General features: G+C 61.1%; 56 protein-coding genes and 1 tRNA gene (2 of these 57 running past the window's edge). 22 read left to right on the top strand and 35 right to left on the bottom strand.

Annotated features, from left to right (window positions below; all coding sequences use genetic code 11):
- The 4 genes from HX898_RS07450 to HX898_RS07435 form a co-directional block, all read right to left on the bottom strand.
- Window positions 1-570 carry the 5' portion of a hypothetical protein gene (locus HX898_RS07450; protein WP_180194322.1) on the bottom strand. It extends 21 nt beyond the left edge of the window, so the window shows 570 of its 591 coding nt (coding positions 1-570); it begins with the start codon at window positions 568-570; its stop codon lies beyond the left edge, outside the window.
- Between the two features lie 294 nt (window positions 571-864).
- Window positions 865-1,359: a xanthine phosphoribosyltransferase gene (gene gpt, locus HX898_RS07445; RefSeq protein ID WP_003538759.1), complete on the bottom strand. Its 495-nt coding sequence runs from the start codon at window positions 1,357-1,359 to the stop codon at window positions 865-867.
- A 182-nt stretch (window positions 1,360-1,541) separates the two neighbouring features.
- Window positions 1,542-2,384, bottom strand: coding sequence for a universal stress protein (locus HX898_RS07440; protein WP_168316565.1), 843 nt, complete (start codon window positions 2,382-2,384; stop codon window positions 1,542-1,544).
- Window positions 2,385-2,492: 108 nt separating this feature from the next.
- The gene (locus tag HX898_RS07435) at window positions 2,493-3,269 is read right to left on the bottom strand and encodes a competence/damage-inducible protein A (RefSeq protein WP_180194321.1); all 777 of its coding nucleotides are present in this window, start codon (window positions 3,267-3,269) and stop codon (window positions 2,493-2,495) included.
- 286 nt (window positions 3,270-3,555) lie between these two features.
- On the opposite strand from HX898_RS07435, the gene wrbA reads away from it, so the two are divergent.
- The gene (wrbA, locus tag HX898_RS07430; RefSeq protein WP_180194320.1) at window positions 3,556-4,152 is read left to right on the top strand and encodes an NAD(P)H:quinone oxidoreductase type IV; all 597 of its coding nucleotides are present in this window, start codon (window positions 3,556-3,558) and stop codon (window positions 4,150-4,152) included.
- Window positions 4,153-4,369: 217 nt separating this feature from the next.
- Window positions 4,370-4,454: transfer RNA gene (locus HX898_RS07425), tRNA-Leu, on the top strand.
- Window positions 4,455-4,840: 386 nt separating this feature from the next.
- Here the strand turns inward: HX898_RS07425 and HX898_RS07420 are convergent.
- The gene (locus tag HX898_RS07420; protein WP_180194319.1) at window positions 4,841-5,215 is read right to left on the bottom strand and encodes a VanZ family protein; all 375 of its coding nucleotides are present in this window, start codon (window positions 5,213-5,215) and stop codon (window positions 4,841-4,843) included.
- 183 nt (window positions 5,216-5,398) lie between these two features.
- Here HX898_RS07420 and ilvA point away from each other — a divergent pair, with 183 nt between their 5' ends.
- The 3 genes from ilvA to HX898_RS07405 all read left to right on the top strand — a co-directional run bounded on the left by ilvA (window position 5,399) and on the right by HX898_RS07405 (window position 8,520).
- A complete protein-coding gene (gene ilvA, locus HX898_RS07415) occupies window positions 5,399-6,649 on the top strand; it encodes a threonine ammonia-lyase (RefSeq protein WP_180194318.1) in 1,251 nt (416 codons plus the stop codon).
- Between the two features lie 37 nt (window positions 6,650-6,686).
- Window positions 6,687-7,013: an HlyU family transcriptional regulator gene (locus HX898_RS07410; RefSeq protein WP_003538786.1), complete on the top strand. Its 327-nt coding sequence runs from the start codon at window positions 6,687-6,689 to the stop codon at window positions 7,011-7,013.
- A gap of 235 nt (window positions 7,014-7,248) precedes the next feature.
- On the top strand, window positions 7,249-8,520 hold the full coding sequence (locus tag HX898_RS07405; RefSeq protein ID WP_138329937.1) for a GGDEF domain-containing protein: 1,272 nt from the start codon (window positions 7,249-7,251) through the stop codon (window positions 8,518-8,520).
- Between the two features lie 7 nt (window positions 8,521-8,527).
- Here HX898_RS07405 and HX898_RS07400 read toward each other — a convergent pair whose 3' ends face one another.
- Window positions 8,528-9,304 (bottom strand): SDR family oxidoreductase, encoded by a 777-nt coding sequence (locus HX898_RS07400; RefSeq protein ID WP_138329935.1) that lies wholly within the window; start codon window positions 9,302-9,304, stop codon window positions 8,528-8,530.
- 162 nt (window positions 9,305-9,466) lie between these two features.
- On the opposite strand from HX898_RS07400, the gene HX898_RS07395 reads away from it, so the two are divergent.
- Window positions 9,467-10,042 (top strand): TetR/AcrR family transcriptional regulator, encoded by a 576-nt coding sequence (locus HX898_RS07395; protein ID WP_171598941.1) that lies wholly within the window; start codon window positions 9,467-9,469, stop codon window positions 10,040-10,042.
- 48 nt (window positions 10,043-10,090) lie between these two features.
- Here HX898_RS07395 and HX898_RS07390 read toward each other — a convergent pair whose 3' ends face one another.
- Window positions 10,091-10,705 (bottom strand): FMN-dependent NADH-azoreductase, encoded by a 615-nt coding sequence (locus HX898_RS07390; protein WP_138329933.1) that lies wholly within the window; start codon window positions 10,703-10,705, stop codon window positions 10,091-10,093.
- Window positions 10,706-10,844: 139 nt separating this feature from the next.
- On the opposite strand from HX898_RS07390, the gene HX898_RS07385 reads away from it, so the two are divergent.
- Window positions 10,845-11,813 carry a LysR family transcriptional regulator gene (locus tag HX898_RS07385; RefSeq protein WP_130679882.1) on the top strand — a complete coding sequence of 323 codons (969 nt, stop codon included), beginning with the start codon at window positions 10,845-10,847 and terminating at the stop codon, window positions 11,811-11,813.
- 42 nt (window positions 11,814-11,855) lie between these two features.
- Here the strand turns inward: HX898_RS07385 and HX898_RS07380 are convergent, their stop codons facing one another.
- Window positions 11,856-13,844: a bifunctional 2',3'-cyclic-nucleotide 2'-phosphodiesterase/3'-nucleotidase gene (locus tag HX898_RS07380; protein ID WP_180194317.1), complete on the bottom strand. Its 1,989-nt coding sequence runs from the start codon at window positions 13,842-13,844 to the stop codon at window positions 11,856-11,858.
- Between the two features lie 178 nt (window positions 13,845-14,022).
- On the opposite strand from HX898_RS07380, the gene HX898_RS07375 reads away from it, so the two are divergent.
- The gene (locus tag HX898_RS07375) at window positions 14,023-14,745 is read left to right on the top strand and encodes a hypothetical protein (protein WP_180194316.1); all 723 of its coding nucleotides are present in this window, start codon (window positions 14,023-14,025) and stop codon (window positions 14,743-14,745) included.
- Here HX898_RS07375 and HX898_RS07370 read toward each other — a convergent pair.
- The 3 genes from HX898_RS07370 to HX898_RS07360 all read right to left on the bottom strand — a co-directional run bounded on the left by HX898_RS07370 (window position 14,715) and on the right by HX898_RS07360 (window position 16,725).
- Window positions 14,715-15,119 (bottom strand): PilZ domain-containing protein, encoded by a 405-nt coding sequence (locus HX898_RS07370; protein ID WP_138329927.1) that lies wholly within the window; start codon window positions 15,117-15,119, stop codon window positions 14,715-14,717. The genes HX898_RS07375 and HX898_RS07370 overlap by 31 nt on opposite strands.
- An 84-nt stretch (window positions 15,120-15,203) precedes the next feature.
- Window positions 15,204-16,085, bottom strand: coding sequence for a DMT family transporter (locus HX898_RS07365; RefSeq protein ID WP_138329925.1), 882 nt, complete (start codon window positions 16,083-16,085; stop codon window positions 15,204-15,206).
- Window positions 16,086-16,263: 178 nt separating this feature from the next.
- Window positions 16,264-16,725, bottom strand: coding sequence for an Lrp/AsnC family transcriptional regulator (locus tag HX898_RS07360; RefSeq protein ID WP_138329923.1), 462 nt, complete (start codon window positions 16,723-16,725; stop codon window positions 16,264-16,266).
- 156 nt (window positions 16,726-16,881) lie between these two features.
- Between HX898_RS07360 and ald the strand changes: the two genes are divergently transcribed.
- Window positions 16,882-18,000, top strand: coding sequence for an alanine dehydrogenase (gene ald / locus HX898_RS07355; protein WP_180194365.1), 1,119 nt, complete (start codon window positions 16,882-16,884; stop codon window positions 17,998-18,000).
- A 16-nt stretch (window positions 18,001-18,016) separates the two neighbouring features.
- Here ald and HX898_RS07350 read toward each other — a convergent pair whose 3' ends face one another.
- Entirely contained in the window at window positions 18,017-18,520 is a 504-nt protein-coding gene (locus HX898_RS07350; protein ID WP_180194315.1) for a DUF1203 domain-containing protein, read from the bottom strand.
- A gap of 78 nt (window positions 18,521-18,598) precedes the next feature.
- Between HX898_RS07350 and HX898_RS07345 the strand changes: the two genes are divergently transcribed.
- Window positions 18,599-18,835: a hypothetical protein gene (locus tag HX898_RS07345; protein WP_348649441.1), complete on the top strand. Its 237-nt coding sequence runs from the start codon at window positions 18,599-18,601 to the stop codon at window positions 18,833-18,835.
- 29 nt (window positions 18,836-18,864) lie between these two features.
- Here the strand turns inward: HX898_RS07345 and HX898_RS07340 are convergent, their stop codons facing one another.
- The 4 genes from HX898_RS07340 to HX898_RS07325 are packed head-to-tail and all read right to left on the bottom strand — an operon-like array spanning window position 18,865 to window position 22,100.
- Window positions 18,865-19,425, bottom strand: coding sequence for a GNAT family N-acetyltransferase (locus HX898_RS07340; protein WP_180194314.1), 561 nt, complete (start codon window positions 19,423-19,425; stop codon window positions 18,865-18,867).
- Window positions 19,426-19,430: 5 nt separating this feature from the next.
- The gene (gene sseA / locus HX898_RS07335) at window positions 19,431-20,300 is read right to left on the bottom strand and encodes a 3-mercaptopyruvate sulfurtransferase (RefSeq protein WP_138329919.1); all 870 of its coding nucleotides are present in this window, start codon (window positions 20,298-20,300) and stop codon (window positions 19,431-19,433) included.
- Between the two features lie 18 nt (window positions 20,301-20,318).
- Window positions 20,319-21,056, bottom strand: a complete 738-nt coding sequence (locus HX898_RS07330; RefSeq protein ID WP_138329917.1) for an alanyl-tRNA editing protein — start codon at window positions 21,054-21,056, stop codon at window positions 20,319-20,321.
- Window positions 21,057-21,062: 6 nt separating this feature from the next.
- Complete coding sequence (locus HX898_RS07325; protein ID WP_138329915.1) at window positions 21,063-22,100, bottom strand: cysteine synthase A; 1,038 nt, start codon at window positions 22,098-22,100, stop codon at window positions 21,063-21,065.
- A 225-nt stretch (window positions 22,101-22,325) separates the two neighbouring features.
- On the opposite strand from HX898_RS07325, the gene HX898_RS07320 reads away from it, so the two are divergent.
- Both HX898_RS07320 and HX898_RS07315 read left to right on the top strand, forming a co-directional pair.
- Entirely contained in the window at window positions 22,326-22,985 is a 660-nt protein-coding gene (locus HX898_RS07320; RefSeq protein ID WP_173862930.1) for a ChrR family anti-sigma-E factor, read from the top strand.
- 98 nt (window positions 22,986-23,083) lie between these two features.
- The gene (locus tag HX898_RS07315) at window positions 23,084-23,917 is read left to right on the top strand and encodes an SDR family NAD(P)-dependent oxidoreductase (protein ID WP_138329913.1); all 834 of its coding nucleotides are present in this window, start codon (window positions 23,084-23,086) and stop codon (window positions 23,915-23,917) included.
- On the opposite strand, the gene HX898_RS07310 is transcribed toward HX898_RS07315, so the two are convergent.
- From HX898_RS07310 to HX898_RS07290, 5 genes are all read right to left on the bottom strand, one after another.
- A complete protein-coding gene (locus HX898_RS07310) occupies window positions 23,918-25,177 on the bottom strand; it encodes a cyclopropane-fatty-acyl-phospholipid synthase family protein (RefSeq protein WP_138329912.1) in 1,260 nt (419 codons plus the stop codon).
- A gap of 96 nt (window positions 25,178-25,273) precedes the next feature.
- Window positions 25,274-26,125 carry a DUF1365 domain-containing protein gene (locus HX898_RS07305; protein WP_171598933.1) on the bottom strand — a complete coding sequence of 284 codons (852 nt, stop codon included), beginning with the start codon at window positions 26,123-26,125 and terminating at the stop codon, window positions 25,274-25,276.
- On the bottom strand, window positions 26,122-27,456 hold the full coding sequence (locus tag HX898_RS07300) for an FAD-dependent oxidoreductase (RefSeq protein WP_180194313.1): 1,335 nt from the start codon (window positions 27,454-27,456) through the stop codon (window positions 26,122-26,124). The genes HX898_RS07305 and HX898_RS07300 overlap by 4 nt, the downstream gene beginning before the upstream one ends.
- Entirely contained in the window at window positions 27,453-28,904 is a 1,452-nt protein-coding gene (locus tag HX898_RS07295) for a deoxyribodipyrimidine photo-lyase (RefSeq protein WP_180194312.1), read from the bottom strand. Before HX898_RS07295 ends, HX898_RS07300 begins: the two co-directional genes overlap by 4 nt.
- A gap of 263 nt (window positions 28,905-29,167) precedes the next feature.
- The gene (locus HX898_RS07290; RefSeq protein ID WP_138329907.1) at window positions 29,168-29,494 is read right to left on the bottom strand and encodes a hypothetical protein; all 327 of its coding nucleotides are present in this window, start codon (window positions 29,492-29,494) and stop codon (window positions 29,168-29,170) included.
- Between the two features lie 213 nt (window positions 29,495-29,707).
- Here HX898_RS07290 and HX898_RS07285 point away from each other — a divergent pair, with 213 nt between their 5' ends.
- Window positions 29,708-30,025 carry a hypothetical protein gene (locus HX898_RS07285; protein WP_138329906.1) on the top strand — a complete coding sequence of 106 codons (318 nt, stop codon included), beginning with the start codon at window positions 29,708-29,710 and terminating at the stop codon, window positions 30,023-30,025.
- 214 nt (window positions 30,026-30,239) lie between these two features.
- Window positions 30,240-30,917, top strand: a complete 678-nt coding sequence (locus HX898_RS07280; RefSeq protein ID WP_138329904.1) for an HAD family hydrolase — start codon at window positions 30,240-30,242, stop codon at window positions 30,915-30,917.
- 37 nt (window positions 30,918-30,954) lie between these two features.
- Here the strand turns inward: HX898_RS07280 and HX898_RS07275 are convergent, their stop codons facing one another.
- From HX898_RS07275 to HX898_RS07240, 8 genes are all read right to left on the bottom strand, one after another.
- Complete coding sequence (locus HX898_RS07275; protein WP_180194311.1) at window positions 30,955-33,612, bottom strand: nitrate reductase; 2,658 nt, start codon at window positions 33,610-33,612, stop codon at window positions 30,955-30,957.
- Window positions 33,613-33,948: a nitrite reductase small subunit NirD gene (gene nirD, locus HX898_RS07270; protein ID WP_017960132.1), complete on the bottom strand. Its 336-nt coding sequence runs from the start codon at window positions 33,946-33,948 to the stop codon at window positions 33,613-33,615.
- A gap of 4 nt (window positions 33,949-33,952) precedes the next feature.
- Window positions 33,953-36,403, bottom strand: coding sequence for a nitrite reductase large subunit NirB (gene nirB / locus HX898_RS07265; protein ID WP_138329898.1), 2,451 nt, complete (start codon window positions 36,401-36,403; stop codon window positions 33,953-33,955).
- A gap of 17 nt (window positions 36,404-36,420) precedes the next feature.
- Window positions 36,421-37,689 (bottom strand): nitrate/nitrite transporter, encoded by a 1,269-nt coding sequence (locus tag HX898_RS07260; protein ID WP_180194310.1) that lies wholly within the window; start codon window positions 37,687-37,689, stop codon window positions 36,421-36,423.
- A 477-nt stretch (window positions 37,690-38,166) separates the two neighbouring features.
- On the bottom strand, window positions 38,167-39,447 hold the full coding sequence (locus tag HX898_RS07255) for a CmpA/NrtA family ABC transporter substrate-binding protein (RefSeq protein ID WP_180194309.1): 1,281 nt from the start codon (window positions 39,445-39,447) through the stop codon (window positions 38,167-38,169).
- Window positions 39,448-39,481: 34 nt separating this feature from the next.
- On the bottom strand, window positions 39,482-40,069 hold the full coding sequence (locus tag HX898_RS07250) for an ANTAR domain-containing response regulator (protein ID WP_138329895.1): 588 nt from the start codon (window positions 40,067-40,069) through the stop codon (window positions 39,482-39,484).
- 135 nt (window positions 40,070-40,204) lie between these two features.
- A complete protein-coding gene (locus HX898_RS07245; RefSeq protein WP_180194308.1) occupies window positions 40,205-40,834 on the bottom strand; it encodes a glutathione S-transferase N-terminal domain-containing protein in 630 nt (209 codons plus the stop codon).
- Between the two features lie 7 nt (window positions 40,835-40,841).
- Window positions 40,842-41,207: a metalloregulator ArsR/SmtB family transcription factor gene (locus HX898_RS07240; RefSeq protein WP_027684949.1), complete on the bottom strand. Its 366-nt coding sequence runs from the start codon at window positions 41,205-41,207 to the stop codon at window positions 40,842-40,844.
- A gap of 219 nt (window positions 41,208-41,426) precedes the next feature.
- Here HX898_RS07240 and HX898_RS07235 point away from each other — a divergent pair, with 219 nt between their 5' ends.
- From HX898_RS07235 to HX898_RS07210, 6 genes are all read left to right on the top strand, one after another.
- Complete coding sequence (locus HX898_RS07235) at window positions 41,427-42,305, top strand: ABC transporter substrate-binding protein (RefSeq protein WP_180194307.1); 879 nt, start codon at window positions 41,427-41,429, stop codon at window positions 42,303-42,305.
- A 15-nt stretch (window positions 42,306-42,320) separates the two neighbouring features.
- Window positions 42,321-43,451: an LLM class flavin-dependent oxidoreductase gene (locus HX898_RS07230; protein ID WP_171598924.1), complete on the top strand. Its 1,131-nt coding sequence runs from the start codon at window positions 42,321-42,323 to the stop codon at window positions 43,449-43,451.
- Window positions 43,452-43,475: 24 nt separating this feature from the next.
- Complete coding sequence (locus HX898_RS07225) at window positions 43,476-45,308, top strand: TRAP transporter large permease subunit (RefSeq protein WP_180194306.1); 1,833 nt, start codon at window positions 43,476-43,478, stop codon at window positions 45,306-45,308.
- A gap of 13 nt (window positions 45,309-45,321) precedes the next feature.
- The gene (locus tag HX898_RS07220; RefSeq protein ID WP_180194305.1) at window positions 45,322-46,320 is read left to right on the top strand and encodes a TRAP transporter substrate-binding protein; all 999 of its coding nucleotides are present in this window, start codon (window positions 45,322-45,324) and stop codon (window positions 46,318-46,320) included.
- An 88-nt stretch (window positions 46,321-46,408) separates the two neighbouring features.
- Window positions 46,409-46,615, top strand: a complete 207-nt coding sequence (locus tag HX898_RS07215) for a hypothetical protein (protein WP_138329883.1) — start codon at window positions 46,409-46,411, stop codon at window positions 46,613-46,615.
- Complete coding sequence (locus HX898_RS07210; protein ID WP_138329881.1) at window positions 46,612-47,271, top strand: peroxiredoxin; 660 nt, start codon at window positions 46,612-46,614, stop codon at window positions 47,269-47,271. The genes HX898_RS07215 and HX898_RS07210 overlap by 4 nt, the downstream gene beginning before the upstream one ends.
- Before the next feature lie 155 nt (window positions 47,272-47,426).
- Here HX898_RS07210 and HX898_RS07205 read toward each other — a convergent pair whose 3' ends face one another.
- Entirely contained in the window at window positions 47,427-48,149 is a 723-nt protein-coding gene (locus HX898_RS07205) for a glutathione binding-like protein (RefSeq protein ID WP_180194304.1), read from the bottom strand.
- 220 nt (window positions 48,150-48,369) lie between these two features.
- Between HX898_RS07205 and HX898_RS07200 the strand changes: the two genes are divergently transcribed.
- Both HX898_RS07200 and HX898_RS07195 read left to right on the top strand, forming a co-directional pair.
- Complete coding sequence (locus HX898_RS07200) at window positions 48,370-49,326, top strand: lytic transglycosylase domain-containing protein (protein WP_180194303.1); 957 nt, start codon at window positions 48,370-48,372, stop codon at window positions 49,324-49,326.
- Window positions 49,327-49,419: 93 nt separating this feature from the next.
- Entirely contained in the window at window positions 49,420-50,376 is a 957-nt protein-coding gene (locus HX898_RS07195; RefSeq protein WP_180194302.1) for an NAD-dependent epimerase/dehydratase family protein, read from the top strand.
- Window positions 50,377-50,396: 20 nt separating this feature from the next.
- On the opposite strand, the gene HX898_RS07190 is transcribed toward HX898_RS07195, so the two are convergent.
- From HX898_RS07190 to HX898_RS07170, 5 genes are all read right to left on the bottom strand, one after another.
- Window positions 50,397-51,662: a glycerate kinase gene (locus tag HX898_RS07190; protein WP_180194301.1), complete on the bottom strand. Its 1,266-nt coding sequence runs from the start codon at window positions 51,660-51,662 to the stop codon at window positions 50,397-50,399.
- A gap of 163 nt (window positions 51,663-51,825) precedes the next feature.
- Window positions 51,826-53,223, bottom strand: coding sequence for a dipeptidase (locus tag HX898_RS07185; RefSeq protein ID WP_138329872.1), 1,398 nt, complete (start codon window positions 53,221-53,223; stop codon window positions 51,826-51,828).
- Window positions 53,224-53,240: 17 nt separating this feature from the next.
- Window positions 53,241-54,299 (bottom strand): ABC transporter ATP-binding protein, encoded by a 1,059-nt coding sequence (locus HX898_RS07180; protein ID WP_180194300.1) that lies wholly within the window; start codon window positions 54,297-54,299, stop codon window positions 53,241-53,243.
- Between the two features lie 7 nt (window positions 54,300-54,306).
- Window positions 54,307-55,098, bottom strand: coding sequence for an ABC transporter permease (locus HX898_RS07175; RefSeq protein WP_138390843.1), 792 nt, complete (start codon window positions 55,096-55,098; stop codon window positions 54,307-54,309).
- Window positions 55,095-55,797: the 3' portion of an ABC transporter permease gene (locus HX898_RS07170; RefSeq protein WP_138390842.1), read on the bottom strand. 122 nt of this gene lie beyond the right edge of the window; only the last 703 of its 825 coding nucleotides appear in the window; its start codon lies off the right edge, out of view — the gene reads right to left on this strand; it ends in the stop codon at window positions 55,095-55,097. Before HX898_RS07170 ends, HX898_RS07175 begins: the two co-directional genes overlap by 4 nt.

Below are 55,797 nucleotides of genomic sequence, written 5' to 3'. Positions count from 1 at the left end.
GGTGACGATGGCGACGCCAATCGGCCTGTTCTCTTCGTCCATCACGACGAAGCTCGCCTGCGTTTCCAGATTCTGGGTGGATTCGTTGCGTTCGGCCCGGTCGATGAAGATCTCCCGGGAGCTGTTGGCGAAGGTTCTGAGATATTTCTCCTCGTCGCCCTGCCAGTAGTCGGCGGTGATGGTGCTCTGCCCGACATTCAGCCCATGCGAGTCGGTGACGAAAAATTCGAGGATCACCCCTTGCGAGGCGTCTTGCCTGGCTTTCAGGTAGTGAGAAACGGATTTGTCGAGCAGCAGCTTGACCATATGCAGGTGGTGCTGATCGACCTCCGACCGGTAGGTCTCGTCGAGCACCCGCATATCCATTTCGCTGACATCGCCGAATGTCGCGTTCTGCTCGACAATGGCATTCAGCACCAATGGTGTCTCCACTATTGGCCGGATCCGCTTCTCGACGTAGTCGCGCACGAGGGGAACGTAGGCAGGTTCAGCCCGAACAGGCGCCAGCGGAAGCAGAAAGGCCGCCAGCCCGACGGTCACAACCGCTCTTATATGCCCCCACCGCGCCATCTTGTTTCCTTGTACCGTATCGACCGTTGCACGCTTTAAGCGCAATTGACACGATTCGCACGCCTACAGCACCGCGCGTCATTTCGAGAGCCGCAAAGGACGCTGTAATATTTTGAATTGCTGCATAATTTCATCCTTGAATCGATTCCGATTGAAGGAATTAGACAGCAGTCTATGAGCAAAAGATAAAATAGATGTGCAGATCCCGATAGCGGATTCAGAAAACCTCGCCGACAAAATCTGGAACAATTTCAAGTGGTAAATACGAGGGTCGCGCGCTTTGATCGGTGGCGATCACCCCGCGCTCTTGGCGATCGGTTCCTGATAGGTGAAGCCCATGTCCCAGGGGAAGTAGATCCAGGTATCCTGGCTCACCTCGGTGATGAAAGTGTCGACGGTCGGCACGCCCTTCGGCTTGGCGTAGACGCAGGCGAAATGTGCCCTCGGCAGCATGGTGCGCACCTGTGCGGCGGTCTTGCCGGTATCGGTCAGATCGTCGACGACCAGCACGGTTTCGCCGCCATTCTCCATAAGTTCGGGCGCTATTCCCTTGAGCAGCACCATGTCGCCCTGGTTCACATAGTCATGATAGGAAGCGACGCAGACGGTCTCGATCAGCCGGATGTTCAGCTCGCGCGAGATGATCGCGGCCGGAACGAGGCCGCCGCGGGTGATGCAGACGATCGCCTTGAACGTCTGATTCAAGCCGGCAAGCCGCCAGGCAAGGGCACGCGCATCGCGGTGGAACTGATCCCAGGAAACGGGAAAGGCTTTATCGGGAAGGGACATCGGGCTGCTCCGCGGCATGAAAAAAACGACACGCCGTTTGCCGGCGACCGGACGGGCTTGAAGCGGCGATTGGCAAAACGCAAATCGCGCAGCCGGAACTGCGCGAGATGGGGCCGAGGCTCGAAGCTGTCATCGGTCGCCGCAATTAGCGGGATTTGCCGGCAAAAGGCAAGAGCAGCCAATCAACGCGATAACAGGGTCAGCGCCGTCATCGATTGCAGCAGGGTCTTCGTCGTACCGCCGAAGATCATCTGCCAGAGCCAGGAATGCGTATAGGCGCCCATGACGAGAAGATCGATGCTGCTGTCCGAAAGCCGGTTCTCGATGACATGCGATGCGCTCTTATCCACACTCTGGGCCGTCGAAAGCGTCGTCTTCACGCCATGACGTGCAAGCGTCGCGGCGATGTCGGCGCCGGCGGTCAGCGGCGATTGCAGCGCCGTGTCGGCCGGATCGACCGAAAAGATCTCCACCTCGTCGGCGGCTTTGAGGATCGGCAGCGCGTCGAAGGTCGCGCGCGCCGCCTCTTTCGATCCGTTCCAGGCGATCAGCACGCGCTTGATCGGCTTCGGCTGGCGGATGATATAGGGGATCATCAGCACCGGCCGCCCGGTTTCGAAAAGGAAACTGTCGACGTCGACGTGGCTGTCGGAAGGTTTGGCCGGGTCGGCCTGCGAGGCGATCAGGAGGTCGGCGCTGCGCGCACTTTCGATCAGCGGGGCGGAGCCGTATCCGGTTGATGTGGCAAAGCTGCGCCATTCGAAGGAGGCGCCAGCCGCCTCCGCTTTCGCCCTGAAGATACGCTCCACGGCAATCGTTTCGCTATGCGCCATATCCTGCAGCGCCTGCACGGCAACGGGATCGGGGATTTCCATCGGCGCGACCAACGGCACGGCGGAAATGATTTCGGCATGCAAGCCGATCACATGGGCGCCGCTTTCAGCGGCGATGGCAAAGGCGAAATCGGCAACCGCAGAACTATTGTCGGATGTATCGAGAATGGCGAGAATGGTTTTGTAAGACATATCAATTCTCCTTGCGCTGAAATGGCTTGCGCGAGGGAAGGAATGCGCCGGACCGTTCGCCTGTTCCTTGATCGGGATCAAGGATGGCCTTGAGTTCCGGCGTTGCCCTCAAGCCTCGGCGGAATGGTTTTCGGCGATGTCCTTCCTTTGGCGGATGGCGTCGATCATCGCGCGCACCTCGGCGCCGGCTGCATCGATTGCCGCCTGCGAGCGGCCGCGCACGACGATCTCGGTCGAAAATTTCTGGCCGATATAGCGCGGGTAGGAACCGATGCTGGTGTCCGGATGTGCTTTCTGGATCGCGGTCAAGGGCGTGCCGATCTCACCTTCGCCGTAAGGGCAGGCGATGGCAAGCGAGAGCACCGGCGTGCCGGTTCGAAGCATCGGCAGCACATTGTCGACCATCGCCTGAAACACCTGCGGCACGCCGGCCATGACATGGACATTGCCGATGATGAAGCCAGGCGCGGTCGAGACCGGGTTGGCGATATGCGCAGCCCCGCGCGGCATGCGCGCCATGCGCTGGCGCGCCTCGGTGAATTCCATCTCGCGGCGCCGGTACATCTCGGCAAGCAGCGTCATCGCCGCTTCGTCGTATTCGCACGGCACGCCGAAAGCCTTGGAGATGGCATCGGCGGTGATGTCGTCATGCGTCGGCCCGATGCCGCCCGAGGTGAAGACGTAATCATACTTGCCGCGAAGCGCGTTCAGTGCCTCGACGATCGCGTCCTCGTCGTCGGCGACGATGCGTACTTCCTTGAGATCAATGCCGGAAAGCGTGAGCAAATCGGCGAGGTGGCCGATATTTTTATCCTTGGTGCGGCCGGAGAGAAGTTCGTCGCCGATGGCGAGCATGGCGGCGGTGACGACGATGTCTTGGCTCATGGGATGTTCCGTGATGTGGGGCTGGTGAATAGGTAGCGCCGTTCGCTCGCTTTGCAAACACCAGAGCATGATGCCGAAAAGTGCAGGCGGTTTTCGGACGACATCATGCGCTAACTCTTTAACTCGGGCGATGCGTCATTTTTGCCGAAATGAAAACCGCAAGCGAATTTTCGTCTCCGGGTGGTGAACACTGAGTTCTTGAGGGCAGGGCTGTGTTCGCCCAGGCGCGCTGATAGAAATCGCGTCGGGCACGAAATTCAACCCGATGTTTCAAGGAAGATAGAAGATGGCGAAGGTTCTCGTCCTTTATTATTCGGCTTACGGCCATATCGAAACCATGGCCTATGCGGTCGCCGAAGGCGCGAAGTCGGCCGGTGCCGAGGTAACCGTCAAGCGCGTTCCGGAATTGGTTCCGGAAGACGTCGCCAAGGCTTCCTATTACAAGGTCGACCAGGCGGCTCCGATTGCCACCGTCGACGAACTGGCGGACTATGACGCGATCATCGTCGGCGCCGGCACCCGCTTCGGCACGGTCGCCTCGCAGATGCGCAATTTCTGGGATCAGACGGGCGGCCTCTGGTTCGCCGGTAAACTCGTCGGCAAGCTCGGTTCGGTCTTCACCTCTTCGGCCACCCAGCACGGCGGCCAGGAATCGACCATCCTCGGCTTCATCCCGACCTTCCTGCACCAGGGCATGGTCGTTGCCGGCCTGCCTTATGCCTTCCAGGGCCAGATGGGCACCGAGGAAGTTAAGGGCGGCTCGCCCTACGGCGCCTCCACCATCACCAACGGCGACGGCTCGCGCCAGCCTTCCGAGATCGAGCTGGAAGGCGCGAAATACCAGGGCGCCCAAGTTGCCAAGCTTGCTGCCAAGCTCGCCTGATCTTTGACGCCGAAATAATGAAGGCGCGGCGGGCATGGGGCTCGCCGCGCCCTTTCTGTTTTTTCCCACCAGAGACTGGCAGCCTTCATCGGCGAGGGCTTTCGGGAGGGAAATGCCTCGTCGATCATTCGTCGGTGCTGCCGGCAAAACAGGCATGATTTTTACGCCTCGCGGCTCTTCCCATCGCCCATGACGCAAGATATTGAAAATGCCGCAAGCGGGCGTGGCGAAACTGGTAGACGCAAGGGACTTAAAATCCCTCGGCCTTGGCTGTACGGGTTCGACCCCCGTCGCCCGCACCACCTTCATAATCCTGTTTGAATATGCCTGTATTGAATCTGCTTGTATATTGTGCATAAAAGCAAGTTATCGCTTGACAAAGGAATTTCCGGCGTAACGATTGCGCCGCGACAGTTGAGTAAGGGTTGTCTTGTGGGAGTAAGACGATGGTTTACGATTGGAGTGGGACTAAGGTTCGGCGCATCCGCATCTTCAAGACCAGTGTCGCACTTGTTCTGGGGACTGCGATAGCCGCTATACCGCTGTTCTTCTGGGCAATGCATTTGCGCGGTTTCTAGAGCGTCCTTAGCGCGTCCGAGAAGACGCGCTAAGGACGCTCTATTACTTTCGATCTGGACAGATGCCGAATTCGATTTTCGGGACTATGTGCGGTCTGTTCTGATCGTGATCATCGCTCTGTGAGCGGAAGCGCGTTTGGCGCTTTGGTCTCGCGCCACCTGTTGATCAGCCAGCCAGCCAGCAGCCCGAGGGCTGCGCCCGCCGCCTTGATGCCGGCATCGTGCAGGCGCGGATGGCGTGTTGGTGTGAGATACTGCAGATATTCGATGGCGACTGCACCGGCAATCAGCAGCACCGCCACCATCTTCCACTGTTTCGGATAGGCGAGCGCGAAGGCGAGGCCGGCGAGAACAAAGGCGCCCCCGCGGTCGGTATCGACCGTCGTGACCGTTTCCGGCCTCAGCCCGATCGGCGAAACCGTGACGAAGAGGATGAGGGCGAGCAGCAGCCAGGCGAGCGGCCTTGCAAATTTGAAGATCATCATGGCTTCATATTAGTGGCTTGGCTTTTCATTGACAGTTAAAATCAGTTCATCTGCCGCCGATTTCGCGATTGGCTTAAGAAAGGCTTTCCCGGGAGAGAACCGGAAATGGCCGAAACGGGCTTTCTTTTGCCGGTCCGGCTATGCCATAGCGGCAGCGGCTACTCATGAGAATGGACCACGCCCGTGACGAGACTTGATGTCGAAAGCGCCGAAGAGGCAATGCGCAGCCTGTTTCCGGCAACGCCGCTGCAGCTCAACGATCATCTGTCGGCCCGCTACGGAGCCGATATTTGGTTGAAGCGCGAGGATCTGTCGCCGGTGCGCTCCTACAAGATCCGCGGCGCATTCAATTTCTTCCGCAAGGCGATCGGGCAGGGTGCTGCCGGCAAGACTTTCGTCTGCGCCTCGGCCGGCAACCACGCCCAGGGCTTTGCCTTTGTCTGCCGCCATTTCGGCGTGCCGGGCGTCGTCTTCATGCCGGTGACGACACCGCAGCAGAAGATCGACAAGACCCGCATGTTCGGCGCCGAATTCATCACCATCCGGCTGTTTGGCGACTTCTTCGACCAATGCTACCAGGCCGCCCGCGAACATGTTGAAGCGGTCGGCGGTGTCATGGTGCCGCCCTTCGACCATGCCGACATCATCGAAGGCCAGGCAACCGTCGCCGCCGAAATCATGCAGCAGTTGCCGGAAGGAACCGTGCCCGACATGGTCGTCCTGCCGGTTGGCGGCGGCGGACTGGCTGCCGGCATCACCGGCTATCTCGACGGCACCGTGCCGAAATCCGCTTTCGTCTTCACCGAACCCGCCGGCGCGCCGAGTCTTAAGCGCAGCATCGAGGCAGGCAAGGTGACGACGCTTGCCAAGGTCGACAATTTCGTCGATGGCGCTGCTGTCGCCCGCATCGGCGACCTGAATTTCGCCGCTCTTCGCGATTTCCCGGCAAGCCAAGTGCAACTGATGCCGGAGAATGCCATCTGCGTCACCATTCAGGAAATGCTGAATGTTGAAGGCGTCGTGCTGGAGCCGGCCGGCGCCCTGTCTCTGACGGCGATCGCCGCGATGGACGGCGAAGCGATCCGTGGCAAGACCATCGTTGCGGTCGTCTCCGGCGGCAATTTCGATTTCGAGCGTCTGCCTGACGTAAAGGAAAGAGCCATGCGTTACGCAGGGCTGAAGAAATACTTCATCCTGCGGCTCGCCCAGCGCCCCGGTGCGCTCCGGGATTTCCTCAATCTGCTCGGCCCTGACGACGATATCGCCCGCTTCGAATATTTGAAGAAATCGGCGCGCAACTTCGGCTCGATCCTGATTGGCATCGAAACCAAGGCACCGGAGAATTTCGCTCGGCTGATCGGAAATTTCGAAGCAGCCGGCATGGGTTACGAGGATATCACCGAAAACGAGATCCTCGCCAATCTGATCATTTGACTTGGCGACAGCGATACGGTCGTGCTAAAGGCGGAGCATGGCTTCGTTCATTTCAAATATCTTTTCGATGTTCTCCGGCGGCGGCAAACCGGCTTCGGAGGCGGCAGGTCCTTCCGGCGAGCCGCAGCTTTACGGCGATTGCACAATTTATGCCGAGCCGCGCAAGGAAGGCGGCCAGTATCGCCTTGCCGGCCGCATCGAAAAGAAGGTTGGCGACGAGGTACTGGTGCGCAATTTCATCCGCGCCGATCTGTTTTCCTCCTCCGATGACGCGCTCGAATGCACAGTGCGCAAGGCGCAGCAGATTATCGATCAGCATGGTTCATCGCTCTTTGGCGACGGCGAGAAGCTTCGTCAGGTCTGAATCGGGATCCGGGCATAGGTCCTAGATACCGGCTGCAACTATTCCTGTATGTGACCCGGCTGCGCTCCAGCGAGCGCGTTCTCACTCACGCAATCTTAAAGGATTGCGGTGAAAGGTATCGCCTGCAGGATTTGCAGGACACCCCCGTGTTTGACTGTTTCGGACGATTGACCAAAGGATTCGCTGTCGCGATCACCGCGCCAGCAGGAGGCCGAACGTCCGGAGCCGAGGTCTCATGATGGAGACACTCAACCTCCTTCTCTTCGTCGTCGAAGCCATCGCCTATTTCGTGCTGATGGTAACCCTTCTGCATTTCCGTCATCGGCTCGGTCTCGGGGTTTTCCTGACGGCGCTCGGCGTCATGCATTTCATGGAGACCTATCTGGCGGCGGTCTTCTATGTCTCGCTGCCGTTCGGGGATGTGTCGCCGGGCTCATCCGTCTTCTTCTCCGGCAAGCTGATGATGATCCTGATGCTTTACCTGCAGGAGGATGCTGCGACGGTGCGCCAGCCGATCTACGGCCTCTTCCTCGGCAACCTGCTCACCGTCGGTATTGCCTGGGTGCTGCAACTGCACCAGCCGCTGCAGATATCAACCAACCACACGCCCGACGTCGACTTCCTCAAGGAGATGGGCTGGCTGATGGTCTGGGGCACGGCGCTGCTCTATGTCGATTCGCTCGGCATCATCCTGCTTTACGAAAAACTCGGCGATTTCTTCCGCCGCCGCGTCGTCCTGCGTTTCCTGATTTCGGGCTTCGTGCTGCTGACCTTCGACCAGATCGGTTTCTTCGCCGCACTGCATTACTTCCTGGATGTGCCGATCGCCGCATTCTGGGGCGGATGGAAGGCGAAAATGCTTGCCGTCTGCCTCTACGCGGCGATGTTCGCATTCTATGAATATCGTATTCGCCGTATCGGCGCAGCCGGGGCCGCACGTTCGATCAGCGACGTATTCGGTGACCTGACGTTCCGCGAGCGCTACAACGATCTGCTGGAGCGCACCGGCCGCGACATGCTGACCGGTGTCTACGATCGGACGCGCATGGAAATGGAAGCGCCGCTGATGCTGCTCGAGGCACTGAAGCAGGGGTCATTCGCCACCGTCCTCATTATCGACGCCGATCACTTCAAGGATGTCAATGACGGCTACGGTCATCTCCAGGGCGACGAGGTGCTGAAGGCGATCGCCGCCCGATTGGGCACGACGTTGCGCTCGAGTGATCGCGTCTTCCGCTTCGGCGGCGAGGAATTCGTTGCCGTCTGTCCGGGCACCGACCACGAGGAAGGTCTGCTGCTTGCCGAGCGCCTGCGTTGGACGATCGCGACCAGCGTCAAGACGCCGGATGACAGGCCGGTCACGGTCAGTATCGGCGTTGCGACTGCCGATGAGGACGGCGTCGATTTCACCGCCGTGCTGACGGCTGCCGACGGCAGGCTCTACGCAGCCAAGAAGAGCGGCCGCAACTGCGTCGTCGGCCGCTCCGGCGTGGTGAAACTCAGCTGAAACTCATTCAGGCAGCGCGGAAGATCTTGGCGCCGGATGGCGCGCTCGTCATGCCGCCGTCGACGGTGATCTCGATGCCGGTGACATTGGCCGAATCATCCGAGGCCAGATAGAGCGCCGCCTTGGCGATTTCGTCGGCTTCGCTCATGCGGCCGAGCGGGCTCATGCCGCCGATGCGGGCCTCGAGCGCCGACATGGCATCTTCCGTCTGGGCCATCGGTGACCAGATCGGCGTTTTCGTGCCGCCGGGCGTTACCTGATTGACGCGAATGCCGCGCGGCGCGAGCTCGGATGCCATATTGCGCGTCATTGCCCGGACTGCCGCCTTGGTCGCCGCATAGGCCGACCAGCCGGGAGCGCCGAGCACCGCATGCACCGAACCGTTGAGGATCACCGAAGCGCCGTCATTGAGATGCGGCAGGGCTGATTGCACCGTGAAGAAAACCGCCGTGAGATTGGTGCTGATGATCTGGTTGAACTGCTCTGGCGATGTCTCGCCGAGCGGCGTCGCGCCGCCGATGCCGGCATTGGCGAAGACGATGTCGAACTTGCCGACCTTTGCGGCGGCTTCCGCAAACGCCTTCTCGGTGGCGGCGGCATCGGTGACGTCGACCTTCAGCGCCAGCACGCCTGACCCAAGCGCCTTTTCGGCAGCCGCGAGCGTTTCCGGGTTGCGGCCGGTGATCACCACCTTGGCACCCTCATCGATGAAGACCCTTGCGGTCGCAAGACCGATGCCGCTGTTTCCGCCGGTAATCAGGGCGACCTTGTTTTTTAGACGCATGATTCATGCTCCTCTTGGAATTGGCAACGATCTGGATTATGATCGTTATCTATAAGGATTATGATGATAATCCACATGAGTCAAGAGGAGCATGATGCCGAAAAGTGTAGGCGGCTTTCGGCCGACATCATGCTCATTCGATTGGTGCCGGGGAGATGTCCGATGGGGCGTTCGCAGTTGGAGAAACAGAAGACGCACGAGAAGATTGTCGAGATCGCGTCGAAGCGGCTCCGCGAGGAGGGGCTCGAAGGTATTGGCGTCGCCGATCTGATGAAGGAGGCCGGACTGACCGTCGGCGGCTTCTATAAGCATTTCGCCTCCCGTGACGATCTGGTTGCCGAGGCGATGCAGTCCGCTTTCGATTCATGGGGACGCAAGCTGGAGGCCGAGGGGGTGAACCCGGCGGAGATGACGGCTGCCGATGTCGCCGATCGCTATGTGAGCGCGTATCATCGCGACAATCCCGGTGAGGGCTGCCCTTTTGCCGCGCTGACATCCGATATATCCCGTAGCGGCGAGACGGCGCGGGGGATCGCCACGGACGGGCTCAGGCGCAATTTCGCGTCACTGGCGAGCAAGGCTGCGGGAACGGACGATAGCGAACGGCGCCGCAAGGCGATCATGGCCTTCGCGATGATGGCCGGCGGCGTCGGCCTTGCCAGGATTTCGTCCGATGAAGAACTCTCGGCCGAAATCCTGGCGACGGTCCGGGATTTTGTCGCCGATATCGACAAATGAAAAACGGCCGGCAAAGGCCGGCCGTTCCGTGAAGCATTTGGGAGCCAATCAGGCCGCCAGTGCGATTTCCTGGACGCGCGACTTGGCGGCGTCGATCGCCTTTTCGGCAGCTTCCGGACCGAAGGCCAAGCCTTCGACATAGATGGTCTCGATATCGCTGATGCCGAGGAAGCCGAGAACCGACTTCAGGTACGGCACGGCATGGTTCAAGCCGACGGCCGGGCCCTGTGAATAGACACCGCCCGAAGCGAGCACCACGTAAACCTTCTTGCCGGTTGCGAGGCCAACCGGACCGCTTTCCGTGTACTTGAAGGTCAGGCCGGCACGGGCAACGTTGTCGATCCAGGTCTTCAGCGACGAATAGATGTTGAAGTTGATGAGGCCGGTGCTGATGACGATCGTATCGGCGGCGAGCAGTTCGTTGACAAGCTCGTCGGAGGTCTTGACGGCCACGGTTTCCTCAGCGGTGCGGGCCTCGGGCGGCTTGCGGATCGCGCCGGTGAAGAGGTCATCGATATGCGGCAGCGGGTTGGCGGCAAGGTCGCGGCGAATGACGACGCTGCCCGGATTCTGGCTCTTCAGCTTTTCGGCGAGATCGACGGCGATCGGCGTCGAGAGAGAATCGGCACGCGGGCTGGACGTCAGAAGCAGGATGGACGACATGGTGCATTTCCTTTCGAATGGGATTTGACGGCCCGTTGCTGGGAGGTGAGCCGTAGTCTCGATGAGGAAAATAGGTCTGGCCTGCTATCGAAAAAACGGTGATAATGTAGATCGAAACTATCGATGGAATGGATAGAAGATGCTGCCAAACCCCACTCTGGACCAATTGCAGGTGTTTCTGACCGTTGCCGAGACCGGTAGCTTCTCGGCCGCTTCGCGGGCGCTGAACCGGGCGCAGTCGGTCGTCAGCTATACGATCGCCAATCTGGAGGCGCAGCTCGAAGTCCCGCTTTTCGAGCGCTCCGGCGCGCGTCAGCCGAAGCTGACGGAGGCGGGCAAGGCGATGCTGGAGGATGCGCGGCGCATTCTGGGCGATCTGCAAGTCATGCGGGCGCGCGTCAAGAGCCTGAGAGAAGGGCTCGAAGCGGAGGTTTCCGTCGCCATCAGCGTTATGGTGCCTTCGCGAGCCCTGGTGGACGTCCTCCGCGAATTCCGGGAGATGTTTCCATCCGTTTCGTTAAGCCTCAATGTCGGCGAGCTCGGAATGGTCATGGATCTCGTCCTCAGCGGCAAGGCGACGATCGGGATTGGTGGCGCGGTCGTCAAGCAGGACGATTCGATCGTCACGGAGCGGATCGGTCATTCCTTCATGTTGCCCGTTGCCGCGCGCAACCACCCGCTTGCCGGGATCGGCCGGCCACTGACGCTCGGCGACGTCCGCGAGGAAGTGCAACTCGTCGTCACCGATGCATCGGGACGGACGAAGGGGCGCGATTTCAACGTTCTCTCCTACAAGACATGGCGCGTCAGCGATATTGCAACGAAGCACCAGCTCATCAGGGCCGGCCTTGGCTGGGGCGGCCTTCCGGCTTCCGTGATTCATGACGATCTGACGAGCGGCAGGCTCGTCCATCTCGATCTGGATGCCTACGAACAGGGGGAGTATCCCATATATTCGGTCCGTCAGCTCGCTAACCCGCCCGGACCTGCCGCCACCTGGATGATCGACGCGTTCCGCACGCGGCTTTCCGCCTGCCCGAGCCAAGTCGATTTCCATGCTCAGATAGCGGAACTGCAGGAAGCTGGTACGCCGCTTGCGGCCGAATGACGAAGGCGCGAGTGCCGCGCCTTCGCTGATATTGTGCTCGGCCTAAAGAACAAGCCTGAACTTCGAGAACCCGTCTGCCCCTTCGCCGGCATCCTCGATCTTGACGCTCTTGAGCTCGGCGAGGAACTGTTTCGCCTTCGGGCCGCTTTCGAAGGTCGCGGTCGTGCCGGGGAGCGGCTTGAAGGTCCAGTTGGCGTCGGCAGACGGATTGATCGTGCCCTGATCATGGATATAGCGGACGATGACGTCGCGGTTGGTATCCGGCGCCTGGAAGATCACCTTGTCCGCGGTGATCTCAGGGAAATTGCCGCCGCCGCCGGCGCGGTAGTTGTTCGAGACGACGACGAACTTCTGAGCCGGATCGATCGGCTTGCCGTTGAAGGCGAGGTTCTGGATGCGGTTGGCGTCCGGATGGATCGGCTTGCCGGATGAATCATATTTCGGCGGCTGCGACAGGTCGATCTGGTAGGTGACGCCGTCGATCACGTCGAAATTGTAGGACGGAAAGTCATTGTTGAGCAGCGCTGCATCCTTCGAGCCGGCCTCGATGTGATTGAACATGCCGGCCGACATTTCGAGCCAGTTCTTCACCTCTGCGCCGGTGATGGCAACGGCCTGCACCGTGTTCGGGTAAAGATAGAGGTCGGCGACGTTCTTGATGGCGATATCGCCGGCCGGAACATCGGTATAGTAGTCGGCGCCGCCGCGACCGCCGGCCTTGAAGGGGGCCGCCGCCGAAAGCACCGGCAGGTCCTTGAACTCGGTGTCGGCGAGCATCTGCTTGATGTACCAGGTCTGGGCTTGGCTGACGACCTGCACCGAGGGATCGTCGGCAACCAGCGCGAAGTAGGAATAGAGCGGTGCGGAGGTCTTGCCGACCGGGGTGCGGACATAGGCAAGCGTCGCCTCATGCTCGGCCTTGGCGGCCTCGACCACATCCTTCTTGTCGGCATAGTCGGCAACCACCTTCTTCTTGTCGTCGCGATGGTAGATCGGCCGTGCTTCCGCGGTGAAATCGACGATCTTCCAGCTGTTGCCGTCCTTTTCGAGCAGCAGGTCGATAAGGCCGAGATGTGAGCCCCAGAAGCCGGCCATCACGGCGGGCTTGCCGTGCAGCGTGCCCTTGACTGGGTCGGCATTGGCCACACCGTCCCAGCTCTTCGGGCCGGGGAAGACGAGGTGCTGGTGGCCGGTGAAGATCGCGTCGATCCCATCGACGGCGGCGAGATGCAGCGAGGCGTTTTCCATCTTTTCGGACGGTGCGCTGCCGTCGATGCCGGAATGCGAGAGCGCAATGACGATATCGGCGCCGGCTTCCTTCATGGCGGGAACCCAGGCCTTGGCGGCCTCGACGATGTCGCGCGTCTGCGCCTTGCCTTCGAGGTTCTTGATGTCCCAGAGCATGATCTGCGGCGGCACGAAGCCGATGAAGCCGATCTTGACGGGGCTTTCGTTGCCGGCGCCGTCCTTGATCTGCTTTTCGACGATGATGTAGGGCTTGAAGAAGAGATCGTCCTGCTTCGGGTCCGAGGCGAGCTGGCCCTTGGTCAGGTTGGCGCAGACGAAGGGGAAGTTTGCGCCTGCCAGTACCTTGAACATGAAGTCGAGGCCGTAGTTGAACTCGTGATTGCCGAGCGTGCCGACCGTATAGCCGAGCGTGTTCATCGCCTTGATCACCGGATGGACGTCGCCGTCCTTCATGCCGTGCTGATAGGCCATGTAATCGCCCATCGGATTGCCCTGCAGCACGTCGCCATTGTCGATCAGCAGCGAGTTGACAGCTTCCACGCGGATGTTGTCGATAATCGTCCCGGTGCGCGACAGGCCCATCGTGTCGTTCGGCTTGTCGGCATAATAGTCATAGGGGAAGACGTTGACGTGAATGTCGGTCGTTTCCATCAGCCTGAGATGGGCCTGGTTGGCGCTGGCGCGCGCGCTGAAAGGGTGCAACAGCACCAAGGCGGAAGTGGCGGCGAGGCCGCCGAGCAGGGAACGGCGGCTCATCGCGCCAACATCGAAAATGGAAGACATGGAAATTCTCCTAGTAGGGATCATGCATCGTCCGGCCCGTCAGAATTAGGACGATTTGCCGAGGAGTACACCGTGAAAATGCCAGAACGGCAAAACAATCCAGCGGGAAAGCGGCATGGTCGTGAAATGCAATTTATGGTACAGTGGTAACAGCTAGAACCATTGGGGAGATGGCATTATGAACAAGGTCGTTATCGCTTTGGTCGGAGGTTTCGGAGGCATCGCACCCAGTCTGGTCGATAAGGCGCAGGCGCTCTACAGCGGCGATGTGGAGAAATGGCTGACGACGACGGCAAACCCTTGGATTTCGGTTGCCTGCGCGCTTGCCGCCATCGTCGTCTTCTTCATTATCGGCGGCGCTATCGCCCTGATCTATCGCGAACAGCAGTTGCAGAAGGCGCTTCTTCTTGGCATCGGCGCACCGGCTCTGATCATGGCCGCTGCACAGGGGAGTGCAGCCAACCCGAGGCCGATCGAGGTCAGCTCGGCCGCCAGCCTGTTCGGCATCGTCGGCATCGCCCATGCTCAGGATGGCACTCGCTCGCTGCCGCCGCGGGTCGAGTTGAAGGTCAATCCCGGCTGGACGCAGGGCGAATGCCAGACCTGCGATATCAAGTTCCTCGGTGGAGACGGCCAGATCATATCAAGCGAGCCGCTCCCCAGCAGCCAGGCGCCTGGCGCAGTCAACGTGCCGCTCGGCACGGAAACGATCCTGCTGTCTGGCGCCAACGCCAATACCGCCACTGTCGACGTCAGGGACCTCGGTGCCAGGCTGCCGCAGACGCAAGGGGCGGTCACCCTCGACGTCAACGTCAACCGCAGCTACTGGAACGATCTCAGCCGCTCCTTCGGGGCAAAGGCGGTGCAGCCCTACGATTTCAGTGTCGATGTCGCCAAGTGAGGCGTCCGGTCGCCTTTGGCACCTGATATCGTCAACGGGCGGGTCGCCAGCACGGGCCGTACTTCCTTATGGAAAAAGCGGAAATAGGAGGAGATCTGCGCCCGTGCATTCGAATTCACGTCGAACTGGATGCCGACGCGGCCATTATGCTTCCAGCGGATGATGCCTTCGAGCAGCCCGAGGTTTTCGGCCTCGATGCGCACCTTGCTGCCTGAGGCGGCATGGAGCGGCCCCTTCATCTCCAGGGCGGCACCGGTCGGCGATAAGTCGAGGATGCGGGCATCCACCTGGCTGTTCAGATATTTGACATGGCCGAAAACGCGGCAGTGTTTCCGATCGGTCTTCCGGGCCGTGATTTTCAAGTTGCGGGTCATACTGTCTCCCTTGGTATAGCGAGGGAGCATAGCGCCGGAAAATTGAAATGGTTTTAGGGGCTTGGCTAAAATTGCAGTGAAACATCAATTGGCAGCAGTGACCCTGCTTCCGACCATATGCTCGCGCCAGACGGTGAAAATGCCGGCAGCAACCACGATGATCGAACCGATGATCGTGTTGAGACTGAGCGTTTCGTCATAGACCGCCATGCCGATGACCGAGGCGTAGACAAGTGACAGATAGGTCAGCGGCTGGACGGCGGCGGCATCGAGAACATCATAGGCGCGGATCAGGAAATAATGGCTGGAAATGCTGGTGACGCAGACGAGCGCCATCCAGCCCCAGTCACCCGACGACATCCAGCTCCAGTAGAACGGTCCGATGAGCGTCATCGTGACGCCGCCGACAACGCCGGTATAGAAGAAGCTGGTCATCGACGAATCGTCGCGGCTGACCAGACGGGTGGCGATAACGTAGAAGGCGAAGTTGAAGCAGGAAATGACGGCGAGAAGCAGCTTCACGTCGAAAAATTCGCCTTCCGGCTTGAGGATCAGCAGCACCCCGAAAAGTCCGGCGCCGATCGCTGCCCATCGCCGCCACCCGACCCGCTCGCCGAGGATCGGCATAGCCAGCAGCGCGATCAGGATCGGCGTCGCGGAAAAGATCGCCTGTGAACGGGCAAGGCCGATCATCGCAAAGCAGGTGATGGCCAGAACCACCTGGACGGCAAGCAGCACGCCGCGGGTCACCTGCAGGAGAGGTCGTTTGGTGCGGGCCGTCGCCTTGATGCCGCCGCGCATCTTCGCAGCGAGGATGATTGTGAAAAGCGCAAAGGCCCAGTAGCGGATCATCGTCACGAAGATTGGCGGATAGGCCGTCGCCAGATGTTTCGAGATGGCATCCTGCAGGGAGAAGATGGTGATCGCCAGCAGCGCGAAAATATAGCCTTGGGTCTTCGATGTCATGATTTGCCATTACTGCATAATTTCACCCTTAATCGATTCCGATTTAAGGATGAAATTATGCAGAAGTCCAAAGTGTTACAGCGTCCTCTGCGCGTCTGAAAAGACGCGCAGCGCTGTAGTGGGGAAACGCTTGCGCGCATCGAAAGTCTGGGCAGGCTTTCGGCAAAGATGCAAGGCCTCAAAGGCCGACATTCGGCTTGTCGATGATTTCTCTGAGCGCGAAGCTCGAATTGATCTTGACCACGTGGGGCAGGGCCGACAGCCAGTCGCGGTGAATGCGCTCATAGTCCTCGAGGTCGCGGGCTGCGACCCTGAGGATATAGTCGTATTCGCCCGACATCAGGTAACAGACGAGCACGTTCGGGCAGAGCTTCACCGCTGCCTCGAATTCCGCCAGGGTCTTGGCGAACTGGCCGGAGAGCGAGATATGCACGATGGCGATCATCTTGTAGTCGAGCGCCTTGTGTGAAAGCCGCGCATGGTAGCCGCCGATGACGCCGCTTCTTTCCAAGATGTCGAGCCGGCGCGAACAGGCCGAAGGCGACAATCCGATCCTTTCGGCAAGCTCGGCATTGGTGATGCGGGCATTGGCCTGCAATGCCCGGAGAATCGCAAGATCGATGGTATCGAGATTGGCCATTCGAAGAACCTTCGAAGAAAGGTAGAAGAAGCGCAATAATCACCGAAAAATCGCGTCTTCGCAAATCGTCTTTGCAAGGACATTTCACTGTCTTGATGGTTGGATTCCTCATCTGAAAAAATCCGCGGCCGCGGAGATAAAATGAGAGGAACGCGCATGCGTGTCGGTTGCCCGAAGGAAATCAAGAATCATGAATATCGCGTCGGCCTGACGCCGGCTTCGGTGCGCGAATATGTTGCCCACGGCCACGAGGTCTGGGTGGAGACCAAGGCGGGCGTCGGTATCGGCGCTGATGATGCCGCCTATGCCGCGGCCGGCGCCAAGATCGCCGCCTCCGCCAAGGATATCTTCGAAAAGTGCGACATGATCGTCAAGGTGAAGGAGCCGCAGCCCGCCGAATGGGCGCAACTCCGCGACGGTCAGCTTCTCTACACCTATCTGCATCTGGCGCCGGATCCCGAACAAACCAAAGGCCTTATCGCCTCCGGCGTCACCGCGATCGCCTATGAGACGGTGACCGATGAGCGCGGCGGCCTGCCGTTGCTGGCGCCGATGTCGGAGGTCGCCGGACGCCTGTCGATCCAGGCAGGAGCGACCGCGCTGCAGAAGGCCAATGGTGGTCTTGGTGTCCTGCTTGGCGGCGTACCCGGCGTGTTGCCGGCCAAAGTCGCGGTCATCGGTGGCGGCGTCGTCGGCCTGCATGCGGCCAGGATGGCTGCCGGCCTTGGCGCCGATGTCAGCATCCTCGACAAGTCGCTGCCGCGCCTGCGCCAGCTTGACGATATCTTCGCAGGCCGTATCCACACGCGTTATTCCAGCATCCAGGCGCTGGAGGAGGAAGTCTTCTCGGCCGATCTCATTATCGGCGCCGTGCTGATCCCGGGTGCTGCCGCTCCGAAGCTCGTTACCCGCGAGATGCTGTCCGGCATGAAGAAGGGCTCCGTCATCGTCGACGTCGCCATCGACCAGGGCGGCTGCTTCGAGACCTCGCATGCGACGACCCATTCCGATCCGACTTACGAAGTCGACGGCGTCGTGCATTATTGCGTCGCCAACATGCCGGGTGCCGTGCCGGTCACCTCGGCGCACGCGCTGAACAATGCCACATTGGTTCATGGCCTGGCGCTTGCCGATCGCGGCCTGCGCGCCATCGCCGAAGACAAACATCTGAGGAACGGCCTCAACGTGCACAAGGGCCGCATCACCAGCAAGCCGGTCGCCGAAGCGCTGGGCTACGAAGCCTTCGCGCCGGAGAGCGTACTGAACGTAGCGTAACCTACCTGACCCTAGGTCAGGCGCCGGTCTCCACCAGGTCCGGCGCCTTTACCTTGTCGATCCGGCATTGGAAGCAGTTGTTGCGCGCTGAGCGCACATGCACATAGGCGATATCAGGCCGTCCCAACAGCTCTTCGCCATAGGCTGGAATATCGCCGATAGCAGTCACCGCGCCGGTGCCGTAGACGATGCGGTCGTTCTCGCTATAGCCGCGGACGATGAAGTCACGGCTCGTCGTCAGCACCGGCGGCATGATCTCTTCGGCGGCATAGCGTGCACAAGGTTGCTTGTGCAGGAAGACCGGGCCGGTTTCGGCATAGGGCTGCAGCTCGGGGAAGGGCCGGTAAGCGAAGACCAGCAAAGCCTCGCCCGCATCGATATTTTCGAGGCAGTGGCGGCAGGGATGACCGGGACCATCGGAAACGATCGTCTCGGGCAGCCTGTGATAGGCGTCGCGGCCGCCGTTCCAGAGGTGTTCGGCATCTATCGTCGGCATGGCAACAAAACGAATGGCGGTCATGGCAAATCTCCTTTGTGATCGCCATGAAATGCACCTGGACGGGCGGGCAAGCCACCCGATTCTTGCCTGCGTCTGCATATGAGATCGCCGGGGAGCGAAAAGCGGCGTATCTTCTGTTCGAACGCTGTAAGGCGAAAGGAGAGCCCCATGCCCGATGTCGATCTCGCGCTGCTGGCGCAACAGAATGCGGAAATACTGGAAGAGCTCAGGGCTCTGCGGCGGGAAGTGGCGGAACTGAAGGAACAGTCGGGCCGCACTCTCGATTTCGAGCGCCGCAACGACCCGCGCCGCCCGAACAGCCTGACGCAGCGTTAACAGCTCTGCCTACGTCAGGAAGGCATCCGTCAGCTTTTCCGCGCAATCTCCAGAAGCTCCTTGTCGCTGAGCGGCCGGACGATGCCGGTGCCGGTCGAAACGGGGGAGAAGCCGTACATCTGGTAGAGCTGCAGCGCGCGCGGATGGTCGAGATTGTTGGTGGTGGTGGTGACCCGCTTCGGATTGAGCGACCAGATGGCATAGAGCGCCTGCAGCAGGAACCACTTGCCGATGCCGAGACCGAGCGCATGTTCGATCAGGCCGAAATGGCTGAGCTCGATCATATCCTCGTCTTCGCAGAAATATTCGTAGAAGCCGGCGGGCGCGCCGTTCACGTAGAGAACGCTGATATTGTTGCGCTTGTCGTTCAGCGTCTCGGCAAGCTGCTCGTCGCTCATACGTAACCGATCCACCCATTGCCAGCGTGCGCCCACCTGCCGGTAGAGATAGCGGTAGAAGGGCAGCGGGATCTCGGGAGCGCGCATGATCGCCGTCTGGATATTGACGGGCACCGGCATGCTTGCCTTCGGCGGCGCCATCATTTCGAGCCGGGTGATGTGAGCTTTCAGCGAAGCGGGTGCCTTTCCCATGGCGATCAGACTTTGACCGGCGTCGGCGGACCGGTGACGATGGGCGTATCGTCACGGCTGCCCCATTCGCTCCACGAGCCGTCATAAAGCTTGTTGTCGTGATGGCCAAGCGATTCCAGCGCGAGCGTGATGATCGCGGCGGTGATTCCCGAGCCGCAGGAGGTGACGACAGGCTTGGACAGATCGATGCCGGCATCCTCGATCGTCTGCCTAAGTTCGGGCAGCGACTTGAAGCGGCCCTGGTTGGCGAAGACGCCGGAGGGCAGGCTGCGGGCGCCGGGCATATGGCCGGAGCGCATGCCGGCACGCGGTTCGGGTTCGGCGGCTGCGAAGCGGCCGGCGCTGCGGGCATCGGCGATCTGCATCGCGGCGCTGGAGACGATGTCGCGCATCGTATCAAGCGTCACCACGCGGCTTTCATCGAAATTGGGCGTAAAGGTCGCCGGCAAATGATTGGACGCCGTGGTTTCAAGCGGACGGCCCTCGGCCTTCCAGCCGTCGAGACCGCCGTCGAGAACGAAGACGTTTTTCGCGCCCATCACCCGGAACAGCCACCAGACGCGCGGCGAGGCGAACAGGCCGATACCGTCATAGACGACGATGCGATCATTCTCGCTGATGCCGAGCCGGCCGACTTCGGCAGCGAAATAATCGGGCGAGGGGATCGTGTGCGGCAGCGACGTCGAATGGTCGGCGATCTTGTCCTGATCGAAGCGGATGGCGCCGGGAATATGGCCGGCCGCATATTCGGCATCGGCATCGCGCTTCTGCGCCGGCAGATAGAAGGAGGCGTCCAGCACTCGCAGGTCAGCTTTGCCGAGCTCGGACTGCAGCCAGTCGGCCGAAACGACGAAACGGCTCTTGGTCTCACTCATGATGGTCTCCCTTGATGGTCAGGCTTCGTCGCCGGGCGTGCCGAAGCGGATGCGGAAGCGCCGGTTCTCTTTGCCCTTCTTCTCGATTTTGGCGATATGGATCCGGCCGACTTCCTGAGTCTCGGAGACATGTGTGCCGCCGCAGGGTTGGCTGTCAATCGAGGAGTTCTCGCCGATGCAGACGAGGCTGACGCGCCCGAGCCCAATCGGCGGGCGGACGTTCTTCGATTTGACGATATCGGGATTGGCCACAAGCTCCTCGTCGGTGATCCATTGCAGAGTGACCGGATGGTTCTGCTCGACCAGTTCCATCAGCTTGGCCGTCACCGCGTCCTTGTCGATCGTCTCGATCATGTCGAAGTCGACGCGGCTTTCCTCCTCGCCGACGGCAGCCCCGGTGATCGGATAGGAGCAGACCACGGAAAGCAGGTGGCAGGCCGTGTGCATGCGCATCAGCCTGTAGCGGCGCGGCCAGTCGACATGCAGCACCAGCGTCTCGCCGACCACGGGCCGTGGCGCACCTTCGAGCGGCACATGGATGATGACATCCTTGCCCGGACCATGTTTCGTCTGGCCGAGCGCGATCTTGCTGCCGTCAGCGCGCTCGAACTCTCCGGTGTCACCGGGCTGGCCGCCTGATGTCGCATAGAAGCAGGTCTGGTCCAGTTCGATGCCCCCGTCTTCGTGAACGGCGGTGACGACCGCCTCGCACGTCGAGAGATAGAAGTCGTCACGATAAAGGGCATTGACGGGCATGGGATCTCACACCGGCTCGTAGGGAACGTGGATATCGGGCGACTTGGCCATCCAGCCCGGAACGGGCAGCCCCTTCGACGTCAGGAAATCCGGGTTGAAGAGTTTTGACTGATAGCGGTTGCCGTAATCGCAGAGGATCGTCACCACCGTGTGACCAGGTCCGAGATCCCGGGCGAGGTTGACCGCGCCGGCAATGTTGATCGCCGTCGATCCGCCGAGGCAGAGGCCCTCGTTCTCGACGAGGTCGAAGAGATAGGGAAGTGCTTCGGCATCGGGGATCCGATAGGCATAGTCAGGCGTGAAGCCCTCGAGATTGGCGGTGATGCGGCCCTGGCCGATGCCCTCGGTGATCGAGGATCCCTCGGATTTCAGCGCGCCGTTCTGGTAGAATTCATAGAGTGCGGCGCCATCGGGATCGGCGATGCCGATCTTGACGTCTGCCTTGAAAGCCTTGAGGCCGGCAGCCACGCCTGCGAGCGTGCCGCCGGAGCCGACCGAGCAGATAAAGCCGTCGACCTTGCCGTCGGTGTCTTTCCAGATTTCTTTTGCCGTCGTTTCGACATGCGCCTGGCGGTTGGCGACGTTGTCGAACTGGTTTGCCCAGATCGCCCCGTTCGGCTCGGTCTTCGCCAACTGCTCTGCCAGCCGCCCGGATACCTTCACGTAGTTGTTTGGGTTCTTGTAGGGAACGGCGGGCACTTCGACGAGTTCGGCGCCGAGCAGCTTCAGCGCGTCCTTCTTTTCCTGGCTCTGCGTTTCCGGGATGACGATGACGGTGCGATAACCGAGCGCCTTGGCGACCAGCGTCAGCCCGATGCCGGTATTGCCGGCCGTTCCCTCGACGATGACGCCGCCCGGACGAAGCAATCCCTTCCGCTCTGCGTCGCGGATGATGTAAAGCGCGGCGCGATCCTTGACCGACTGGCCGGGGTTCAGGAACTCCGCCTTGCCGAGAATGGTGCAGCCGGTCGCCTCTGAGGCACCCTTGAGTTTGATCAGGGGCGTGTTGCCGATGGCTTCAAGGACGGAGGGGTGGAAGGTCATGGAATCTGCCTCTATTCGAACTCTTACTTTAGGAACGGTCTTTTCCCTTCACAAGGCTGAGTTGGCAAGAAAAGCTATTCCACACCTCTGTCGGCCGCGATAAAATTTGGCTTTCCTCCTCCGAAATGACGTATGGCCCGCAATCCCGCCGTGTGAGGGTGATCCGAAGATTGACTTTCCCCGTACGGATGACGACAAAGCGAAAACGGAGCGCGGCAACAGGGCGTGACCGAAACCGACATGGTTCACGAGCAGATCGACACGATCGATGCATTGATGGCGCATTATGTTGCCGGCTCCTTGCCCGAGCCGGCGCGTGTGCTGGTGCAGTCTCATCTCGAAATGAAACCCGACAATCGCAGCCTGGTGAACAGCCTCGAGCTGCTGGCCGGCGAAGCTCTGGAAAACGCGCCTGAAGCCGCCATTGCAGATCGCGACGGCCGGCTTGCGGCGATCTTTTCCTCTGCGTCTCCCGTCTCGGCGCCGCAGACGGCCGCGCGGCCGGAAAATGCGCTGTTTCCTCAAGCGTTGCGCGCTCTCTTGGGCTTCGAGGCCGAGGATGTGCCCTGGCGCCGGCGATTGCCCGGTTTCAGGGAATATTCGCTCGACATGGACGGCTGCGAGGTCAGCCTGATGTGGATCCGGCCGGGCCGCGCCTTGCCGGCGCACACCCATAAAGGCATGGAACTGATCCTCATTCTCGACGGCGCCTTCAACGATGAACGCGGCCGTTTCGGCCCCGGCGACATCTCCATTGCCGACGAGACGGTCGACCACCGGCCGGTCGCCGAAAAGGACCGGCCTTGCATCGCCTTTGCCGTCTCGGATGGACCGGTCAAGCTCACCGGATCCTTTCGTCAGATTATCGGCGACCTGATCGGCTGAAAGCAGCCACAATGGTGTGATAGAGCCGTAAATCCGGAGGGGTTGAGGAACTTCCGGACCTGTTTTCGCATTGATCAGGCAGCCCGGAGGAACATGTCATGCGTGACTTCATTGCCCATCCCGAACATGGAATCGTCTGGATTTCGGGCGCGAGCTCAGGTATCGGCCGGGCGCTTGCACTGAGGCTCGCCGGCGAAGGATACAAGGTCGCCGTCACCGCCAGAAGCCACGAAAAGCTTGTCGAACTGCAAGCCGAAGCCAATGGCCTCTCGGGCAATATCATTGTGCTCGACGGCGACGTCACCGATGCCGAGGACATGGAACATGTCATGGCCTCCATCGAATATGAGCACGGCACGCTCGCCATGGCGATCCTCAATGCCGGCGTCTACCTGCCTGTCCATGCCGAGGATCTGAACCGCACCGATTTCGAGAAGAGCTTTGCCGTCAACCTTTCCGGCGTCGTCAACTGTCTGCTGCCGGCGATCCGCCATATGAAGGCGAAGGGGCAGGGACAGATCGCCATCGTTTCCTCCGTCACCGGCTATGGCGGCCTGCCGACGGGGGCTGCCTATGGCGCTACCAAGGCGGCGCTGATCAATATGGCCGAAAGCCTGAAATTCGATCTCGACAAGATGGGCATCCGCATCCAACTCGTCAGCCCAGGCTTCGTCGATACGCCGGCAACGAGGAAGAATGCCTTTCCAATGCCGGCTCTGATATCGGTCGAGGAGGCCGCCCGGGAGATTGCCGCCGGGTTGAAATCGCAGGCCTTCGAGATCACGTTTCCGAAGCGCTTCACCACCATGCTGAAGCTTGCACGCCTGCTCCCCTATAGCGTTTATTTCACGCTGGTGAACCGCGTGACCGGCTGGCGGGAGCGGCCGCCATCGGCTGGTCGCCATCCGGTGACACCGCATGCGGCGGAATGATCAACGGCGAGAGAACACGACCTGGCGCACATCGATATTGCGGGCACGGAAGCCGGCTTCGCAATAGAACAGATAGAATTCCCAGAGCCGCTTGAAACGCTCGTCGAAGCCCATCGGGCGGATGCGTTCCCAGACCGACCAGAAGCGCTCGCGCCATTCGGCCAGCGTGCGGGCGTAATCGAGCCCGAAGCCGAAGTCCTTGACCAGCGACAGATCGACCTTGCCTGCAAGTTCGGCCAGATGATTGCGCGTCGGCAGCATACCGCCGGGAAAGACATATTTCTGGATGAAGTCAGGGTTGCTGCGATACTGGTCGAAGGACTCGTCCTTAATCGTGATGATCTGCAGCCCAGCCTTGCCGCCCGGCTTCAGACATTGCCTGAGCTTGGAGAAATAGGACGGCCAGTATTTCTCGCCGACCGCTTCGAACATCTCGATCGAGACGATCCGGTCGTAGAGCCCTGCTTCATCGCGGTAGTCCTGGAAACGGAATTCCACGCGGTCGTCGAGGCCGGCCTTGCGGATGCGCTCCTCGGCAAAGGCAAGCTGCTCACGGCTGATCGTCAGCCCCGTCACCTTGCACTTCAGCTCGCTTGCGGCGAATTCGGCAAAACCGCCCCAGCCGCAGCCGATCTCGAGCACATGGTCGCCAGCCCCGATGCCGGTCGCCTCGGCAAGCGCCCGGTATTTGGCATTCTGGGCCGATTGCAGATCGTTGGCGCCGGTCGAATAGAGCGCCGAGGAATAGGTCATGCTCGGATCGAGCCATTCCCTGTAGAAATCGTTGCCGAGATCGTAATGGGCGGAAATGTTGCGCTTCGAGCCCGTCTTGGTGTTGGTGTTCATCCAATGGCGGACGCGCTCGAACAGGCGGCCAAGACCGCCCTTGCCATGCGCATAGCTGAATGCGGCCTCGCCGTTGACGAGGAAGAGTTCGAGGAAGGCGGCGATGTCAGGGCTGTCCCAGTCGCCATCCATATAGGTTTCGGCGACCCCGATCGTGCCGCTCGTCAGCGCCCGATAGGCAAGGTTCCAGTTGTGGAGGCTGAGCGCCGCCTTTGGTCCGGCCTTCTTGCCCTCGACCAGCAGCCTGCGGCCGTCGGGGAGGGTGACGGCAAGCGAACCGTGCTGCATGTGCAGAAGTCCGCGCAGAGCCAGCTTCGCCTTGAACGGCAGACCCTTCACCATTCGGGACATGTTTTCGGCCGTCAGCGTCACCGCATCACGAGCCAGCAGATTCCAGTCCTGCGCCTTGCTCATTTCTCCTCCTCCTCCAGCATTTTCTTGCCGGTTAGGGACGAAGCATCCTTGATGATACGCGCGGCCGCCCCCCGACCATTGCATCGAACGCTAATGTCATTCCGCCGCTTCCGCAAGCGGGCGGGTTTGGCGGACGCTGACTGCAAGTGGGGGCGCAGGACGCCTGACATACCGCGCGCCCTTTAGCCACAACTTGAGTGCTTCCCAATGGATCCCGGTCATGATCTTGAAAGTGAGGATGGGTATGCGCGCCGTCAAGCCCAGCAGCGAAGCGTTTGTCAAAGGCACCTGCCGTCCGGAAAATGTCGCCGAGAGCAGCGGTCCTTCACTATCTGTTTCAAGGATGCGCCAGCGGATCTCTTTACCGGGCGGCAGCATGCGGAAATGATAGCGCGCCGCCATGCCGATAAAGGGCGACACGTGGAAGATCTTGTCGCAGCTCTGGCGAAGCCCGCTTTCCGACATCTCGCCACGGCCGACGGGGCAGACATAGCTGTGCCGCTCGCCGAAAGTATTGCGCACCTCGTAGATTATCGCGACGAGTACGCCGCCGGCATCATAGGCGTAATAGACGCAGAGCGGATTGAAGACATAGCCGAGAATGCGGGGATAACAGACGAGCAGGATCCTGTCCGCGCGGTCGAGCCTCGCCTCGGCGAGCAGCCCGTCGACATAGGTGCGCAGCGACATATTTCTGGTTTCGGCGTGGTCCCTTTCCTGGAACGAGACGAAATTGCGCCCGTTGACGGAAAATAACGTCGATAACCGGCCAGCCTCGTCCAGCCTGTCGAGATCGACAAGCAGCGAGAAGACACGGTAGCGGAAGCGATGGCCGAACGGTTTCATGCGTTGGTGCATGATCTCGCCGACATAGAGCGCTGCGGCGGCATCCGGTGGGGCGCCGTTGGCTGCCGCGTTCATGCCACGTTTTTCGCCGCGCCCTGTCATGTCGCCGCATCCGGTTGGGGGTGCCGGGAGGTTCGGATAGTCCGCCAGGGTATGATCCCGCCCAAGGCCTCCGCCGCCGCCAGACCGGAAACGAGACCATCCTCATGGAATCCGTACCCCGTCCAGGCACCCGCAAAATGGCAACTATTCTGTCCTTGAATGGTCGTGAGCGCCTGTTGAGCGCTTATGGCTTCCGCCGAAAATTGCGGATGCTCATAGGTGAATTCGGCAAACACCTTATGGGGGTCCGGCTCGCGGTCGGGATTGAGGGTCACAAACAGCGGGAGTTTCTCGTCGATGCCCTGCAGCCGGTTCATCCAGTAAGTCACGGCCACGTCCGCGTTTCCGTCTTCACGGCTGGAGCGCAGATAATTCCATGAGGCCCAAACCTTGCGCCGCTTCGGCATCAGCGATTGGTCGCGATGCAGGACGACGCGGTTCGGCTGGTAGGGGATAGCGGCAAGCAGCCTGCTTTCCCGCTCGGTGGCATCGGCGAGCAGGCGGGCTGTCTGATCGCTGTGGCAGGCGAAGATTAGCTTGTCGAACGGGTGTTCGATCCCCGCCTCGTCGATGATCGTGACGCCGCGCTCCGAGCGGATGACGTTGCGCACGCCGCAGGAGAGTTTCAGGCGTTCGCCGAGCGGCCTAAGCAGCTGGTCGAGATAGGTGCGGCTGCCGCCGGTCACCGTGCGCCACGGGTGCTGCCGGCGATAGATCAGCCGGTGATTGTCGAAGAAATTGACGAACTGCTCAGCGGGAAACTGCAGCATGCGGGCTGATGGTGTCGACCAGATCGCCGCCGCCATCGGCACGAGATAGTTGTTGGTGAAACCGGGCGAGAAGCCGCGCCAGTCGAGATAATCGCCGATCGAGCGCGAGGCGAGATGACCGGCGCTGCGATCTTCGAGGCAGGTGCGGTTGAAGCGGAGAATCTCGCGGATCATCCACAAGAACGAGGGCCGCAGCAGGTTGCGCTTCTGCGCGAAGATCGAGGACAGTCCGCCGCCGCTCCATTCCAGTCTGCCGCGGTCGAGCGAGAGCGAAAAGCTCATATCGCTTGCATGCGTCGCGATGCCGAGCTCGGCAAACAGCGCCGTCAGATTGGGATAATTCTGCTCGTTATAGACGATGAAGCCGGTATCGACCGCAATTTGTACCCCGTCGTAATCCACGTCGACCGTCGCCGTATGGCCTCCGGCCCGCGCCTGGCTTTCATACAGCGTAACGTCATGCACCTGACACAGCGCCCAGGCTGCGGAGGCGCCCGAGATGCCGGAGCCGATGACGGCGATCCTCAGCCGGCGTGGAGCGGGACGGAAGTGCGCGTTCATGCGGTATCCCTTGTTGCGTTGTAGGCGGCGAGCGCCCGGTTGCGGGCGTTCGCGTGATCGACGATCGGTTTTGGATAGGTTTGGCCAAGCGTGATGCCGGCCTCGTCGAGCATTCTCTTCGGCGCCTCGAACGGCCGGTGGATGTACTTTGCCCCGAGCTCTCGAAGCTCCGGCACGTAGGTCCGGACATAGCCGCCGTCGGGATCGAACTTTTCGCCCTGCAGCACCGGATTGAAGATGCGGAAGAACGGCGAGGCATCGGCTCCCGAGCCCGCTACCCATTGCCAGCTTGCGGCATTGTTGGCGGGATCGGCATCAACAAGCGTATCCCGGAACCAGGCTTCGCCCCGGCGCCAATCCACCATCAGATCCTTGATGAGGAAGGAGGCAACGATCATGCGCACGCGATTGTGCATCCAGCCATGGCGCCAAAGCTGGCGCATGCCGGCATCGACGATCGGATAGCCGGTCATGCCGCGGCGCCACGCCTCCAAATCCCCGCCGTCGTTGCGCCATTCGAAGCCGTCGAAACGATCGTTCCAGTTGACGGAGGCAAGACGCGGGAAATGGAAAAGCAGGTGATAGCAAAATTCGCGCCAGGCGATCTCCTTGCGAAAATGCACGATGTCGGCCGCCGGCACGCGTTGCGACAGGCCGCGTGTGGCATCCCAGATGCGGGCGGGGGATATCTCGCCCAGCGCCAGATGCGGCGACAGCATCGACGTCGCCGGCCTCGCTGGATAGTCTCGGTTTTCCTTGTAGCCGTCGAGCGCATCTTCGACGAAGGCACGTAGCTTTTCGTGCGCGCCATCTTCGCCGGGTGTCCACAGATCGGTGAAATCGCCCGCCCAGTCCGGTTTCGTCGGAAGCAGCTTCCAGCTCTCCAACGTTTCCGATTTCGGAAGTTGCGATGTCAGCCGCAGTTTCGCCGGCGCGTCCAGTGGTGGCTCCGGTTCGCCGCCGCCCTCCAGTGCGCGCCAGAATGGCGTGTAGACGCGATAGGGCGTGCCGTTGCCGGTCATCAGACGGGAAGGTTCGTGCAGCAACTGGCCGCCGAAGCTTGTCACCTCGATCGCCTGCTTTTCCAATTGGTGTTTGATACGGATGTCGATCGACGTTCCTGATGGATCGTAGCGCCGATTCCAGAAGACGGCTTCGGCACCGCTTTCCTTGATAAAGGCGCAGAGCACTTCGAGCGCCTCGCCGCTTGCAAGCACAAGCCGTCCCTGTCGCTTGCGCAGCGACCTGTCCAGCGCTTTGAGTGAGTGATTCAGCCACCAGGCCTGCGCAGCACCCAGCGGACCCGTGCCTACTGCCTCCGGTTCTCTAATATAAAGCGGGATAATCGGCCGCCCGGAGCGATGGGCGGCGGTGAGTGCCTGATTGTCGTCAAGGCGCAAGTCCTTGCGAAACCAGAGGATAACAGGTTTTGCCGCGTCCGTTGCCAATAAAACCGTTCCCCGCCTGTGTTGTTTGCAATCTGCTACGGATGTACGGAACGCCCGGATCAAAAGTTTCATCCGGCGGATAAAAAGCTTTCACGGCGGTCGGCGGCATGAAAAAGGCCGGTGTGAACCGGCCTTTTTCTGAGAGCGGGAGTCTGTCGCTTAAAGCATGTCGCGCAAAAGTGTGCCGCGGTTTTGCGACAACGACATGCGTAAAAACAAAGAGCTAAAGCGCGACAAGCGAATGTGAAAGATCGCGACGCGCTTTAGTTGTCGTATTCGCGGCAGGCTTCGCTAATCGATGCGCCGCTCTGGCCGCCGCGCGTGTCGACGCCGGACATTTGTTGCGGCATGCCGGGGCATTCCATCGCCTGTGGTCGGCCGATGCTCTGTGTCGTCGTCGGATCGACCGGCGAGACGGGTACCGGACGAATGCCGTTGTCATCGTTGGTGTAGTCGGATGAATAGGTACCCGAACTCGGATCAGTCGAGCCGCCATTCGTTGGCCCGATCGGACTCGGGTTAGACTGGGCAAAAGCCGACGACGCCATGCCGATCGCGAGCAGCGAAGCGGCAATAAGGGATCTAGACATGGGATATCCTCCTTGGATTTTCATCTTGGATGACGCAGGGGTAACTGCCTGATGGAATCATTGTTCCGAAATTTGCCGAAAACCTGCATTCAAGCCTCGCGGCATATCCGGCATGGTTATGCGTAAACCTTAACGGGCAATGTCGCTGGATCGGCGCCAGCACATGTCCTACTTGCATGCGGAGATACTAAAAAACCGTGGCATGAGGCCGCTATGTTCATCTCCTTTCGCGAAGCCGCAGATCTCGGTCTCCAGATCGCACTTGCACTCACCTTGACGATGAGTGGCATGGCGGTCGCCTCCTACGCCGTCAGGAATGACAAGGCTAAAATTTCTGCAATCGACGTCAGCCGTCCCTCACTCTGGACCGCCGCTCCGATGCGCGTCGATCCGGCGACGCAAGCCTACGTGCGCGCCGATGCTTCGGCCGCACTGGAACTCGCCGATGGTGCCGATGACCTGTGCAACGACCCGATCGGCCTCCGGCTTTCCTGCGACTTGATCGTCACCTCTGGTACTGCGGCTTTTTAGAGCGCCGTGCGTCCTTTCGGACGCACAAAGGACGCTCTAACTCTTTCAATCCTCGCATCGTGCTTTCCGAAAATCGATTCCGATTTTCGGGCCGATGCTGGTGAAGGCGGTCGGGAGGCGTCACCGCCATCCCGAAAGCTTGCAAAACCCAATGATTTGCCGTTTCATCACGATAGCGACCACCGTTCGACTCTTTCCCTGAAGGATCAGCCTTTTGTCTATGCCGATGCCCCGCGGCTTCGAGAAGCCCTATGCCGCCTTCCTGTTCGATATGGACGGCACCATCCTCAATTCGATCCGTGCGGCCGAGCGTGTATGGAGCGACTGGGCAAGGCGTCACGGGCTCGATGTCGCCACCTTTCTACCGAAGATGCATGGATCGCGCGGCATTGACACGATCACCCGGCTGAACCTGCCTGGAGTCGATCCCGAACATGAATCGAAGCTGGTGACCGAGGCCGAAATCGCCGATGTCAGCGATGTCGTGCCCATTCCCGGCGCCGCGACCTTTCTGAGTTCACTGCCCCCGGATCGCTGGGCGATCGTCACCTCCTCGCCGTTGCGCCTTGCTCACCGGCGGCTGGAGGCGGCAGGCTTGCCGGTGCCGAGATTCATGGTGACGGCTGAGGACGTGAAGGTCGGAAAACCCGACCCGCAATGTTATATTCTCGGAGCCGAGCGCCTCGGCGTCAGCACCCAGGATTGCCTGGTGTTCGAGGATGTCGCAGCCGGCATCACTGCCGGCGAGGCGGCGGGTGCCGATGTCATGGTCATCACGGCAACACATCACCACAAGATGGAGACGCCGCACCCGACCCTCTCATCCTATGACGAGATATCGGTCCGCATCTCCCCCGATCACAGGATGCTGATCGTCCCAAACGCGGCCTGACAGTGCTCCGGCTGCGTCCTGCTTGTCTTTGTGCGGTTCACTCCGCGGCTGCGGCAAGACAGCGATCGATGATGCTGCCGATTTCGCTGCGGCAGGAGCCGCAATTGGTTCCAGCGCTGGTTTCCTTGCCGACCGCCTCGACGCTGTGGCATCCGCCGCGCACGGCAGCAGCGATCTGGTTGACCCCGACACTGAAGCAGGAGCAGACGGTGGCGCCCGGATCCGGCCTGCCGGCGCCGGGACGACCCGCAACGAGCGCAAAGCGTTTCCTGAGGTCGCCATGCGAGGCTGAGAGCTGCGAGATCGCCCAGTTGCGCGCGACAGCGACGGGCTCGCGGGCGAGAAACAGCGCGGCAAGCAGGACCTCGCCATCGAAGAAGGCAAGCCTGAGGTCGCCGGATTGCCGGTCGGCATAACCAAGCGGTTCGATCTCGGCCGGAATGGCGAAAACCGCCCGGCACCAGGCCGTCCAGTCTTCGACGGTTTCAGCGAAGGCAAGCTCCAGCCGCCAGCCGCCGGCGGCCTTTGCCAGCGCCCAATAGGCCGCGTCAGGCGTGGCAGGTTTTGTGGCGGAGACGGCGAAACCGTAATGGGTGGCGGGGAAGGGCCGGACGGCGACGGCAACGTTTTTCGACGCCGGTTGACCGGAAACGGGATCGGTGATCGGCGCGACCACGGCGTCGATCCGCGCTCTTGCAGCGAACTGGTCGTTCCAGTGCATCGGCGCAAAGATGCCGCCGCGTGCCTGGCGATCGGTCACCAGCGCCCTGACGATCGCCTTGCCGTGCGGGCTGTCGATCTCGACGAGGCCCGCGCTTGATATACCGGTCTCGATCGCGTCGCGCGGATGGATCTCGGCAAAGGGTTCGGCGATATGGGCGGAAAGCCGCGCACTCTTTCCCGTTCGCGTCATCGTATGCCACTGGTCGCGGATGCGCCCGGTATTCAGCGTGAAGGGATACTCGGCATCGGTGCGATCGGTTGCGGGCGGTTTGACCGCGACGAAGCGCGCCTTGCGATCGGGATGGAAGAAACCGCCCTCGGCGAAGAAGCGGGTGATGCTCGGTTCTGTCCCTGCCGCCTGCGGCCACTGGAAGGGCGACAGTTCGTCATAGGCGCCGCCGCTCATGCCGGCGCGCGCGCCGATGTCGAAGTCGCGGCTGCCGTTATTTTCGAAGGCGGAAAGCGCCGCGTGCTCGTCGAAGATTGCGGCCGGCGCTTCAAAATCGAAGGCGGCGGCAAATCCCATGCGGCGACCCACCTCCGCAAGCTGCCACCAGTCGGCCCTTGCATCGCCGGGGACGTCGAGAAACGGCCGCTGCCTTGAAATGCGTCGTTCGGAATTGGTGACGGTGCCATCCTTCTCGCCCCAGCCGAGCGAGGGCAGAAGCACATTTGCGTGCCGGGTCGTATCCGTCTCCTTCAGGATGTCCGAGACTACGACGAAGGGACAGGCAGCGATCGCGCTTTCGACGCTGTCGGCATCCGGCATCGAGACGACGGGATTGGTGGCCATGATCCACAGCGCCTTGATGCGCCCCTCGGCCACGGCTTGGAACATGTCGACCGCCTTCAGGCCGGGTTTCGCGGCGATGACTGGCGAGTTCCAGAAGCGCTGTACACGGTCCCGGTCTTCGGCATTCTCGATCGCCATATGGGCGGCAAGCATATTGGCGAGACCGCCGACTTCGCGCCCGCCCATGGCGTTCGGCTGGCCGGTCAGCGAAAACGGTCCCATGCCGGGGCGGCCGATGCGGCCGGTCGCCAGGTGGCAGTTGAGGATGGCATTGACCTTGTCGGTGCCGGAGGAGGACTGGTTGACGCCCTGGCTGTAGCAGGTCACGACCTTAGGCGTCGTCTCGAACAGGCGGAAGAACTCCCTGATCTGCATAGCCGGCAGGCCGGTCCGTTCCAGGAGATCGTTGATATCAAGCGCGGCAGCGGCCGCAAAAGCGTCGCCGAAACCTTCGGTATGGGCGCCGATATAATTCTGGTCGATTGCCGGACTGGTCGCGAGATGGGCAAGCAGTCCCATGAACAGCGCAACGTCGCCATCAGGACGGATGGCGAGATGCAGGTCGGCGATGTCGCAGGTCATCGTCCGGCGCGGATCGATGACGACGATCCGCATGTTTGGCCGTGCCGTCTTTGCGGCGGCAAGCCGCTGGTAGATGACGGGATGACACCAGGCAAGGTTGGAGCCGGTCAGGATCACCAGATCCGCAAGTTCGATATCCTCATAGGTCCCGGGCACCGTATCGGCGCCGAAGGCGCGGCGATGCCCCGCCACGGAAGAGGACATGCAGAGCCTTGAATTGGTGTCGATATTGCCGGAGCCGATGAAGCCCTTCATCAGCTTGTTGGCGACATAGTAATCCTCGGTCAGCAACTGGCCCGAGACGTAGAAGGCAACGGCGTCAGGTCCGTGTTCGGCGATCGTTTCAGAAAAACGGCGGGCGACCAGGTCAAGCGCCTCGTCCCAACCGCTCTGTTTGCCTTCGATCTCGGGATAGAGAAGCCGGCCATCGAGATCGATGGTTTCGGCAAGGGCTGAACCCTTCGAGCAGAGCCGGCCGAAATTCGACGGATGCTCGGGATCTCCTTTGACGCTGACTGCGCCTGCCTGGTCGACCGTGGCGATTACGCCGCAGCCGACACCGCAATAGGGACAGGTGGTCTTGACCTCCGCCGCCATCTATTCCGCCGCCATCATCAGGCTTTCCAGAGCAATGAACAGCCTGCCGTCTTCGTTCAGCACCTGGATCGTCCGGACCTCGCCTTCATCGGCGCCGAGCGCCTTGCCTGTTTCCAGCGAGATAACCCAGTTGTGCAGCGGGCAGGTGACTGACTTGGCGTGGACGATGCCCTGGGAGAGCGGGCCGCCCTTGTGCGGGCAGTGATCCTCGATGGCGAAGACCTCGTTTTCGGCCGTGCGGAAGACGGCGATCTTGCCTTGCGGCGTCTTCACGCAGCGCGCCCCGCGCAGCGGGATGTCGGAGATGTCACCGATTGCGATCCAGTTCATGTCCATCTCCTTACTCAGCAGCCTGTGGATAGCCGATCGTCGCCATCGGCTTGAACTCATGCTTGTCCTTGCCGGAAACACGCTCCGACCAGGGGTCGACCTGAGCAAATTTTTGGCTGAAGACGAAGCGCTCGTAATAGGCTTTGCGCTTTTCGGCATCACCCATGATCTGGCGGCGGATTTCCTCCAGGCCGACGCGCTTTGCCCATTTGTAGATGCGCTCGAGGTAACGGGCCTGCTCACGGTACATCTGCGTCAGGGCCACGATATACTCCAGCGCCTCGTCCTCGGTCCGGACAAGCCCGAGGACCTCCGTGCCCTTGATGTCGAGACCGGCCGCACCGGCGAAATGGATTTCGAAACCGGAATCCACGCAGATCACGCCGATGTCCTTGCAGGTTGCTTCCGCGCAGTTGCGCGGGCAGCCGGACACGGCCAATTTCAGCTTGGCCGGCGTCCAGGAGCCCCACATGAACTTTTCGATGCGGATGCCGAGACCGGTGGAATCCTGGGTGCCGAAGCGACACCAGTCAGAGCCGACGCAGGTCTTCACCGTGCGCAAGCCCTTGGCATAAGCCTGGCCGGAGACGAAACCGGCCTTGCCAAGATCGGCCCAGACGGCGGGCAGGTCTTCCTTCTCGATGCCGAGCAGGTCGATGCGCTGGCCGCCGGTGACCTTCACCATCGGGATCTCGAACTTGTCGACGACATCGGCGATGGCGCGCAGCTCGTTCGAATTGGTGACACCGCCCCACATACGCGGAACGACGGAATAGGTGCCGTCCTTCTGGATGTTGGCATGCACGCGCTCATTGATGAAACGCGACTGGTAGTCGTCGGCATATTCGTCCGGCCAGTCGCTGACCAGGTAATAGTTGAGCGCCGGCCGACATTTGGCGCAGCCGCACGAAGTCTTCCACTCGAGCTCCTGCATGACGGCAGGGATGCTTTTCAGCCCCTTGGCCTTGATCAGCCGGCGAACGTCGTCATGGCCGAATTCGGTGCAGGTGCACATCGGCTGGACCGCAGTCGGATTGTAGCTGTCGCCGAGCGTCAGCGCCATGAGTTGTTCGACGAGGCCGGTGCAGGAACCGCACGAGGCGGATGCCTTCGTGTGGGCGCGTACGTCGTCGAGCGACGTCAGCCCTTTGCCTGAAATCGTCGAAGTGATCTTGCCCTTGCATACGCCGTTGCAGCCACAAATCTCCGCGTCATCCGGCAAGGCTGCAACGGCCGCCATAGGGTCCAGCGGCGACCCTCCCTGATAGGCTTGTCCGAAGATCAGCGTCTCGCGCATCTCCGAAATATCGGTTGCCTTCTTCTTCAGGTCATTGAACCAGGCGCCATCGGCGGTTTCGCCGTAAAGCACGGTGCCGATGATCTTATTGTCCTTGAGCACCAGGCGCTTGTAGACGCCGGCGCTGGCATCGCGCAGCACGATCTCCTCGCGGTCGTCGCCATCGGCGAAATCGCCGAGTGAATAAAGCTCGATGCCGGTGACCTTGAGCTTGGTCGGCGTATCCGCGTGAACGAAGGCGGGCGAACGATCGCCGGAGAGATGCGCGGCGGCGATACGGGCCATTTCATAGAGCGGCGCAACGAGGCCATAGACCATGCCGCCCACCTCGGCGCATTCGCCGAGCGCGAGAATATTGCCGTCCGAGGTCTGCATGCCGGCATCGACGACGATGCCGCGATTGACCGCAAGGCCGGCGTCCTTCGCCAAGCCGACACTGGGACGAATGCCGACGGCCATGACGACCAGCGTTGCCGGGATGATGCGGCCGTCGTCAAGCTCTATGCCCTCGACCTTGCCGTTGCCGACGATCGCCTTGGTATTGGCCTTGCAGATGACCTTGATGCCGCGTTCTTCGACCGCCTTCTGCAGCAGATAACCGGCGGCGGGGTCGAGTTGGCGCTCCATCAGCGTCGGCATGACGTGCAGGACGGTGACGTCCATGCCGCGCTGGGCAAGGCCGGCCGCCGCTTCCAGGCCAAGCAGGCCGCCGCCGATGACGACAGCCTTTTCGCGCGACTGAGCGGCAAGCAGCATCGCCTGCACGTCGTCGAGATCGCGATAGGTGATGACGCCGGGCAGATCCTTGCCGGGAACAGGGATGATGAAAGGCACGGAACCGGTTGCGATCACCAGCTTGTCGTAGCTTTCGGTGACGCCGTGGTCGGAGGTGACGGTCTTGGCGGCACGATCGATGTTGACGATCTTGTGGCCCTTGTAGAGCATGATGCCGTGCTTGATATACCAGCCGTCACCGTGAATGATGATCTGCTCGTAGTCCTTTTCTCCGGAGAGAACCGGCGACAGCATGATGCGGTCGTAATTGACGCGCGGCTCGGCATTGAAGATCGTAACTTCATAGCGTCCCGGCGCCTGCTCGAAGAGGTGCTCCAGCATGCGCCCGGGCGCCATGCCATTGCCGATGATGACGAGTTTTTCGGTCATATTTCCAGGTCCTTAGATCAGGTTGCAGCCATGGGCGCCGAATGCCCTTGGCGCGACAGTTGCTTTACGGACAGGTGCATCCAGATGAGAGAGATCACGACGATCGCGAAGAGCAGCAGGAAACAGCTGGACCAAAGGCCGGTCATGTCTTTGAGGAGGCCAAAGGCAATCGGAAGGATGAAGCCGCCAAGGCCGCCCATCATCCCGACGACGCCGCCGACTGCGCCGACGTTTTCGGGGTAGTAGGCCGGAATGTGCTTGTAGACGGCGGCTTTGCCGAGGCTCATGAAGAAGCCGAGCACGAAGATGACGACGATGAAGATGACAGGGGTGATGCCGAACGCCGGACCCGTCCCGGACGCCGAAACAGCCGGCAGCGAAAGGATGAGAGTGGCGACGGCCGACACGGCAAGCATCGTATACATCACGCTACGCGCGCCCTTTTTATCCGAAAGCACGCCGCCGAAGGCACGGAAGATGCTGCCCGGGATGGAATAGGCGGCCGCGACCATGCCGGCGGTTTCCAGGTTGAAGCCGTAGACGCCGACCAGATAACGCGGCAGCCACAGCGACAGGGCGACGAAGCCTCCGAAGGCGAAGAAATAGTAGAGCGAGAAGCGCCAGACCTGAACGTTCTGCAGCGGCGCGAATTCCTGCGCGAAACTCTTGGAGGCAGCGCGGCGTTCGCGGCGGAGACGGAAGGCCGGATCATCGGTCGTGGTGAACCAGAAGACGATTGCCATCAGTGCCAGACAGACGGCCCAGATCTCCGCAACCGCCTGCCAGCCCCATGCGAGCAGCACGAAGGGGGCTGCGAATTTGGTCACGGCCGCGCCAACATTGCCGGCGCCGAAGATGCCGAGCGCGGTTCCCTGCTTCTCCGCCGGGAAGAAAGGCGAGACATAGGCGACACCGACCGCGAAGGAGCCGCCGGCCAGGCCGACGCCGAGGCCGGCGATCAACATCTGCGTATAAGTCTGCGCGTAGGAGAGCAGAAAGGTCGCCAATGCGGCGGCCAGCATGGTGAGCGTGTAAACGAGACGGCCACCGTAGCGCCCTGTCCAGATGCCAAGAACGATGCGCACGAGCGAGCCGGTAAGGACGGGGGTGCCGACCAGCAATCCGAACTCGGCCTCGTTCAGCCCGAGGTCCTGCTTGATGCGAATGCCGATGATCGCGAAGATCGTCCACACGGCAAAACAGAGGGTGAAGGCTACAGTGGAGATCCACAATGCTTTGGCTGGTTCGCCGGCCGACATAGGCTGTGCTTTCTCGATGACAGACATAACTTCTCCGGGGCCCGACAAGGTCGTGCCGATCCATCGCTGAGGGTTAAAACAAAAAGCCGCTGATCAGGACGCGCATACCCGAGGCGCGCAAAATATCCTGATCAGCGGCTTTGCTGGTGGCGCCCGCCGTTGGACGCCGAATTCTTGAGCCTTCTGGCCCACTTGCCTGGAGGCAATCCGTTGGCCGGATTGCTCAAGCTAAAACCTACCTCTTCAATCTGAAGAGCAGTCTCTGTATCTTCCGCGAGCGTCTATCACTCACTCTGCGCTGATCGCCATTGACCGGTGCAATAAAGGTCATGCAAACTGCGTGCCAGTTTTGTGATCTTTGTTCAAGCCACTGAATACAAATAATATTTTACGAAACGCGTCGCCTGCTTGTTTTTCGGGCGGCCACCCGCTCATGCAAATATTTTGTGCGCTTTTCGTGAGGCGGGCAGATACTTGCTGGCGTTTTGTGCAGGCCGGCATCGGTTATACCTCGTCGTCGCAAACGAAGGCGAGGGCGCTTTTGACTGCAAAACCTGCGACATAGTCCGGCAGCCTCGCCGGGTCGAAAACGTGGCCGTCCATGAAACGGTCGCCCTCGTCACTGCCTTCGATGCGGATATCGGCATCTTCAGGCGCGTTGGCGTCACCGAGAGCCGTGCGATAGAGATCCGGGCGGTAAGCGGATGCTGCGGCCCTTGCCATGTTAAGGCTGATCTCGGCCTGTCCCCAGCGGATCATCTGGCTGTAGATCCAAAGAGCATGGCTTGGCCGGGGATAATTGGCGAAGCCGGAATGGAACATGAAATAATCGGCGATGATGCGGCGGTTGCCCTTTGCGTCGAGGCTGAATTCGCCGGCGAGCACGCGGCGAATGATCTCGACGGGGGCGGCGATATAGCGCGGGTCGGCAAGAGCTGCCGCCAGCGCGTCGTGATTTTCCGGCCGATCGCACCACTGGGCTGCCGCGTCGAGGGCCACGATCAGCCGGGATACGGTTTCCGGATGGCTTTCCGCCCAGTCCGGCCGCATGCCGATCACCTTTTCCGGTGCCGACGGCCAGATATCCTGTTTGGCGGCGACGATGCGCCCGACGCCGCGCTCCGAAGCGACCATGTTCCACGGCGCGCCGACGCAGAAGCCGTCGATCGCACCGGCTGCCAGCGCATCCGAAGTCATGGACGGCGGCACGACGACGAGCTTGACATCCTTGTCGGGATCGATGCCTCCGGCCGCTAGCCAGTAGCGGAATTCGTAATTGTGCGAGGAGAAGGGGTAGGTGACGCCGAAGGTTGGCAGCGGCTCGCCGCGGGCCTTCATCGCCGCCAATGTTTTTGCCAGTGCATAGGCATTGTCGAGCGCGCTTGCCGTTTCCGGCAATCCTGCGTCATCCCGCATCCTGTCGAAGAGCCGCGTCGACAGAGTGATCGCGTTGCCGCCGCGCCCCAGCGAAAACGGCGTGATCGTCGGCGAGGGATTGGAGCCGAGACCAAGCATGGAGGCAACGGGCATCGGCGACAGCATGTGGGCGATATCGAACTGACGGAATGCCAGGCGGTCGCGCACATTCGCCCAGGAGACGTCCTTGACCAGCTCGAGCGTCAACCCTTCCTTCCGCGCGAAGCCGAATTCCGCCGCCGCAATCAGCACCGATGCATCGACGAGCGGAATGAAGCCGGCCCGCAGCACTTTCGGTCCTTCGGTGTTCACGCGCACGGGCGAGGGCAGCTCGCCGCCAGAATTGGCGATCTTCGTCATCATATCCACTCCGGTTTCCTCCGGAAATTCATCAGGTCGGCCATTACATCAACAGCCCCGCGGCAGTGACGACGCTCTGGGCGATTTCCGACATCTTCTTCTTTTCGTTCATCGCTGTCTGGCGCAGCAGGGCGAAAGCCTCTTCCTCCGACAGGCCGCGCATCTTCATCAATATGCCTTTGGCGCGCTCGATGAGCTTGCGTTCCTCCAGCGCGGAGCGGGCATCGGCAAGCTCCCGCCGCAGCCGGCTGAAGGCATTGAAGCGGCTGACGGCCATGTCGAGGATTGGTTTGACGCGTTCCTTCTTCAAGCCGTCGACGATATAGGCCGAGACGCCGGCATCGACAGCTGCCTCGATCGAGGCCGTGTCGGACCGATCGACGAACATGGCGATCGGGCGGCTGACCGTGCGCGTCAGCTGGAACAGGTGCTCCATCATGTCGCGGTTGGGATTTTCGATATCGATGATGATCACATCGGGCATCAGCGTTTCGATGATTCGCGCGATGCCATTGACCTCATGCACGACGGTGACGCGCGTATGCCCTGCCTCGCGCAGGCCTTCTTCGATGATGGAGGCGCGAATGGCATTTTCGTCGATCACCAGAATTGTCAGATCGAGATGCGTCATTGCTCTATTCATGACGCAGTGCAGCAAATTTAGCAAGGCTCCGCCTGAAAAATGTGCAAGAATAAATATGCGTAAAAAGTAATCAAATTGCCGAAATTTCGAGCGGGATCAATATACAGCGTCGCGGCAAGGTCTTCAGGGCTGCGGTATTTCGGATGTGAAAAGGGGAACGTCATAGCCGCGCTTGATCTGTGGCCGTGCCGCAAGCCTGAGATACCATCGTTTGACGTTCGCAAATGCATTCAGGTCGATCTCGTGGCGTTTAAAACGGGAAACCCAGGGCCAGACCGCCATGTCGGCGATGGAATAGTCGTCGACGAGATAGTCGCGGTCTGCGAGCCGCGCGTTCAACGTCTCATATAGGCGGCGAGTGTCCCTGCGAAAGAGATCCTCTGCGAACGGCGCTTCGCCTGCATTGTAAGTCAGGAAATAATGGGCGTTGCCGAGTGTCGGCCCGAAGCCGCCCATCTGCCACATCAGCCATTCGATCGTGTGATGCCGGGCGGCACCCTGCCGGGGCAGGAAGCGGCCGGTCTTTTCGGCGAGGTAGAGCAGGATGGCGCCGGATTCGGCAAGCGTGATCCCGGTCTCGTGATCGACGATAGCCGGAATCTTGCCGCCCGGATTGATGGCGAGATAATCCTGCCGGAATTGATCTCCCTTGGTAATATCGATCGTGTGGGGGCGGTAGGAGAGGCCGAACTCCTCGAGCGCGATGGACACTTTAAGCCCGTTCGGCGTGATCCACGTATAGAGGTCGATCATCGGGGGGTCAATCGAACATCATTTCGTCGACCGGCAGCTTCGTCATTCCGAAGCGCCCGGTGACATCGTCGAGGCCAGAGAACATGTCCCGCAGAGTTTGCACGATCGTCTCGACACGCGGGTCAATGACGCGATAGACGATCGCTTTGCCGTCGCGGCGTCCTTCGATCACGCCCGCCTCGCGAAGCTCGCTCAATTGCTGGGAAAGCGTCGGCTGGCGGATACCGAGCTCGTCCTCCATCCCAGAGACCGAGGCTTCCGTCTCCATGAGGTAGCAGACGATCGCCAGGCGGTTGGCGTTGGCGATCAGCTTCAGCAATTCGCTTGCTGCGCCGACATCGCGGCAGACTCTTGAGGAAACGGGCTTCGTCAACGGTATCGTCCTTGAAGGTTCTATAAAAAAGTAAAGTGACGGCGCTGAATTTTCAACTCCGGCGCGCTCACTTCGCTCGATCTGGTAAAAGATTTCATTGCCTATCGATTTTATGGGATTTCAAAGGCGATTTTCTCCCGCTGACGACAATCGTTTCCTGGCAATCAATTTATAAAAAAGTAAATTGATTGCCATGAGCCACGTCATCGGTCGCACAGAATGAAAATTGGTGTTCATCCCAACAATCTGCATCTGCGTCTCGCGCGCCTCTGGCCCGGCGCCTTCGCGGATCTGCAGCCAATATTCGTCTCCTATGCAGAAGGCCGCGATACGGCGGCGCTGCTGGAAAATGGCGACATCGATCTCGGCGGCACCGGCTCGACGCCGCCGCTTGAGGCGGACATACGCGGCCTCGGCGTCGAATATGTCGCCGCCTCCGCGCCGCGCCCGGCCAATGGCGCCATTTTCGTCAGGAGCGACAGTCCGATCGGCTCCGTCGCTGAGCTGAAAGACCGCCGGATCTCGCTGATCGACGGTTCGTTTCACACCTATCTCCTGGCCCGCAGCCTCGAAGGTGAGGGGATGAGCCTGCCGGATGTCGAGCGGGTCGAAAGCGGAGCGCGCGATTCGCTCGCCGATCTGCTCGAAGGGCGCGTCGATGCCTGGGTCGCCATGTCGCCGCGTCTCGAAAAGGCACTGGAGCGCGACGACGTCAAGCCGATCGTCCGCTGCGGCGCGGCCATTCCCAACCGTTCTTTGTTCTGGACATTGGAGCGGAACGGCCTTTCGGCAACGGAGATCCGGGCGATCGTCTCCGAACTCAGCCGGATCGGTAACGGGATCGCCGCTGATCCACGCACCGCCGCCAGACTTCTTGCATCGGACGACCGCGGCGGACCTGACGACCGCGGCGGATCTGGCGACCGCGACGGAACGGATATCGATGCCTGGGAAAAGGTGGTGCGCTCGCGCGACTTCACGGTGTTCCCGATCGACGAAGAGATCATTGCCGAACAACAGGAAGAGGCCGACACGTTGCTGCGCCACGGCCATTTCGACAAGGCCATCGCGCTGAAACGCCCGGAAACGACGAGATAACGAAGGAATCAGGCGATGAACGTTTTCTGGTACATGTGCGCGCCCGACGGCGCCTATCCCTGGCAGCCGGAAGGCTCACGTCAGGTCGATTACGGTTACTACAAGCAGCTTGCCCAGGCCTATGACCATCTGGGCTACACCGGCGCGCTGTTTGCGACCGGCGCCCACGACGTCTGGGTGCTGGCGAGTGCGCTGCTTGCTCACACCGAGCGACTGCGTTTCCTCGTCGCCGTCCATCCCGGCCTCGTCGCGCCGACACTGCTTGCCAAGATGGCAGCGACCTTCCAGGAATTCGCCCGCGGCCGGCTGCTCATCAACGTCGTCTCCGGCGACGCCAAGATGCTCGGCGCCTATGGCATGATGTTACCGCATGACGAGCGCTATGACATGGCGGAGGAATATCTTCAGCTTTGGCACCGGCTCTTTGCCGGTGAGAGCGTTACCCATCAGGGCAAGTATTTCTCGACGGACGGCGCCAAGCTCGCCTTGCCGGTCGGCGAGAGCATCGCACCACCGCCGCTCTGGTTCGGTGGCTCCTCGGATAAGGCGCTTGAAGTCGCGGCAAAACATGTGGACACCTATCTCTCCTGGGGCGAGACGCCCGCCCAGATCGGCGAAAAGGTCGAAGCGGTGAAGGCGCGTGCCGCCCATTACGGTCGTGAACTGGAATATGGCATCCGCCTCTATGTCATCGTTCGCGACACCGACGAAAAAGCCTGGGAGGCGGCGGCTGACCTCTATGACCGCATGGATGATGCGGCGATCAGCGCCAACCAGCGTTTCGTTGCAAGAAGCGATTCCGTCGGCCAGCAGCGCATGACGGCGCTGCACGGCGGCCTCAAGCCGGAGAACATGCGCGATCTCGAAGTCGCGCCGAACCTCTGGGCCGGCATCGGCCTGGTGAGGCCCGGTCCCGGTACGGCGATCGTCGGCTCTCCGGATACCGTTCTGCGCACGCTCGAAGCCTATCAGAAGGCTGGTGTCGATACTTTCATTCTTTCTGGCATGCCGCTGCTTGAGGAAGCCTATCGTTTCGGCGAAAAGGTGCTGCCGCGGCTCGATGTCAGCAGGGAAGTCTCGAAGGCGCGGAACTACACCTGGTCGACGCTCTTCGATCGCGATCTTTCGACCGTCAAGAGCGCCTGATCCTCTCGCCAGAAGGTAAGTTTTGTGGCCACCAGTGAATTTCATCCGATCGAACGGGCCGCTCCAGATAGCGGGGTGGCAGCGCGCCTGCTGCGGGTGATCGAAGCGATTCTCGGCATTGCCGCGGCAGTCGTTCTGGCCGTACTGCTCTTGATGGTGCTCGTCACAGTCTGCCTGCGCTATTTCTTCAGCGCCGGCTTCATCGGCGCCGAGGATCTCGGCATCTGGCTGCATGTTGGTCTGATCGCGCTCGGCGCGCCCCTCAGCCTCAACAGCGCGCTTGCCATGCGCCTCGACGTCTTCGTCAAGATGCTGCCGGAAAGCCTGCAGAAGGTCACGCCGATCGGCGCCGACGTCTTCACCGTGCTTTCGGCGCTGATCCTGAGCTTCGGCGGCAGCGAGATCATGACGATGCTCGGCGGCGTCTCGCCGACGCTCGGCGTGCCGGAATGGATTCGCTTCGGTTTCCTCGGCGCTGGCGGCGCGCTGATCCTCGTCGTGCTGCTTCTGCAGCGCATCGCGGAAGGCAGGATCCTGTCGGTTTTGCTCTCGCTTGCCGTCGGTGTCGCGCTCTATGCCGGCATTCCGCATGTCTCGCTCGATCTCGACTGGCCGCCGAGCATCTTCCTCGGACTGATCGCCGCGGTCGGTCTGCTGCTCGCGGCGCCTCTGCCGCACGCTTTTCTCGCCGCAGCCTATGTCGTCATCGCCTTCGGCAGCAGCCTGCCGGAGCCGGCGATCGTTTCCGCGACCGTCACCGGCATCTCGAAATTCCTGCTGCTTGCCATTCCCTTCTTCCTGCTCGCCGGCGGCCTCCTGACGGCCTCCGGAGTCGCCAACCAGCTCGTGCGCTTCGCCGCCGCCATGGTCGGACATCGCCGGGCCGGGCTGGCGCAGACGACGCTTTTGACCAGCGTCCTGTTTTCCGGCGCTTCCGGCTCGTCGGTCGCAAACGCCGCCTTCGGCGCCTCGACCTTCCAGCCCGAGCTGGTCAAACACGGCTATCGGCCGGCGCAGGCGGCGGCGATCATCGCCTCGACATCGGTTCTCGACAATGTCATCCCGCCGTCGATCGCCTTCCTCATCCTTGCGACCGCGACCAATCTTTCCGTCGGCTCGCTGCTCGTCGGCGGCTTCTTCGCCGGCGGCTTGATGGCCATATGCCTGGCGGTCGCTATCCATCTAACAGTCAGCGAACAGGTGCCGTTGCCGCGCGCAAATGCGAAACAACGTTGGCAATCGGCGGTCCAGGCGATCCCGGCTTTCGGGCTCGGCATCATCGTCGTCGTCGGCATCCGCATCGGCATCGTCACGACCACGGAGGCCGCAGCACTTGCCGCTTTCTACACGCTGCTGCTCGGCATCGGTGCGCGCCTCGGCATTCTCTCGCTCTATGCCGCCTTTCGCCAGGCAGCAGTCGAAGCGGCGGCGATCGGCCTTCTCATCGGCACGGCCGGCCCCTTTGCCTTTTTGCTGGCGGTCGACGACGTGTCCGGACTGATCTCGCATCTGACGACGGTGCTCGGCGGCAGCGCGCTTGCGGTCATCCTGCTGTCGAACGTCATCCTGCTGGTGGTCGGCCTCGTTCTCGATATCGGCGCCGCGATCCTGCTCTTCGGCCCCATTCTGCTGCCGGCAGCGGTCGCCGCTGGCATCGATCCCATTCAGTTCGGGGTGATCATCGTCGTCAACCTGATGATCCACGGACTGACGCCGCCGCTCGGCATGCTGATCTTCGTCGTCAGCGGCGTCACGCGTATTCCCGCCTCAGAACTCTTTCGGGCGGTCGTTCCCTATCTGCTCGCCCTCCTGGTCTCGCTCGCAATCCTCTGCGCCTGGGCCATCATCTTCTCGTAAACAGGACAACCTCATGGACAATTTCAACCGACGCAATTTCCTGAAGACCGCAGCTCTCGCCGGAACGGCGCTTGCAGCGCCCGCCTTCGTTCGCGCCGCCGCCGCCCGCACGACGACGATCACAATCGCTTCGCTGCTCGGCGACGACAAGCCGGAAACGAAGATCTGGGTGAAGATCGGCGAACTGGTCGAAGCGAAACTCCCCGGCCAGTTCAAGTTCAATATCGTCAGGAACGGTGCGCTCGGCGGCGAGAAGGAAGTGGCCGAAGGCGTGCGCCTCGGCTCAATCCAAGCCAGCCTCTCGACGGTCTCGTCGCTCTCCGGCTGGGCGCCGGAACTGCAGATCCTCGATCTGCCCTTCCTCTTCCGCGATGCCGATCATGTTCGCAGGACCGTCGCCGGCGATGTCGGCGCCGATCTCAAGCAGAAACTGCAGGCGCAGAATTTCGTCGTCGGCGATTTCATCAATTATGGCGCCCGCCATCTCCTGACCAAGGAACCGGTGACGCGGCCGGAGCAGCTCAAGGGCAAGCGCATTCGTGTCATCCAGAGCCCGCTGCACACCAAGCTCTGGAGCGCATTCGGCACGACGCCGATCGGCATTCCGATCACCGAGACCTATAATGCGCTCGCAACCGGTGTCGCCGACGCGATGGATCTGACCAAATCGGCCTATGCCGGTTTCAAGCTCTATGAGGTCGTGCCCGATATGACCGAGACCGGTCACATCTGGGCATCCGGCGTCATCTATTATGCCTCGACCTTCTGGGCCGGCCTCAACGACGAGCAGAAGGCGGTGTTCCAGCAGGCTTCCAGCGAAGGCGCTGCCTATTTCAACCAGCTGATCGTCGACGACGAATCCAAATCCGTCGAGACCGCACTTGCCAACGGCGGAAAACTCTTGAAGCCGGAAGCCTTCGACGAATGGCAGAAGGGCGCCCAAGGCGTGTGGGACGATTTCGCGCCTGTTGTCGGCGGCATCGACAGGATCAAATCCGTCCAGGCCGCCTGAGCGAGGGGCGGGCGGTTCTCCTGCTGCTTTTGACGGGACCGATGGAAAGCCATCGGTCTCTTCATCGCGCGCACCTGCCGGAAAAATAATGTCGGAGCAGGCCGGAAATCGAAAGAGCATGCCTTCGGTGATCGTGGTATATGAATTACTTAAAATCCTGGAATGGGAAGTTTTTACCTTCGGCCGGTGCGATCCTTTTGACCGCAATCTCGCGACCGCTTCCGGCGGACGGATCCCATGGCCTCGATTTGAGATAAACAACATTGAACACAAGGCTTTGGAGGGCCGACCATGAGCTTACGTATCAACGATATTGCCCCCGATTTTACCGCCGACACCACCCAGGGACCGATCAGCTTCCATGAGTGGATCGGCAGCGGCTGGGCCGTCCTGTTCTCGCATCCGAAGAATTTCACGCCGGTTTGCACCACTGAGCTTGGCGCCATGGCCGGCCTCGCAGGGGAGTTTACCAAGCGTGGCGCCAAGATCATCGGCATCTCCGTCGATCCGGTCGAAAGCCATGCCAAGTGGAAGAACGACATCAAGACCGCCACAGGCTTCGACGTCGAATATCCGCTGATCGGTGACAAGGACCTCAAGGTCGCCAAGCTCTACGACATGCTGCCGGCCGGCGCCGGCGAGAGCTCGGAAGGCCGCACGCCTGCCGACAATGCGACGGTGCGTTCGGTCTTCATCATCGGTCCGGATAAGAAGATCAAGCTGATCCTGACCTATCCGATGACGACGGGCCGCAATTTCAATGAGATCCTGCGCGCCATCGATTCCATCCAGCTGACGGCCAAGCACCAGGTGGCCACACCAGCGAACTGGAATCAGGGCGAGGATGTCATCATCACTGCCGCGGTTTCCAACGAAGACGCGATCACGCGTTTCGGCTCCTTCGATACGGTTCTGCCCTATCTCAGGAAGACCAAGCAGCCGACTGCCTGATTGCTGCTTTCTAGCCATTCTCCAGACCGCCGCGGCCATATGGCCCGGCGGCTTTTTTGTGCAGGCATTCTGGAAGAATGTCGCTCCGTTGCGCCTTGTTGTTGGGCAATTTCGGACGCAAAACCGCTACGCCCTTTTGCTGCAATTGCTTGGGCTCAATCCGGAACGGGAAGGGCGCGCTGGTTGTAGAGGATCTTGCGGATGCGTGCCTGCTCTTCTTCGGAGAGCTTGCTGTTGTCGGTGCTAAGATCTGCCCCGACCGCAAGGCCGCGCTGAACGCCGGGCCGTGCACTGAGCTCCTCGAACCATCGTTTGAAATGCTTGAATTCGTTGATGTCCTGACCCTGGGCCTGCCAGTTGACGGTCCAGGGATAGCTGACGATGTCGGCGATGGTGAATTCGTCACCGGCGAGATAACGCCGGTCGCGAAGCCGCATGTTGAGAACGCCGTAAAGGCGGTTGGCTTCGTCGGTGAAGCGCCGCACCGCATAGGACTGATCGCCTTCGCGATCGCCGAGGCGGCGGAAATGACCGGCTTCGCCGAGTTTTGGCCCCTGGTTCGCCATCTGCCAGATCACCCATTGCGTGACCTCGTATTTGCCACGCAGATCCTGCGGCCAGAATTTGCCGGTCTTCTCGGCGAGATAGAAGAGGATCGCGCCGGATTCGAACACGCTCAAGGGACCGCCGCCATCGGCAGGCTCGTGATCGACAATGGCAGGCATGCGGTGATTGGGGTTGAGCTTTAGATAATCGGGTCTGAACTGGTCGCCCCGCCCGATATTGACCGGCACCAGCCGATAGGGAGTGCCGGTTTCCTCCAGGAAGATCGAAACCTTCTTGCCGTTCGGCGTCGGCCAGTAGTGGAGATCAATCATCTGCGTATCCTCGTTTGCTCGATTTCCTGGTAAACAGGATGACGCGACGACCATGGCAGGTCGAATATGTTTGTTCCAAAATCGATGGCGAAATTAGAAACCTGTGACCAGTCCGTGCCAGCAACTCAGGTGCAGATATGGAAATGGGGAAGCTTCGTGCCTCGATCGATGATATCTAGAATCCAGCGTCGTGATGGAAGTTCAAACCTCATGAGATCCGATGACACGCCGAAAACGTCAGTCCGACATTGGGAAGAGATCGGCCAAGGCCATGCTTTCGCTCTGTCTTCTGTTTTCCCAAGCGGACACTATGATGGCCCAGCCGGAAGGAAGCACTGGGGCGCCGGCATGTCTCTACTCAGGTCCTTCGGCGTCGGGATCGGGTGAGACGCTCTGCATCCGGAAAGATAGTTTCAACCGCGACCTTTGCGTCGCGATCGAGCATTTCGCCAGCGCCAATCAATTGCCGCCGGATTATTTCGCCCGTCTCATCTGGCGGGAAAGCACCTTTCGCCCCGATGCGGTCAGCTTCAAGGGAGCGCAGGGGATTGCGCAATTCATGCCCGGAACGGCGAAACTGCGCGGTCTTGAAGACAGCTACCAGGTGTTGGAAGCCCTGCGGAAATCGGCGCAGTATCTCGACGAATTGCGCAATCGTTTCGGCAATCTCGGCCTTGCCGCCGCCGCCTACAATGCCGGCGAAAACGGACTTTCCTCTTACCTAGCGTCAGGGAGATTACCTTACGAGACGCGCGGTTACGTCCTGGCGATCACCGCGCATACGATCGAGGAATGGAAGGATAATCCCCCGGAAGATGCGGCCGCCCCGCTCGACAAGGACAAGCCGTTTCTCGATGGCTGCGTGGCGCTTGCCGAACGGCGGACATTGAAGGACACACCCTGGCGTCAGGAGGGTGAATGGGCGCCCTGGGGCGTCCAGCTTGCGGCGAATGCGAATGTCGCGGTGGCCCGGCGCATGTTTCTCGACGCCGTGCAGGATCTGCCGACACCCTTGAATGCCGAGCAGCCGCTGATCCTGCGCCAGCGCGACCGCAGCTTTGGTTTTCGCCCGCGTTATGCTGCCCGCATCGGCCGGCAGACACGCTTGGAAGCCAACGACCTCTGCAACCAGATCCGCAAGCATGGCGGCACCTGTCTTGTTTTCAAGAATCGATAGCGGGCCTGGTTGAGCCGACTTGATCACGAAAAGTCTGCTTGCAGGATCACCTGAGCGCAGCATATTCAACACGGAAATTCCAAGGGAGGAACGATGATGCGGGTTTTGGTAGTCGGAGCAACGGGCCATGTCGGAACCTATCTCGTTCCCCGTCTGGTGGAGGCAGGTCACGACGTCGTCACGATCAGCCGAGGCACGGCGAAGCCCTATACGGCAAACCACGCCTGGGCTTCCGTCGATCAGCGTCAGATGGACCGGGCAGCCATGGAGCGGACGGGTGAGTTCGGCCCGGCCGTACGTGAAGTGAAAGCCGATATCGTCATCGACATGATCAGCTTCACGCTGGAAAGTGCCGAGCACCTGGTGATGGCGCTGTCGGGGCATGTCGGTCACTTCCTGCATACCGGCACGATCTGGACGCATGGCTACCCCACTGCCGTGCCGACGCTGGAAGAGGCGCCGAAGTCTCCTTTCGGCGACTATGGCACGCAGAAAGCTGCGATCGAAACCTATCTGCTGCAGCAGGCAAGGCTTCGCGGATTTCCGGCAACCATCATCCATCCCGGGCACATTGTCGGTCCCGGCTGGACGCCGCTCAATCCGGCCGGCAATTTCAACCTGCAGGTCTTTTCGACCCTTGCCCGCGGAGAGACCCTGGCGCTGCCCCATTTCGGCTTGGAGACCGTTCATCACGTCCATGCCGATGATGTGGCAGCGATGTTCATGGGCGCGATTGTCAACCGGAATGCCTCGATCGGCGAAAGTTTCCACGCGGTCTCTGAGCAGGCATTGACCCTTCGCGGTTATGCCGAATCCATGTCTCGCTGGTTCGGGCACGAGCCGAAGCTCAGCTTCGCCCCATTCGACGCCTGGGCCGAAAGTCAGACGGCCGAAGATGCGAAGGCGACCTGGGAACATATCGCCCGCAGCCCGAATTGCTCGATCGCCAAAGCCAAACGCCTGCTGGGATACACCCCGAGATACACCTCCCTGCAGGCGGTGCAGGAATCGGTCGGCTGGCTGGTCGGGCAGGGGCGGATCAAGACCTGATCCGCCATCTCCGCCGCTTCCTAACTGATTAGGATGGCCCTGAAATCATTGACATTGGTTCCGGTCGGGCCGGTTTCGAAGAGATCACCGGTGGCCGCAAAGCCTGAATAGCTGTCATTACCGTCGAGCAGCCGGCGCGGATCGAGCCCGGCGGCGCGAAGGCGCCTTGCCGTGCCGCCATCAGCAAAGACGCCGGCATTATCCTCCGAACCGTCGATCCCGTCCGTGTCGGCCGCCAGGACATGAATGCCCTCCTGTCCGTCAATCGCAAGCGCCATGGCGAGCGCGAATTCGCCGTTGCGTCCGCCCTTGCCGCCCTTGGCGCGCAGCGTCACCGTCGTCTCGCCACCGGAAAGGATGACGACCGGCTTCGGAAACGGCCTGTTCCGGCCCGACACTTCGCGGGCGATGGCCGCATGCACCAGCGCCACGTCGCGCGACTCCCCCTCGATCGCATCCGAAAGAATGGCCGGCTCGATCCCCTGCGATTTTGCCAGTGCCGCTGCGGCCTCCAGCGAGACGCCGGCGGAGGCGATGATGTGATGCGCGTGCAGCAAGAAGACCGGATCGTCTGGCCGCGGTGCATCGGCTTTCGGCGAGTTCAGATGGTCGAGTGCGGCCTGCGGCAGCTGTAATCCGTATTGCCTGATGATCTCGAGCGCATCGTGCCGTGTCGAACCATCGGGGACCGTCGGCCCGGAGGCGACATGGGCCGGGTTGTCGCCGGGAATATCGGAGACGATCAGGCTGACGACCCTCGCGTTGGTGGCTGCCGCAAGTCTTCCGCCCTTGATGGTGGAGAGATGCTTGCGCACGACATTCATCGCCGAAATCGGCGCGCCCGAGGCAAGTAGCATTTCGTTGAGAGCAATCTCGTCTTCAAGGGTCAACCCGTCCGGTGGGGCGGGCAGCAGCGCCGAGCCGCCGCCGCAGATCAGCGCGATCACCAGATCGTCTTCCGTCAGCCCGTTCACCGTCTCCGTCAGCCGCTTTGCGGCGGCAAGGCCAGCCGCATCCGGCACGGGATGGGCGGCCTCGATAATCTCGATGCCGCGTGTCTCGCAGCCATAGCCGTAGCGGGTGACCACCACACCTTCGAGCGGTCCGTCCCAGACGCTTTCGAGCGCCCGCGCCATCTGCGCCGCGCCCTTGCCGGCGCCGATGACCACGGTCCTTCCCTTGGGCCTTTCAGGCAGATGCGCCTTGATGCCGGTCAGCGGATCGGCGGCGCGAACTGATGCGTCGAACAGGCTTTTCAGGAAATCGCGGGGAGCGGTTATCGTCATCGGTGGTCTCTGCTGCCTCGGTGTCGATGGGGATGGTATTGTCCGTTATTCTAGGCCTGCAGGATCAGCAAGGTGCGCTGGCCGCACCATAGCCTACGGCATAATTCCTCAAATCGGAATCGATGGAAGGATAAATTATGCAGCAATTCAAAGTGCTACAGCGTCAGTCGGCGAGGGCCGCCAGGATCCGGACCCAGGATCGTATGCCCTTATGGAAGCTGGAGAGATCGTATTTTTCGTTCGGGCTGTGGACGCGGTTGTCGAAGCGGGCGAAGCCAACCAGGAGGGCATCGCATCCGAGCCGGCGTTTGAATTCGCCGATGATCGGGATCGAGCCTCCCGTGCCGGCAAGGGCCGCTTCGCATTGCCATTCGGTCGAAAGCGCCTGAAGCGTCCTGGTGAGAAACGGACTGTCGATCGGCATGACGGTTGCCGGCGAAAGCCCGTAATCCCTGAAGCTGACCGAACAATCCCCCGGGATACGTGCGCGCACGTGCCGCTGGAAGGCATCGCGGATCGCCTGGGGATCCTGTCCTTCAACCAGGCGAAACGAAATCTTGGCGCTCGCCTTCGCCGGAATGACCGTCTTGAAGCCTTCGCCGGTATAGCCGCCGCTCATGCCGTTGATCTCGCAGCTCGGCCGCGCCCAGATCTGTTCGAGGACGGAACGGCCTGCCTCGCCGGCCGGATCTCTGAGGCCGATATCGCCGAGAAAGGCCTCTTCGTCGAAGGGCAGTCTCTTCCACAGCGCCTTGATGGCGTCGGGGAGCTCTTTCACGCCATCATAAAAGCCCTCGACCGCGACACCGCCATCGGCTCGCCGCAGGCTCGAAACAACGTCTGACAGCACTTGCAGCGGATTGCGCGCGGCATTGCCGAACATGCCGGAATGCAGGTCTTGATCGGCGCAGGTGACCTCGATTTCCGTACTGAAGATACCGCGCAGCATCGTCGTGACGGCAGGCGTTTCGCGATCCCACATATCCGTGTCGCAGACGAAGACCGCATCGGCCTTCAACTCGTCCGCCGTGGCATCCAGAAAGGGTGCGAGGCTCGGGCTGCCGGCCTCTTCTTCGCCTTCGAACAGCACGCTCACCTGCACCGGCAGTTTCCCGGTGACGCTCTTCCAGGCGCGGCAGGCTTCGACGAAGGTCATCAACTGCCCCTTGTCGTCGGACGCGCCGCGCGCCACGATCGCGGTATCGCCGTTCGGCAAGGCTTCCATGCGCGGCTCGAACGGATCACTCGTCCACAGCGCCAGCGGATCGACCGGCTGGACATCGTAATGGCCGTAAAACAGCACATGCGGTCCGGACGCCGCTTTCTCGTGGGCGACCACCATCGGATGGCCGGTCGTTTTGCGCACCGATGCTTCGAAGCCGATGGCAGCCAGATCCCGGCTCAGCCATTCAGCAGCAGCCCGGCAGTGATCGCGATAGGCCGGGTCGGTCGAGACGCTCGGAATGCGGATCAGCTCGAAAAGCCGCGCCAGGCTACCATCGAGGCTTTGGTCCACATGGGCAAGAACGGCATCGATATCTTGGTCCATGGCATTAGTCATCGTCTCTCCTCAGCGTTTCAATCTTCCGGATCGAGAATGCAGCACTGCTCTGCTACAGGCGTCAGCACGGCGGACGCCCCTGTTTCCAGTGGATCGGATAGCGCCCCATTGGCGGTGATCTCTCCCGCGGCGGTCGTGCATTTATACTGATAGGCTCGGCCGAGATAGGTGCGCGTGCCGAGCACGGCCGCGATGCCGTCACCGTCACGGCTGACGGCAAGACCGTCTGCACGGCAGGCCAGGACGAAGTCGTCCTTGATCGGCCCGAATGTTTCCTGCGACAGTTGCAGCCGCGCTCCGCCCGTTGTTTCGGCGGTTATAAGCGCGCCGTTGCGCGCGGTCACCTTCATGCGGATCAGGTTCTCGAATCCGACGAAGCGGGCGACGAAAGCGTTGGCCGGCTGGCGATACAGCACCTCCGGCGCGTCGAGCTGCATGATGCGCCCGGCATTCATGATCGCCACCCTGTCGGAGATCGAGAATGCCTCCTCCTGGTCATGGGTGACGTAAAGCGATGTCGTGCCGTTGGCGCGCTGGAGCTGCCTTATCTCGACGCGCATGTCGATCCTGAGCTTTGCATCCAGATTGGAAAGCGGCTCGTCGAACATCAGAAGCGGCGGCTCGATGACCAGTGCCCGGGCGAGAGCCACGCGCTGTTTCTGGCCGCCTGACAGGGCCGACGGCAGGCGGTCGGCGAAGGCCGAAAGGCCGACGCGGTCCAGCATGGCCATCGTTCTTTTCGCCCGTTCCGGCTGGGGAATGCGACGCTGCCTCAGGCCGAAGGCAACATTATCCTGGACGCTCAGATGAGGAAAAAGTGCGTAGTTCTGAAAGACCAGGCCGATGTCGCGCGCATGCGCGGGAAGGCCGGTCAGGTTGCGCTCGCCGAGCTTGATGCTGCCGCTGCTTGGCTGCAGAAAGCCGGCTACGAGGCGCAATGTCGTCGTCTTGCCGCAGCCGCTGGAGCCGAGCAGGGAGACCAGCTCCCCGGCCATGACCGAGATCGACAGGTCCTTGAGCACCTGCGTGCTGCCGTAATGGGCGGAGATGGAATCGATGGTGAGGGATACGGTCAAGAGCGTTCTACTTTGTCAGGAAGGTGAGGCCGAGCGTGGCCTCGACGACGGCCATGACGCCGACTGTCACGAACATCAGCAGCACCGATACCGACGCGATCGTCGGATCGAAGAACTGTTCCATATGCGCAAGGATCTGGATCGGCAGCGTCGAGATGCCAGGCCCGGTCAGGAAGACCGAAACCGACACATCGTTGATCGAGGTGATGAAGGCGAGGATGAAGGCGGCAATGACCCCGGCGCGGATATTCGGCAGGACCACGGTCAGGAAGGTTTTCAGCGGTGGGCAACCCAGGCTGATCGCCGCCTCCTCAACGGAAAAATCGAAGGCCGCCAGGCTGGCGCCGACGACACGCACTGAATAGGGCAGGATCAGCAGCGCATGGCCGACCAGCAGGCTGATGAAGATCGGCAGCCCGAGGCCTATCGTCACGGATTTCATCAGCGAAAATCCGAAAACGATCTCCGGCACCAGGATCGGCAGCACGAAGATGGTGGAAAGCCAGCGCGGCAATTCCACCCGGTAGCGGTTGATCGCATAGGCGGCCGGGACGCCGATCAGCAGCGACAGCGCCGTGCCGAGAAAAGCGACCTGCAGGCTGGTGATCGCGGTCGTGCGGAAGGCCTCGATTTCGAAGATATTGACGAACCACCGCAATGTCAGGCCCTGCGGCGGGAAGGTCAGATAGGTCGTGTCGCTGACAGCCGCACCGATGATGATGACGAGCGGCGCCAGCAGGAAGAAGAAAACGCAGGCCGCGAAGGCGGCGAGGATCGGGTGAACGCGCCTGGTCATCACACCGCCATCGGATTGAGCCGGCGTGCGATGCGGCTCATGATGAGGACGACGCCGAGCGTCAGCACCACCATGATGGCGGCGATCGTCGATGCGCCGACCCAATCGAAGGTCACCATGGCGCGCTGATAGAGGAAGGTCCCCATCATCATCTGCTTTTCTCCGCCGAGCAGTTGCGGTGTCGCATAGGAGGTGAAGCTGCCGGTGAAGACCAGGACCGCGCCGACGATGAGGCCGGGTGTCGCGAGCGGCAGGATCACCTGAAAGAATGTCATCAGCGGTTTCGCGCCGAGCGAGGCGGAGGCGTCTATCAGATCGCGCGGGATGCCTTCAAGCACCCCGACCAGCGTCAGGATCATCAGGGGAACGAAGAGATAGACCATGGCGACGATCACCGAGCCTTCGGTGTAGAGCATCGAAAGCGGCTCCCCGATAATGCCGGTCGAGATCAGCATGGCGTTCAAGATGCCGTTCTTCCCGAGAATGATCAGCCATGCGAAGGATCGGACGACGACACCTGTCAGCAGCGGAAAAACCGCCGCGATGATCATGATGCTCTTTGCGCGACCCGGCATCTGCGCGATCACATAGGCGGTGATGAAACCCACGGTGAGGGAGATCGCGGTCGTGACCAGGGCGACCTCCAGCGTCCGATAAAGAACTGCGCGGCGAAAGCCGCTGCTGAAGAATGTCACATAGGGC

This window comes from Rhizobium sp. WYCCWR 11128, assembly GCF_013416305.1.
GTDB classification, from domain to species: Bacteria; Pseudomonadota; Alphaproteobacteria; order Rhizobiales; family Rhizobiaceae; genus Rhizobium; species Rhizobium indicum.
The sequence above is the reverse complement of the archived record's forward strand: the minus strand, read 5'-3'. Positions and strand labels throughout refer to the sequence as shown.

What these genes read in the sequence shown, in the direction of transcription:
- gpt (WP_003538759.1), bottom strand. Translation starts at nt 1,359, where the DNA reads ATGTCCCTTCCCGATAAAGCCTTTCCCGTTTCCTGGGATCAGTTCCAC.
- HX898_RS07440 (WP_168316565.1), bottom strand. Translation starts at nt 2,384, where the DNA reads ATGTCTTACAAAACCATTCTCGCCATTCTCGATACATCCGACAATAGT.
- HX898_RS07435 (WP_180194321.1), bottom strand. Translation starts at nt 3,269, where the DNA reads ATGAGCCAAGACATCGTCGTCACCGCCGCCATGCTCGCCATCGGCGAC.
- wrbA (WP_180194320.1), top strand. Translation starts at nt 3,556, where the DNA reads ATGGCGAAGGTTCTCGTCCTTTATTATTCGGCTTACGGCCATATCGAA.
- HX898_RS07420 (WP_180194319.1), bottom strand. Translation starts at nt 5,215, where the DNA reads ATGATGATCTTCAAATTTGCAAGGCCGCTCGCCTGGCTGCTGCTCGCC.
- HX898_RS07410 (WP_003538786.1), top strand. Translation starts at nt 6,687, where the DNA reads ATGGCTTCGTTCATTTCAAATATCTTTTCGATGTTCTCCGGCGGCGGC.
- HX898_RS07405 (WP_138329937.1), top strand. Translation starts at nt 7,249, where the DNA reads ATGATGGAGACACTCAACCTCCTTCTCTTCGTCGTCGAAGCCATCGCC.
- HX898_RS07400 (WP_138329935.1), bottom strand. Translation starts at nt 9,304, where the DNA reads ATGCGTCTAAAAAACAAGGTCGCCCTGATTACCGGCGGAAACAGCGGC.
- HX898_RS07395 (WP_171598941.1), top strand. Translation starts at nt 9,467, where the DNA reads ATGGGGCGTTCGCAGTTGGAGAAACAGAAGACGCACGAGAAGATTGTC.
- HX898_RS07390 (WP_138329933.1), bottom strand. Translation starts at nt 10,705, where the DNA reads ATGTCGTCCATCCTGCTTCTGACGTCCAGCCCGCGTGCCGATTCTCTC.
- HX898_RS07385 (WP_130679882.1), top strand. Translation starts at nt 10,845, where the DNA reads ATGCTGCCAAACCCCACTCTGGACCAATTGCAGGTGTTTCTGACCGTT.
- HX898_RS07380 (WP_180194317.1), bottom strand. Translation starts at nt 13,844, where the DNA reads ATGTCTTCCATTTTCGATGTTGGCGCGATGAGCCGCCGTTCCCTGCTC.
- HX898_RS07375 (WP_180194316.1), top strand. Translation starts at nt 14,023, where the DNA reads ATGAACAAGGTCGTTATCGCTTTGGTCGGAGGTTTCGGAGGCATCGCA.
- HX898_RS07370 (WP_138329927.1), bottom strand. Translation starts at nt 15,119, where the DNA reads ATGACCCGCAACTTGAAAATCACGGCCCGGAAGACCGATCGGAAACAC.
- HX898_RS07365 (WP_138329925.1), bottom strand. Translation starts at nt 16,085, where the DNA reads ATGACATCGAAGACCCAAGGCTATATTTTCGCGCTGCTGGCGATCACC.
- HX898_RS07360 (WP_138329923.1), bottom strand. Translation starts at nt 16,725, where the DNA reads ATGGCCAATCTCGATACCATCGATCTTGCGATTCTCCGGGCATTGCAG.
- ald (WP_180194365.1), top strand. Translation starts at nt 16,882, where the DNA reads ATGCGTGTCGGTTGCCCGAAGGAAATCAAGAATCATGAATATCGCGTC.
- HX898_RS07350 (WP_180194315.1), bottom strand. Translation starts at nt 18,520, where the DNA reads ATGACCGCCATTCGTTTTGTTGCCATGCCGACGATAGATGCCGAACAC.
- HX898_RS07345 (WP_348649441.1), top strand. Translation starts at nt 18,599, where the DNA reads ATGAGATCGCCGGGGAGCGAAAAGCGGCGTATCTTCTGTTCGAACGCT.
- HX898_RS07340 (WP_180194314.1), bottom strand. Translation starts at nt 19,425, where the DNA reads ATGGGAAAGGCACCCGCTTCGCTGAAAGCTCACATCACCCGGCTCGAA.
- sseA (WP_138329919.1), bottom strand. Translation starts at nt 20,300, where the DNA reads ATGAGTGAGACCAAGAGCCGTTTCGTCGTTTCGGCCGACTGGCTGCAG.
- HX898_RS07330 (WP_138329917.1), bottom strand. Translation starts at nt 21,056, where the DNA reads ATGCCCGTCAATGCCCTTTATCGTGACGACTTCTATCTCTCGACGTGC.
- HX898_RS07325 (WP_138329915.1), bottom strand. Translation starts at nt 22,100, where the DNA reads ATGACCTTCCACCCCTCCGTCCTTGAAGCCATCGGCAACACGCCCCTG.
- HX898_RS07315 (WP_138329913.1), top strand. Translation starts at nt 23,084, where the DNA reads ATGCGTGACTTCATTGCCCATCCCGAACATGGAATCGTCTGGATTTCG.
- HX898_RS07310 (WP_138329912.1), bottom strand. Translation starts at nt 25,177, where the DNA reads ATGAGCAAGGCGCAGGACTGGAATCTGCTGGCTCGTGATGCGGTGACG.
- HX898_RS07305 (WP_171598933.1), bottom strand. Translation starts at nt 26,125, where the DNA reads ATGACAGGGCGCGGCGAAAAACGTGGCATGAACGCGGCAGCCAACGGC.
- HX898_RS07300 (WP_180194313.1), bottom strand. Translation starts at nt 27,456, where the DNA reads ATGAACGCGCACTTCCGTCCCGCTCCACGCCGGCTGAGGATCGCCGTC.
- HX898_RS07290 (WP_138329907.1), bottom strand. Translation starts at nt 29,494, where the DNA reads ATGTCTAGATCCCTTATTGCCGCTTCGCTGCTCGCGATCGGCATGGCG.
- HX898_RS07285 (WP_138329906.1), top strand. Translation starts at nt 29,708, where the DNA reads ATGTTCATCTCCTTTCGCGAAGCCGCAGATCTCGGTCTCCAGATCGCA.
- HX898_RS07275 (WP_180194311.1), bottom strand. Translation starts at nt 33,612, where the DNA reads ATGGCGGCGGAGGTCAAGACCACCTGTCCCTATTGCGGTGTCGGCTGC.
- nirD (WP_017960132.1), bottom strand. Translation starts at nt 33,948, where the DNA reads ATGGACATGAACTGGATCGCAATCGGTGACATCTCCGACATCCCGCTG.
- nirB (WP_138329898.1), bottom strand. Translation starts at nt 36,403, where the DNA reads ATGACCGAAAAACTCGTCATCATCGGCAATGGCATGGCGCCCGGGCGC.
- HX898_RS07260 (WP_180194310.1), bottom strand. Translation starts at nt 37,689, where the DNA reads ATGTCTGTCATCGAGAAAGCACAGCCTATGTCGGCCGGCGAACCAGCC.
- HX898_RS07250 (WP_138329895.1), bottom strand. Translation starts at nt 40,069, where the DNA reads ATGACGCATCTCGATCTGACAATTCTGGTGATCGACGAAAATGCCATT.
- HX898_RS07245 (WP_180194308.1), bottom strand. Translation starts at nt 40,834, where the DNA reads ATGATCGACCTCTATACGTGGATCACGCCGAACGGGCTTAAAGTGTCC.
- HX898_RS07235 (WP_180194307.1), top strand. Translation starts at nt 41,427, where the DNA reads ATGAAAATTGGTGTTCATCCCAACAATCTGCATCTGCGTCTCGCGCGC.
- HX898_RS07230 (WP_171598924.1), top strand. Translation starts at nt 42,321, where the DNA reads ATGAACGTTTTCTGGTACATGTGCGCGCCCGACGGCGCCTATCCCTGG.
- HX898_RS07220 (WP_180194305.1), top strand. Translation starts at nt 45,322, where the DNA reads ATGGACAATTTCAACCGACGCAATTTCCTGAAGACCGCAGCTCTCGCC.
- HX898_RS07215 (WP_138329883.1), top strand. Translation starts at nt 46,409, where the DNA reads ATGTCGGAGCAGGCCGGAAATCGAAAGAGCATGCCTTCGGTGATCGTG.
- HX898_RS07210 (WP_138329881.1), top strand. Translation starts at nt 46,612, where the DNA reads ATGAGCTTACGTATCAACGATATTGCCCCCGATTTTACCGCCGACACC.
- HX898_RS07205 (WP_180194304.1), bottom strand. Translation starts at nt 48,149, where the DNA reads ATGATTGATCTCCACTACTGGCCGACGCCGAACGGCAAGAAGGTTTCG.
- HX898_RS07200 (WP_180194303.1), top strand. Translation starts at nt 48,370, where the DNA reads ATGACACGCCGAAAACGTCAGTCCGACATTGGGAAGAGATCGGCCAAG.
- HX898_RS07195 (WP_180194302.1), top strand. Translation starts at nt 49,420, where the DNA reads ATGATGCGGGTTTTGGTAGTCGGAGCAACGGGCCATGTCGGAACCTAT.
- HX898_RS07190 (WP_180194301.1), bottom strand. Translation starts at nt 51,662, where the DNA reads ATGACGATAACCGCTCCCCGCGATTTCCTGAAAAGCCTGTTCGACGCA.
- HX898_RS07185 (WP_138329872.1), bottom strand. Translation starts at nt 53,223, where the DNA reads ATGACTAATGCCATGGACCAAGATATCGATGCCGTTCTTGCCCATGTG.